This is a genomic window from Pseudomonas sp. AK106 (assembly GCF_053903055.1).
The window spans coordinates 3,984,391-4,042,061 of sequence record NZ_CP096426.1 but is presented as its reverse complement, the minus strand read 5'-3'; the positions used below and the strand labels follow the sequence as shown (position 1 = coordinate 4,042,061).

The 57,671-nt window shown below is 60.8% G+C and carries 43 protein-coding genes, 3 tRNA genes and 1 pseudogene (1 of these 47 running past the window's edge); 31 read left to right on the top strand and 16 right to left on the bottom strand.

Annotated features, from left to right (window positions below):
• Nucleotides 1-158 precede the first annotated feature (158 nt).
• Nucleotides 159-2,012, bottom strand: coding sequence for a sigma-54-dependent Fis family transcriptional regulator (locus M1E04_RS17800; protein WP_456291804.1), 1,854 nt, complete (start codon nt 2,010-2,012; stop codon nt 159-161).
• A 355-nt stretch (nt 2,013-2,367) separates the two neighbouring features.
• On the opposite strand from M1E04_RS17800, the gene M1E04_RS17795 reads away from it, so the two are divergent.
• From M1E04_RS17795 to M1E04_RS17770, 6 genes are all read left to right on the top strand, one after another.
• Complete coding sequence (locus M1E04_RS17795; RefSeq protein ID WP_065986430.1) at nt 2,368-3,462, top strand: ABC transporter ATP-binding protein; 1,095 nt, start codon at nt 2,368-2,370, stop codon at nt 3,460-3,462.
• Nucleotides 3,462-4,592: an ABC transporter ATP-binding protein gene (locus M1E04_RS17790; RefSeq protein ID WP_065986432.1), complete on the top strand. Its 1,131-nt coding sequence runs from the start codon at nt 3,462-3,464 to the stop codon at nt 4,590-4,592. The genes M1E04_RS17795 and M1E04_RS17790 overlap by 1 nt, the downstream gene beginning before the upstream one ends.
• The gene (locus M1E04_RS17785; protein WP_192134653.1) at nt 4,585-5,451 is read left to right on the top strand and encodes a carbohydrate ABC transporter permease; all 867 of its coding nucleotides are present in this window, start codon (nt 4,585-4,587) and stop codon (nt 5,449-5,451) included. Before M1E04_RS17790 ends, M1E04_RS17785 begins: the two co-directional genes overlap by 8 nt.
• Nucleotides 5,452-5,478: 27 nt before the next feature.
• Nucleotides 5,479-6,279, top strand: a complete 801-nt coding sequence (locus tag M1E04_RS17780) for a carbohydrate ABC transporter permease (RefSeq protein ID WP_074892149.1) — start codon at nt 5,479-5,481, stop codon at nt 6,277-6,279.
• An 11-nt stretch (nt 6,280-6,290) separates the two neighbouring features.
• Nucleotides 6,291-6,563 carry a DUF2160 domain-containing protein gene (locus tag M1E04_RS17775; RefSeq protein WP_065986436.1) on the top strand — a complete coding sequence of 91 codons (273 nt, stop codon included), beginning with the start codon at nt 6,291-6,293 and terminating at the stop codon, nt 6,561-6,563.
• Nucleotides 6,564-6,660: 97 nt separating this feature from the next.
• Complete coding sequence (locus M1E04_RS17770; RefSeq protein ID WP_065986437.1) at nt 6,661-8,466, top strand: ABC transporter substrate-binding protein; 1,806 nt, start codon at nt 6,661-6,663, stop codon at nt 8,464-8,466.
• 89 nt (nt 8,467-8,555) lie between these two features.
• Here the strand turns inward: M1E04_RS17770 and folD are convergent, their stop codons facing one another.
• Complete coding sequence (gene folD, locus M1E04_RS17765; RefSeq protein ID WP_192134655.1) at nt 8,556-9,410, bottom strand: bifunctional methylenetetrahydrofolate dehydrogenase/methenyltetrahydrofolate cyclohydrolase FolD; 855 nt, start codon at nt 9,408-9,410, stop codon at nt 8,556-8,558.
• A 310-nt stretch (nt 9,411-9,720) separates the two neighbouring features.
• Here folD and M1E04_RS17760 point away from each other — a divergent pair.
• From M1E04_RS17760 to M1E04_RS17720, 9 genes are all read left to right on the top strand, one after another.
• Nucleotides 9,721-9,797, top strand: a tRNA-Arg gene (locus M1E04_RS17760).
• Between the two features lie 59 nt (nt 9,798-9,856).
• Nucleotides 9,857-9,932, top strand: a tRNA-His gene (locus M1E04_RS17755).
• A 57-nt stretch (nt 9,933-9,989) separates the two neighbouring features.
• A tRNA-Leu gene (locus M1E04_RS17750) sits at nt 9,990-10,074 on the top strand.
• A 374-nt stretch (nt 10,075-10,448) separates the two neighbouring features.
• Nucleotides 10,449-11,759 (top strand): trigger factor, encoded by a 1,311-nt coding sequence (gene tig, locus M1E04_RS17745; protein ID WP_065986439.1) that lies wholly within the window; start codon nt 10,449-10,451, stop codon nt 11,757-11,759.
• 91 nt (nt 11,760-11,850) lie between these two features.
• The gene (clpP, locus tag M1E04_RS17740; protein ID WP_065986441.1) at nt 11,851-12,492 is read left to right on the top strand and encodes an ATP-dependent Clp endopeptidase proteolytic subunit ClpP; all 642 of its coding nucleotides are present in this window, start codon (nt 11,851-11,853) and stop codon (nt 12,490-12,492) included.
• A 115-nt stretch (nt 12,493-12,607) separates the two neighbouring features.
• Nucleotides 12,608-13,891 (top strand): ATP-dependent Clp protease ATP-binding subunit ClpX, encoded by a 1,284-nt coding sequence (gene clpX, locus M1E04_RS17735; protein WP_037013640.1) that lies wholly within the window; start codon nt 12,608-12,610, stop codon nt 13,889-13,891.
• A gap of 201 nt (nt 13,892-14,092) precedes the next feature.
• Nucleotides 14,093-16,489, top strand: coding sequence for an endopeptidase La (gene lon / locus M1E04_RS17730; RefSeq protein ID WP_065986444.1), 2,397 nt, complete (start codon nt 14,093-14,095; stop codon nt 16,487-16,489).
• Nucleotides 16,490-16,625: 136 nt separating this feature from the next.
• On the top strand, nt 16,626-16,898 hold the full coding sequence (locus M1E04_RS17725) for an HU family DNA-binding protein (protein WP_065986445.1): 273 nt from the start codon (nt 16,626-16,628) through the stop codon (nt 16,896-16,898).
• A gap of 239 nt (nt 16,899-17,137) precedes the next feature.
• A complete protein-coding gene (locus M1E04_RS17720) occupies nt 17,138-19,012 on the top strand; it encodes a SurA N-terminal domain-containing protein (protein ID WP_192134661.1) in 1,875 nt (624 codons plus the stop codon).
• A 1,101-nt stretch (nt 19,013-20,113) separates the two neighbouring features.
• Here the strand turns inward: M1E04_RS17720 and fabI are convergent.
• From fabI to gloB, 9 genes and pseudogenes are all read right to left on the bottom strand, one after another.
• On the bottom strand, nt 20,114-20,908 hold the full coding sequence (fabI, locus tag M1E04_RS17715; protein WP_065986448.1) for an enoyl-ACP reductase FabI: 795 nt from the start codon (nt 20,906-20,908) through the stop codon (nt 20,114-20,116).
• Nucleotides 20,909-20,927: 19 nt separating this feature from the next.
• Nucleotides 20,928-22,538: an ABC transporter ATP-binding protein gene (locus M1E04_RS17710; RefSeq protein WP_456291803.1), complete on the bottom strand. Its 1,611-nt coding sequence runs from the start codon at nt 22,536-22,538 to the stop codon at nt 20,928-20,930.
• Nucleotide 22,539: 1 nt separating this feature from the next.
• Nucleotides 22,540-23,559: an ABC transporter permease gene (locus tag M1E04_RS17705; protein WP_192134665.1), complete on the bottom strand. Its 1,020-nt coding sequence runs from the start codon at nt 23,557-23,559 to the stop codon at nt 22,540-22,542.
• A gap of 1 nt (nt 23,560) precedes the next feature.
• Nucleotides 23,561-24,634 carry a microcin C ABC transporter permease YejB gene (locus M1E04_RS17700; RefSeq protein ID WP_122624745.1) on the bottom strand — a complete coding sequence of 358 codons (1,074 nt, stop codon included), beginning with the start codon at nt 24,632-24,634 and terminating at the stop codon, nt 23,561-23,563.
• Between the two features lies 1 nt (nt 24,635).
• Nucleotides 24,636-26,531, bottom strand: coding sequence for an extracellular solute-binding protein (locus M1E04_RS17695; RefSeq protein ID WP_192134667.1), 1,896 nt, complete (start codon nt 26,529-26,531; stop codon nt 24,636-24,638).
• A complete protein-coding gene (locus M1E04_RS17690) occupies nt 26,528-28,357 on the bottom strand; it encodes an extracellular solute-binding protein (protein WP_456291802.1) in 1,830 nt (609 codons plus the stop codon). Before M1E04_RS17690 ends, M1E04_RS17695 begins: the two co-directional genes overlap by 4 nt.
• A 146-nt stretch (nt 28,358-28,503) precedes the next feature.
• Complete coding sequence (locus tag M1E04_RS17685) at nt 28,504-29,940, bottom strand: LysM peptidoglycan-binding domain-containing protein (protein ID WP_456293213.1); 1,437 nt, start codon at nt 29,938-29,940, stop codon at nt 28,504-28,506.
• A gap of 68 nt (nt 29,941-30,008) precedes the next feature.
• A pseudogene (locus M1E04_RS17680) lies at nt 30,009-30,117 on the bottom strand (lytic transglycosylase domain-containing protein); the annotation flags it as partial.
• A 99-nt stretch (nt 30,118-30,216) separates the two neighbouring features.
• Nucleotides 30,217-30,996 (bottom strand): hydroxyacylglutathione hydrolase, encoded by a 780-nt coding sequence (gloB, locus tag M1E04_RS17675; protein ID WP_192134673.1) that lies wholly within the window; start codon nt 30,994-30,996, stop codon nt 30,217-30,219.
• A 99-nt stretch (nt 30,997-31,095) separates the two neighbouring features.
• On the opposite strand from gloB, the gene M1E04_RS17670 reads away from it, so the two are divergent.
• From M1E04_RS17670 to M1E04_RS17655, 4 genes are all read left to right on the top strand, one after another.
• Complete coding sequence (locus tag M1E04_RS17670) at nt 31,096-31,854, top strand: class I SAM-dependent methyltransferase (protein ID WP_065986459.1); 759 nt, start codon at nt 31,096-31,098, stop codon at nt 31,852-31,854.
• A 45-nt stretch (nt 31,855-31,899) separates the two neighbouring features.
• The gene (gene rnhA, locus M1E04_RS17665) at nt 31,900-32,352 is read left to right on the top strand and encodes a ribonuclease HI (RefSeq protein ID WP_192134675.1); all 453 of its coding nucleotides are present in this window, start codon (nt 31,900-31,902) and stop codon (nt 32,350-32,352) included.
• Nucleotides 32,353-32,559: 207 nt separating this feature from the next.
• Complete coding sequence (dnaQ, locus tag M1E04_RS17660; protein ID WP_456293212.1) at nt 32,560-33,312, top strand: DNA polymerase III subunit epsilon; 753 nt, start codon at nt 32,560-32,562, stop codon at nt 33,310-33,312.
• A 58-nt stretch (nt 33,313-33,370) separates the two neighbouring features.
• Nucleotides 33,371-33,940 carry a GNAT family N-acetyltransferase gene (locus M1E04_RS17655; RefSeq protein ID WP_065986465.1) on the top strand — a complete coding sequence of 190 codons (570 nt, stop codon included), beginning with the start codon at nt 33,371-33,373 and terminating at the stop codon, nt 33,938-33,940.
• Between the two features lie 81 nt (nt 33,941-34,021).
• On the opposite strand, the gene M1E04_RS17650 is transcribed toward M1E04_RS17655, so the two are convergent.
• Nucleotides 34,022-34,234 carry a hypothetical protein gene (locus M1E04_RS17650; protein WP_083232993.1) on the bottom strand — a complete coding sequence of 71 codons (213 nt, stop codon included), beginning with the start codon at nt 34,232-34,234 and terminating at the stop codon, nt 34,022-34,024.
• A 329-nt stretch (nt 34,235-34,563) separates the two neighbouring features.
• Between M1E04_RS17650 and M1E04_RS17645 the strand changes: the two genes are divergently transcribed.
• Nucleotides 34,564-35,127 (top strand): NADPH-dependent FMN reductase, encoded by a 564-nt coding sequence (locus M1E04_RS17645; RefSeq protein WP_456291801.1) that lies wholly within the window; start codon nt 34,564-34,566, stop codon nt 35,125-35,127.
• Between the two features lie 227 nt (nt 35,128-35,354).
• The gene (locus M1E04_RS17640) at nt 35,355-40,646 is read left to right on the top strand and encodes a dermonecrotic toxin domain-containing protein (RefSeq protein WP_456291800.1); all 5,292 of its coding nucleotides are present in this window, start codon (nt 35,355-35,357) and stop codon (nt 40,644-40,646) included.
• 78 nt (nt 40,647-40,724) lie between these two features.
• Here the strand turns inward: M1E04_RS17640 and M1E04_RS17635 are convergent, their stop codons facing one another.
• From M1E04_RS17635 to egtB, 3 genes are all read right to left on the bottom strand, one after another.
• Nucleotides 40,725-41,876, bottom strand: a complete 1,152-nt coding sequence (locus M1E04_RS17635) for an acyl-CoA dehydrogenase family protein (protein WP_065986472.1) — start codon at nt 41,874-41,876, stop codon at nt 40,725-40,727.
• A gap of 3 nt (nt 41,877-41,879) precedes the next feature.
• Entirely contained in the window at nt 41,880-42,977 is a 1,098-nt protein-coding gene (locus tag M1E04_RS17630; RefSeq protein WP_369318765.1) for an enoyl-CoA hydratase/isomerase family protein, read from the bottom strand.
• A 138-nt stretch (nt 42,978-43,115) separates the two neighbouring features.
• Entirely contained in the window at nt 43,116-45,263 is a 2,148-nt protein-coding gene (gene egtB, locus M1E04_RS17625; protein WP_456291799.1) for an ergothioneine biosynthesis protein EgtB, read from the bottom strand.
• A 458-nt stretch (nt 45,264-45,721) separates the two neighbouring features.
• Between egtB and M1E04_RS17620 the strand changes: the two genes are divergently transcribed.
• The 3 genes from M1E04_RS17620 to M1E04_RS17610 all read left to right on the top strand — a co-directional run bounded on the left by M1E04_RS17620 (nt 45,722) and on the right by M1E04_RS17610 (nt 49,863).
• Nucleotides 45,722-46,894, top strand: a complete 1,173-nt coding sequence (locus M1E04_RS17620; RefSeq protein ID WP_296307261.1) for an XdhC family protein — start codon at nt 45,722-45,724, stop codon at nt 46,892-46,894.
• A 78-nt stretch (nt 46,895-46,972) separates the two neighbouring features.
• Complete coding sequence (locus M1E04_RS17615; protein WP_065986478.1) at nt 46,973-48,652, top strand: MFS transporter; 1,680 nt, start codon at nt 46,973-46,975, stop codon at nt 48,650-48,652.
• 95 nt (nt 48,653-48,747) lie between these two features.
• A complete protein-coding gene (locus tag M1E04_RS17610; protein ID WP_456293211.1) occupies nt 48,748-49,863 on the top strand; it encodes an HlyD family secretion protein in 1,116 nt (371 codons plus the stop codon).
• 47 nt (nt 49,864-49,910) lie between these two features.
• On the opposite strand, the gene M1E04_RS17605 is transcribed toward M1E04_RS17610, so the two are convergent.
• A complete protein-coding gene (locus M1E04_RS17605) occupies nt 49,911-50,393 on the bottom strand; it encodes a cytochrome b (protein WP_065986553.1) in 483 nt (160 codons plus the stop codon).
• 735 nt (nt 50,394-51,128) lie between these two features.
• Between M1E04_RS17605 and M1E04_RS17600 the strand changes: the two genes are divergently transcribed.
• From M1E04_RS17600 to M1E04_RS17570, 7 genes are all read left to right on the top strand, one after another.
• Nucleotides 51,129-52,232, top strand: coding sequence for a transaldolase family protein (locus M1E04_RS17600; RefSeq protein WP_456291798.1), 1,104 nt, complete (start codon nt 51,129-51,131; stop codon nt 52,230-52,232).
• Nucleotides 52,229-52,966: a sulfotransferase-like domain-containing protein gene (locus tag M1E04_RS17595; RefSeq protein ID WP_296307947.1), complete on the top strand. Its 738-nt coding sequence runs from the start codon at nt 52,229-52,231 to the stop codon at nt 52,964-52,966. The genes M1E04_RS17600 and M1E04_RS17595 overlap by 4 nt, the downstream gene beginning before the upstream one ends.
• On the top strand, nt 52,963-53,694 hold the full coding sequence (locus M1E04_RS17590) for an SDR family NAD(P)-dependent oxidoreductase (RefSeq protein ID WP_296307948.1): 732 nt from the start codon (nt 52,963-52,965) through the stop codon (nt 53,692-53,694). Before M1E04_RS17595 ends, M1E04_RS17590 begins: the two co-directional genes overlap by 4 nt.
• 45 nt (nt 53,695-53,739) lie before the next feature.
• Nucleotides 53,740-54,942: a hypothetical protein gene (locus M1E04_RS17585; RefSeq protein ID WP_456291797.1), complete on the top strand. Its 1,203-nt coding sequence runs from the start codon at nt 53,740-53,742 to the stop codon at nt 54,940-54,942.
• A complete protein-coding gene (locus M1E04_RS17580) occupies nt 54,911-55,693 on the top strand; it encodes a class I SAM-dependent methyltransferase (protein ID WP_456291796.1) in 783 nt (260 codons plus the stop codon). Before M1E04_RS17585 ends, M1E04_RS17580 begins: the two co-directional genes overlap by 32 nt.
• A 25-nt stretch (nt 55,694-55,718) precedes the next feature.
• Nucleotides 55,719-56,324: an adenylyl-sulfate kinase gene (cysC, locus tag M1E04_RS17575; RefSeq protein WP_456291795.1), complete on the top strand. Its 606-nt coding sequence runs from the start codon at nt 55,719-55,721 to the stop codon at nt 56,322-56,324.
• Between the two features lie 120 nt (nt 56,325-56,444).
• Nucleotides 56,445-57,671, top strand: the 5' portion of a protein-coding gene (locus M1E04_RS17570) for a sensor domain-containing diguanylate cyclase (protein ID WP_456291794.1). The gene runs 351 nt beyond the window's last position; 1,227 of the gene's 1,578 nt are visible here — the first part of the coding sequence; the start codon lies at nt 56,445-56,447; its stop codon lies beyond the right edge, outside the window.

Here is a 57,671-nt window from a genome sequence, read left to right as displayed (position 1 = left end):
CCATATAATTCTTCTTGCCCAAGCCACCGTTACAATTCTGTGCTGATTGCGGTGACCCCCCCCCCGCGTGGGAATACCTCGTCTGACGCTCCGCGTCTAATTTGGCGCGGAGCGTCATCGGCGGGTTGCCACGCGGAGCGTGGGAACCATCTAAGCCTTCAAAACCCCTGTTCCCTCAGCCGCTTGTACAGCGTGTTCCGGCTCACCCCCAGGCGTTTCGCCAACTGCGAGATATTCCCGCCGGCCGCCTGCAGCAACTCACTCAGCTCTTCCGGCGTGTCCAGCGCTGCCTTGCGGTTGAACACTGTCTCGGGTTCGACGCGCTCGCAGCCCATCGCCAGGTCGGCAAAAAAGTCTTCCGGCAGATGCTCCGTGGAAATGGGTTGATCATCTGCCAGCGCCAACGCCACCTGAATCACGTTGCTCAACTGCCGCAGGTTGCCCGGCCACGGGTGCCGTTCGAACAACTCCATCACCTGTGGCTCAAAGCCTGCTGTCTGCTGCGGTTCGCGGTGCTGTTCCCAGATGACACGGACCAGCGCGGGCTTGTCGCTGCGATCGCGCAACGGCGGCAACTCCAGGTTCAGGCCGCTGATGCGGTAGTACAAATCCTGACGAAACCGTCCGTTCTGCACATGTTCGCGCAATGAGCAGTGAGTGGCGGAAATCACCCGAATATCCACCGGGTACAACTCGCTGCTGCCAACCGGCTGCACACACCGTTCCTGCAACACCCGCAACAGACGCGCTTGAACCGGCAGCGGCATGTCGCCGATCTCGTCGAGAAACAGCGTGCCTTTGTCCGCCTTGCGGATCAGCCCGATGCTGCCTTTATGGTGAGCGCCGGTGAACGCGCCTTTTTCATAGCCAAACAATTCAGCCTCGACCAGCTCCGACGGGATGGCCGCGCAGTTCACGGCAATCATGGGCTGATCGGCGCGGGAGCTGGCGCGGTGCAGGGCCTTGACGAACACTTCCTTGCCCACACCCGTCTCGCCAAGAATCAACAGCGGGACGTTCTTCTCCAGCAATCGCTGACCCTGGCGCGCGGCTTTCTCGACCCGCTCGTCACCCATGCCGGGCTCAATGACACCGACCGCGAGTGGGCGGGACAGCATCGGCACCTGCACCGGCACCGTTCTGAGCTTGAGCACCGGTGCTTTCGGCCGCTTCAGCACGCAATGGAAACGGTTGTGGCCCGACGCCTGGAGCGGGAAGGGCTGGCCTTCCATTTGGTCAAGCAGATCGGCAACCGGCGCTTTGAACAGGTTCTCGATGTTGGCGTTGAGCAGGCTGACGCCCAGCAGGGTGTCGGCGCGGCGGTTGGCGCAGAGCACACGGCCGCTTTCATCGAACACCAGCAGGCCGGCCCACTGGCTGTCGAGGTTGTTCAGGCCGGTGTTGAACACCAGTTGAAAATGGCTGTGCTGGAACTGGTCGAGGATCAGCCGGTTTTCGATGGTCTGGCTCATCATCTTGACCATCCCAAGGGTGTGGGAAGGCGGCAGGAAGCTGTCGCTGGACACATCGAGCACCGCGATCATCCGCCGCGACGCATCGAAAATCGGCGCCGCCGACCCGGTCATGAAACGGTTGGCCTTGAGAAAGTGTTCATCGTGTTCAATGTGAACAGCCTGTTCACAGGCCAGCGCAGTGCCGATGGCATTGGTGCCGGCGCTTTGCTCCAGCCAGCTGGCGCCGGCGACGAAACCCGGCTGTTGATCCGGCTCGACGAAGCGCTTGTTGCCCCAGGAATTGAGGACCTGGCCCTGCTGATCGGCGAGCAGGATCAGGCAATTGGTATTGCTCAGGATGTTCTCGTAGAAGGGCAGCACCTGCTGATGGGTAGTCTGCACCAGGGAATGATGGCGCTCGAGCAGCTGCGAAACCTGCTGATCGGGCAGGCGACCGAAGGACGGGCGTGACTGGTGGTCGAGGCCGAACTCGCGGCAACGGGCCCACGAGTCCTGAATGATGGTGTCGTGGCTGGGGGATGCGCCTGCTGTGGCCATGAAATGGCTCCGTCCGAGTACTTTTATTTATTGTTGTCGAGATGCCGTTAGGCAGAGCATCCCTGCTCGAAAACGTCCACCCATTGTTGTTCAGGATTGTTCAAAGTCAATGTTCATTTTGTTCAGGTGTTCAGCATTTCCTGTTCATTTACGTTCATCAACGAATGCCGGTCTGTGCGGCAAATTGTCGCAACCGCTCTAGTCCGCGTATCCCAGCCAGAAAGCGCCTGAGCGGGCCGGTTGGCACGATTGTCGCTATCCAACAATCGGTCAGCACAATCGGTCAACGGATGTCACGACCTGCCATACGGCATACACGCAACACCCCGAACAAAACAAATAAAAAGGGCACGCCATGTCTCTCACGCTTGAGCACGTCAGCCGCGCCGTCGACGGTCAGATCTGGATCGACGATGCTTCGCTGAGCTTTGAACCCGGCTCATTCAACGTATTGCTGGGGCGCACCTTATCAGGCAAAACCAGCCTGATGCGCTTGATGGCCGGTCTGGACAAGCCAGACAGCGGCCGGATACTGATGAATGGCAAAGATGTCACCCAGGTCGCGGTGCGTCATCGCAATGTCTCGATGGTTTATCAGCAGTTCATCAACTATCCGAGCATGACCGTCTACGACAACATCGCCTCGCCGCTGCGCCAGGCCAAGATGTCGAAAGACGAAATCGACCGACGCGTCCGCGAAACCGCGAAGATGCTGCGCATCGAGAAATTCCTCAGCCGTCACCCCCTCGAATTGTCCGGCGGTCAGCAGCAGCGCACGGCCATGGCGCGGGCGCTGGTCAAAGACGCCGAGCTGATTCTGTTCGATGAGCCGCTGGTCAACCTCGACTACAAGCTGCGCGAAGAGCTGCGTCAGGAAATGCGCCAGCTGTTCGAAACGCGCAACACCATCGCCATTTACGCCACCACCGAGCCGAACGAAGCGCTGGCGCTGGGCGGGACCACCACGATTCTGCACGAAGGCCGCGTGATCCAGAGCGGCCGCACGCCCGAGGTGTATCACCAGCCGAAAACCGTGCTGGCCGCCGAGCTGTTCTCCGAGCCGCCGATCAACCTGATGCCCGGCCGTATCGAAGGCAACGAAGTCAGCTTCGCCAATTTCGTGCACTTCCCGCTGAACGTTGACCTGCGCAGCATCGGTGACGGCGAGTACCGCTTCGGCGTGCGGCCGAGCCACCTGAGCCTGGTGCCGTCCAACGACGACGATCTTGAGCTGGCGGTCACCGTCGAACTCGCCGAGATCAGCGGTTCGGAAACCTTCCTGCACGTGCGCAACGAGCATTTCTCGCTGGTGCTGCATCTGCCGGGCGTCCACGAGTACGACGTGGACACGCCGATTCGCGTTTACATCCCGACTCACAAACTGTTCGTATTCGATCAGCAGGGCGGCCTGATTCAGGCGCCGGGCCTGCGCATGGCGAGGGTTGCCTGATGGCCGAGATCCGCTTGCAAAAACTCGCGCACAGCTACAGCGCCAATCCGACCGGCCCTGAAGACTATGCCATCCGGGAAATGACCCACATCTGGGAGCAGGGCGGCGCGTATGCCTTGCTCGGCCCGTCCGGCTGCGGCAAATCGACCCTGCTCAATATCATCTCCGGCCTGCTCAGCCCGTCTGAAGGCAAGGTCATGTTCGACACCACGGTGGTCAACGACATGTCGCCGGAGGAGCGCAACATCGCTCAGGTTTTCCAGTTTCCGGTGGTCTACGACACCATGACGGTGTACGACAACCTCGCGTTTCCGCTGCGCAATCAGGGCATGCCGGAAGCGAAAGTGAAGATCAAGGTGCAGGAAATCGCCGACGTGCTGGATCTGCAGCCGTTGTTGAGCAAGAAAGCCAAAGGCCTCACCGCTGACGAAAAACAGAAAGTCTCCATGGGCCGCGGACTGGTCCGCGATGACGTGTCGGCGATTCTGTTCGACGAACCGCTGACCGTGATCGACCCGCACCTGAAGTGGAAACTGCGCCGCAAGCTTAAGCAGATTCACGAGCAGTTCAACATCACCATGGTTTACGTCACCCACGATCAGTTGGAGGCCTCCACCTTCGCCGACAAGATCGCGGTGATGTACGGCGGCCAGATCGTCCAGTTCGGCACCCCGCGTGAACTGTTCGAAAAGCCGCACCACACCTTCGTCGGCTACTTCATCGGCAGCCCCGGCATGAACCTCATCGAGGTCAAGCCTGAAGCCGGCGGCGTGGGCTTTGGCGGCATTCACCTGCCATTGCCCGATGCCCTGCAGCAGCGCCTTGCATCGACTCAGTGGAGCACGCTGAAAGTCGGGATTCGCCCCGAGTTCGTACACGTCTGGGACAGCCCCAACGACGACGCCATGCAGGCCGAGGTGACCTATGTCGAGGACCTGGGGACCTACAAGATCATCACCGTCAACCTGGCCGGCCAGTCGCTGAAAGTGCGCCTGCAGGAAGACAAGCCGGTGCCCCAGGGCCAGGCCTGGATCAGTTTCCCGGCGCAATGGCTGATGCTCTACGCCGATGAATTTCTGCTGGAGGCCGCCACGAACACACTGCCGGCCAGCGAGGTGTCCCATGACTAAAGTGCAAAACAACAAGGCCTGGTGGCTGGTGCTGCCGGTGTTCCTGCTGGTGGCGTTCAGCGCCATCATTCCGATGATGACCGTGGTCAACTATTCGGTGCAGGACATCTTCGACCAGTCCAGCCGCTACTTCGTCGGCGCCGACTGGTTCCGCCAGGTGCTGCAGGACCCGCGCCTGCATGACTCGCTGCTGCGCCAGTTCATCTACTCCGGCTGCGTATTGCTGATCGAAATCCCGCTGGGCATCGGCATCGCCCTGACCATGCCGACCAAGGGTCGCTGGTCGTCGCTGTGCCTGATCGTGATGACCATCCCGCTGCTGATTCCCTTCAACGTGGTCGGCACCATCTGGCAGATCTTCGGCCGTGGCGACATCGGCTTGCTGGGCTGGGTCCTCAACGACGTGCTGGGCATCAGCTACAACTACGCGGCCAATGCGTCGGATGCCTGGGTGACCGTGCTGGTCATCGACGTCTGGCACTGGACCTCACTGGTGGCGTTGCTGTGCTATTCGGGGCTGCGCGCCATTCCGGACGTGTACTACCAGGCGGCACGAATCGATCGGGCGTCCAACTGGGCCGTGTTCCGACACATCCAGCTGCCGAAGATGAAAAGCGTGCTGCTCATCGCCGTGATGCTGCGCTTCATGGACAGCTTCATGATCTACACCGAGCCGTTCGTGCTTACCGGTGGCGGTCCGGGCAACTCCACGACCTTCCTCAGCCAGACCCTGACGACCATGGCCCTCGGCCAGTTCGACCTGGGCCCTGCGGCGGCGTTCTCGCTGGTGTATTTCCTGATCATTCTGTTGGTGTCGTGGGTGTTCTACACCGCCATGACCCACAGCGAAAAGAACTGAGGAGCGCCCATGAACAAGCGCGAGAAAGTGTCGTTCAAAAAGCTCATACCGCTGTGGATCTATCTGCTGTTTCTGCTGGTGCCGATCTACTGGCTGGTCAACATGTCGTTCAAGACCAACACCGAAATCCTCGGCGGCCTGACCCTGTTCCCACAGGACTTCACGCTGGCGAACTACAAGGTGATCTTCACCGACGAAAGCTGGTACAGCGGCTACATCAACTCGCTGTACTACGTCTGCCTGAATATGGTGATATCGCTGAGCGTCGCGTTGCCTGCGGCCTACGCGTTTTCACGCTATCGTTTCCTCGGCGACAAACACCTGTTCTTCTGGCTCCTGACCAACCGGATGGCACCACCGGCGGTTTTCCTGCTGCCGTTCTTCCAGCTTTATTCGTCCATCGGCCTGTTCGACACGCACATTGCGGTAGCGTTGGCGCATTGTTTGTTCAACGTGCCGCTGGCTGTGTGGATTCTGGAAGGGTTCATGTCCGGGGTTCCCAAGGAGATTGACGAAACGGCTTACATCGACGGCTATAGCTTTCCCAAGTTCTTCGGCAAGATTTTCATCCCGCTGATTGGCTCGGGTATCGGTGTCACGGCGTTCTTCTGCTTCATGTTCTCCTGGGTCGAATTGTTGCTGGCGCGCACGCTCACCTCGGTCAATGCCAAGCCGATCGCGGCGGTCATGACCCGTACCGTTTCGGCGTCGGGGATCGATTGGGGGGTCCTGGCAGCGGCGGGGGTGTTGACCATTCTGCCGGGCATGCTGGTGATCTGGTTCGTTCGTAATCACGTGGTCAAGGGCTTTGCTCTTGGTCGTGTCTGAGGAGTCGAAAAATGGAGTGGATGTCCTGGACCCTGCCAACTGCTATTTTCTTTGCGTCCATCGCCGCGATTCTGGTGGCAATGACGGCCTGGGAACTGCGTTCGGCGAGTATTGAGCGTCGCGGTTTTCTGCCGATTGCCACCACGCGCGGCGATCGTCTGTTCATCGGCCTGCTCGGAAGCGCTTACCTGCATCTGCTGGTCATCGGCGCGACGAGCTGGGATATCTGGGTGGCCTCCGGGTTGTCCCTGGTCTGGCTGTTGGTGGTGATGCGTTGGGGTTGAAAGGTTTTGACGGTGCAAGCGCAGACGCGCTTGTGCCGCGAACGAATGACGAAGGTTGAAACGCGGGATCACATAAGAATCAACACAAGAGGTGTCTATGTTCAATAAGAAAAACAAGCTGCGACATAGTGTGACGGTAGCGACGATGGTAATGCTCAGTGGCTTGAGCGTGTCGGCTTGGGCCGATCAGTACGAGGATGCGGCGAAGAAATGGGCCGACAGCGAGTTCAAGCCGAGCACGCTCTCCGATGCCGAGAAGCTCAAGGAACTGGAGTGGTTCATCAAGGCCGCCGAGCCGTTCCGCGGCATGGACATCAAGGTGGTGTCCGAAACCTTGACCACCCATGAATATGAATCCAAAACCCTGGCCAAGGCGTTCACCGAAATCACCGGCATCAAGGTCACCCACGACCTGCTGCAGGAAGGCGACGTGATCGAGAAACTGCAGACCGCCATGCAGTCCAACCAGAGTATCTATGACGGCTGGGTGAACGACTCCGACCTGATCGGTACGCACTTCCGCTACGGCAAGGCGATGTCTCTGACAGACCTGATGGCCAGCCCGGAAGGGGCGAAAGTCACTTCTCCGACCCTCGACCTCAAGGACTTCATCGGCACCTCGTTCACCACGTCGCCAGAAGTCAAAGACGCGTCCGGCAAAGTCGTTACGCCGGCCAAGCTCTATCAGCTGCCTGACCAGCAGTTTGCCAACCTTTACTGGTTCCGCGCCGACTGGTTCGAGCGTCCTGACCTGAAAGAGAAATTCAAGGCCAAATACGGCTACGAGCTGGGCGTTCCGGTGAACTGGTCGGCCTATGAAGACATTGCCAAGTTCTTCAGCGAAGACGTCAAGGAACTCGACGGCAAGAAAGTCTACGGTCACATGGACTACGGCAAGAAAGACCCGTCCCTGGGCTGGCGCTTCACCGATGCCTGGTTCTCCATGGCCGGCAGCGGCGACAAAGGCTTGCCGAACGGTCTTCCGGTCGACGAGTGGGGTATCCGCGTAGAGGACTGCCACCCGGTCGGTTCGAGCATTACCCGCGGCGGCGACACCAACGGCCCGGCCGCTGTGTACGCCACTCAGAAGTACATCGACTGGCTCAAGGCCTACGCGCCGCCTGAAGCGGCAGGCATGACGTTCTCCGAGTCCGGCCCGGTGCCGTCCCAGGGTAACGTTGCTCAGCAGATCTTCTGGTACACCGCTTTCACCGCCGACATGACCAAGCCGGGTCTGCCGGTCATGAATGCCGACGGCACGCCGAAATGGCGCATGGCTCCATCGCCAAAAGGCCCTTACTGGAAAGAGGGCATGAAGCTGGGTTACCAAGACGTGGGCTCCTGGACCTTCCTCAAGTCCACCGAGGAGAAGAAACGCCTGGCCGCCTGGCTTTACGCGCAGTTCGTGACGTCGAAATCCGTCTCGCTGAAGAAAACCATCGTGGGCCTGACGCCGATTCGTGAATCGGACATCAACTCCAAAGAGATGACCGCCCTGGCGCCGAAACTCGGTGGTCTGGTCGAGTTCTATCGCAGCCCGGCCCGCGTGCAATGGTCGCCAACCGGCACCAACGTTCCGGACTATCCGAAGCTGGCACAGCTGTGGTGGAGTCATGTGGCTGAAGCCGTTACCGGCGAGAAAACCGCGCAGGCGGCTCTCGACGGTCTGGCCAAGGACCAGGATGCAATCATGACCCGGATCGAGCGCTCCAAGGTTCAGGAACCAAGCGGTTGCGCGCCGAAGATGAACCCGGAAACCTCGGCGGAAGAGTGGTACACCAAAGCCGAGAAGAGCAACGGTGCCTTCCTCGCACCGCAGCGCAAACTGGCCAACGAGAAGCCGAAGGGCGAAACCATCGCTTACTCCGACCTCTTGAAGAGCTGGGAAGCGGCCAAGAAGTAAGCTGCACGCTTCCACGTTCAGCCCATAAAAAAACGGCACCCTCGGGTGCCGTTTTTCATGTGCGCGTCTTGATGCGTCGGCTTGAATGATCAGCCGTGCAGCGTTTCTGCCGCGTACAGTGTGTTTTCCAGCAGGCAGGCGCGGGTCATAGGGCCAACGCCGCCTGGCACTGGCGTGATCCAGCCGGCACGGGGCAGGGCGGTGTCGTACACCACATCACCCACCAGCTTGCCGTCATCCTGACGGTTGATGCCGACGTCGATAACGATCGCGCCTTCCTTGATCCACTCGCCCTTGACCAGGCCCGGCTTGCCCGCCGCCACAACCACCAGATCGGCACGGCCCACGTGTCCGGCCAGGTCCTGAGTGAAGCGATGGGTTACGGTCACGGTGCAGCCCGCCAGCAGCAGCTCCATCGCCATCGGACGACCGACGATGTTGGAAGCGCCCACCACGACCGCGTCCTTGCCGTACAGGTCGACACCGGTGCTTTCCAGCAGGGTCATGATGCCCTTGGGGGTGCAGGGCCGCAGCAGTGGAATGCGCTGGGCCAGTCGCCCTACGTTGTAGGGGTGGAAGCCATCGACGTCTTTATCCGGGCGGATGCGCTCCAGGAGGCTGGAAGATTCCAGATGCTCGGGCAGCGGCAGTTGCAGCAGGATGCCGTCGATGGCCGGGTCGTCGTTGAGACGATCGATCAGATCGGTCAGTTCGGTCTGGGTGGTTTCACTGGGCAGGTCATAGGCCTGGGAGATGAAGCCGACCTCTTCGCAGTCTTTGCGTTTGTGCGAGACGTAAACCTGAGAGGCGGGGTCGCTGCCGACCAGAATCACCGCGAGGCCCGGCGTGCGCAGGCCTTGCTGGCGACGCTGGGCGACTCGTTGGGCGATCTGCTGGCGCAGGTTGGCTGCGATCGCTTTGCCGTCTATTAGTTTTGCAGTCATTACGCGTGATTAACCATCGGAAGGGGAGGGAAAAAGAGCGCGCATTCTCGCATGACCTGACCCAAGGGCAAAGACGGTTGGTCCGCTTAATAAGCTAACCCCTTTAATTAACTGAATTTTTTTGAAAAAAGTGTTGACGACCTTTTGGGCCGTCTATAAGATTCGTCGCACTTGTCGGGCACAACCCCACACAGGATTAGCCGGAAGCGGCAAATCAGGTCGAAAGGTTGAATAAGTCAGGTAGAGTTAAGATCTGCTCAGCGTGATTGAAAGCTCTTAATTTGCAGTCTTACGAAGGCAAATGAAATAAGTGCCCGTAGCTCAGCTGGATAGAGCATCCGCCTTCTAAGCGGATGGTCGCAGGTTCGAGTCCTGCCGGGTGCGCCATTAGGCAGCTTTGGCACAAGTAGCATTCAAGTTGAATGCGTCGGTTACAACGCAATATGGTGGGCGTAGCTCAGTTGGTAGAGCACGGGATTGTGACTCCCGTTGTCGAGGGTTCGATCCCCTTCGTCCACCCCATATTCGAAAAGGCGCCAGATTCATAATCTGGCGCCTTTGCTTTAAGCGCTTTAAAACGCGGATGTGGTGGAATTGGTAGACACACTGGATTTAGGTTCCAGCGCCGCAAGGTGTGAGAGTTCGAGTCTCTCCGTCCGCACCAGTTACAGGTCTCGCAACACCTCGGGTGTTGAGGGATGAAAGAAGGCCGCCTTGTGCGGCTTTTTTTGTTTCAGCGTACTGCTTTTTGACGCGGTGCGAGCTTGATGGGTCCAGGAACGCGGGGCTCGTCCGGTGTGCTTCCAGGGACTGGATCATGTTTCGGTCGTCCTTTTGCTTCCTTTATATAGGGGCGTATCAGGTGCGTTCCAGACACCTCGCGCAGGCTGAAACATTCGTCTGCGATACCCGGGCTGCATGCCACTTTATTTACCCTTGTTCAGTAGGGTGACTTCTTGAGTTTGACCCACTAGAATGCTTGCCCTTGATTCTGGGGTCGGAAACGGCCGGCTAACGTCTGTGCAACGAGGAATATCCATGCAAGTTTCTGTTGAAAACACTTCCGCTCTCGAGCGCCGCATGACCATTGGCGTGCCCGCTGAGCGCATCGAGACTGAAGTCAACAAGCGTCTGCAGCAGACCGCACGTAAAGCCAAGATCCCGGGCTTCCGCCCAGGCAAAGTGCCTATGAGCGTGATCCGCCAGCGTTACGAAGACGGTGCTCGTCAAGACGCACTGGGCGACCTGATCCAGGCGACCTTCTACGAAGCCGTCGTCGAGCAAAAGCTGAACCCGGCTGGCGCACCTTCCGTCGAGCCGAAAACCTTCGAAAAGGGCAAGGACCTCGAGTACATCGCTACTTTCGAAGTGTTCCCTGAATTTACCGTTGCCGGTTTCGACTCCATTTCCGTCGAGCGTCTGTCGGCTGACGTCGCTGATTCCGATCTGGACAACATGCTGGAAATCCTGCGCAAGCAGAATGTCAGCTTCGAAGTAGCCGACCGCGCTGCGCAAAACGAAGACCAGCTGAACATCGACTTCGTTGGCAAGATCGACGGTGAAGCATTCGCTGGCGGTTCGGCCACCGGTACTCAGCTGGTGCTGGGTTCGGGTCGCATGATCCCGGGTTTCGAAGACGGTCTGGTTGGCGCCAAAGCCGGCGAAGAGCGCGTTCTGAACCTGACCTTCCCAGAGGATTATCAGAATCTGGAGCTGGCTGGCAAAACCGCCGAGTTCACCGTCACTGTCAATACTGTGTCGGCACCGACCCTGCCTGAGCTGAACGAAACGTTCTTCAAGCAGTTCGGCATCAAGGAAACCAACATCGAAGGCTTCCGCACCGAAGTTCGCAAGAACATGGAGCGCGAGCTGCGTCAGGCCATCAAGTCCAAGGTCAAGAATCAGGTAATGGACGGTCTGCTGGCCGCCAACCCGATCGAAGTGCCTAAAGCGCTGCTGGAAAACGAAGTGAACCGTCTGCGCGTCCAGGCTGTTCAGCAGTTCGGCGGCAACATCAAGCCTGACCAGCTGCCGGCAGAGCTGTTCGAAGAGCAGGCCAAGCGCCGCGTTGAACTGGGTCTGATCGTGGCTGAAGTCGTCAAGCAGTTCGACCTCAAGCCTGACGACACCCGCGTTCGCGAGCTGATTCAGGAAATGGCTTCCGCTTACCAGGAGCCAGAGCAGGTTGTGGCCTGGTACTACAAGAACGAACAGCAAATGAACGAAGTTCGTTCGGTTGTGCTGGAAGAACAAGTTGTGGATACTGTTTTGCAGAAAGCGAGCGTGACCGATAAAGCGGTCTCGTACGAAGAGGCAGTCAAGCCGGTTGAAGCTCCACAAGCCGACTGATTTCCTTCTCTCGTTCGAAAACACCATAAGCCAGCCTTCGCGCTGGCTTATGCGTATTCAAGACATGACTATTTGGGAGTGAATGCGAGACATGTCCCGCAATTCTTATATTCAGCAGAACTCTGACATCCAGGCCGCTGGCGGCCTGGTCCCGATGGTTATCGAGCAGTCCGCCCGTGGCGAGCGCGCCTATGACATCTACTCCCGCCTGCTCAAGGAGCGCGTCATCTTCCTGGTCGGTCCGGTTGAAGACTACATGGCCAACCTCATCTCGGCGCAGCTGCTGTTCCTTGAAGCGGAAAACCCGGACAAGGACATCCATCTTTACATCAACTCCCCAGGCGGTTCGGTGACTGCGGGCATGGCGATCTACGACACCATGCAGTTCATCAAGCCTGACGTTTCCACAACCGTCATGGGCCAGGCCTGCAGCATGGGCGCTTTCCTGTTGGCCGGTGGCGCTAAGGGCAAGCGTTTCGCACTGCCGAACTCCCGGGTCATGATTCACCAGCCGTTGGGCGGTTTTCAGGGCCAGGCGTCGGACATCGACATCCACGCACGGGAAATCCTGTTCATCCGTCAACGTCTGAACGAACTGCTGGCGCATCACACCGGCCAGTCGCTCGAAACGATCGAACGCGACACCAACCGCGACAATTTCATGAGCGCAGAACGCGCTGCCGAATACGGTCTGGTGGACTCGGTCATCGATCGGCGTCAAATGACCAAATGACTGCGTGAAGGGCAATGATCCCGGGCGGTCGGTACTTCCGTGCCGCCTGCGGACTTGAAAAATCGAGCAATTGCCTTCATCTTGTGTTGCAAGCCTACCGGATTGGATCGATCGAATGACTGACACCCGCAACGGCGAGGACAACGGCAAACTGCTTTATTGCTCCTTCTGCGGCAAAAGCCAGCATGAAGTGCGCAAGTTGATTGCCGGCCCCTCGGTATTTGTTTGTGACGAGTGCGTCGACCTGTGCAACGACATCATCCGCGAGGAGGTGCAGGAAGCACAGGCCGAAAGCAGCGCGCATAAATTGCCATCGCCTAAAGAAATCAGCGGCATCCTTGACCAGTACGTCATTGGTCAGGAGCGTGCCAAAAAGGTTCTCGCAGTAGCGGTGTACAACCACTACAAGCGACTGAACCAGCGCGACAAGAAAAACGACGACGTTGAATTGGGCAAGAGCAACATCCTGCTGATCGGCCCGACGGGCTCCGGCAAGACCCTGCTGGCGGAAACGTTGGCTCGTTTGCTCAACGTTCCTTTCACCATCGCCGACGCCACCACCCTGACCGAAGCTGGTTATGTGGGTGAGGACGTCGAGAACATCATTCAGAAGCTGTTGCAGAAGTGCGATTACGATGTCGAGAAGGCCCAGATGGGTATCGTCTACATCGACGAGATCGACAAGATTTCGCGCAAGTCCGACAACCCTTCCATCACCCGTGATGTGTCGGGCGAGGGCGTGCAGCAGGCCTTGCTGAAGCTGATTGAAGGCACCGTGGCTTCCGTTCCGCCTCAAGGTGGTCGCAAGCACCCACAGCAGGAATTCCTGCAGGTGGACACGCGCAACATCCTCTTCATCTGCGGCGGTGCGTTCTCTGGCCTGGAAAAGGTCATCCAGAATCGCTCCACCAAAGGCGGCATTGGCTTCAACGCCGAAGTGCGCAGCAAGGAAGAGGGCAAGAAGGTCGGCGAATCCCTGCGTGAAGTCGAGCCTGACGATCTGGTCAAGTTCGGTCTGATCCCGGAATTCGTGGGTCGTCTGCCTGTACTGGCGACGCTGGACGAGCTGGACGAAGCTGCGCTGATGCAGATTCTGACCGAACCGAAGAACGCGCTGACCAAGCAATACGGCAAATTGTTCGAAATGGAGGGCGTGGACCTCGAGTTCCGCCCGGATGCGTTGAAATCGGTTGCCCGTCGTGCGCTTGAGCGCAAGACCGGTGCTCGCGGTCTGCGCTCCATCCTCGAGGGCGTTCTGCTCGACACCATGTACGAGATCCCGTCGCAATCCGACGTGAGCAAGGTGGTGATCGATGAGAGCGTGATCGAGGGCACCTCCAAGCCGCTGTTGATTTATGAAAACAGCGAGCCACCTGCCAAGGCGGCACCGGACGCGTAGCCTGCTGGCAACGCACCGGGCGACTGGAAACGAAAAGGGCCCTCGGGCCCTTTTCGCGTTTCCCTCAAGTCCGGCCCGCGTTTCAGGGTCCTTTCGCTTTAACTCAAAGCGGCGCTTGTTTTTTTAAGGTTCAACCCCCATCTTGATTTTCAGCTTATTTATATCTGTCCATGGCCTGAAGGCCGCCGTAGAGGCGAAATCATGAAGACGACCATTGAACTGCCTCTCTTGCCACTGCGCGATGTTGTGGTTTACCCGCATATGGTTATTCCGCTGTTCGTGGGGCGCGAGAAGTCGATCGAGGCCCTTGAAGCGGCGATGACCGGCGACAAGCAAATCCTGCTGCTGGCGCAACGGAACCCGGCCGACGACGATCCCGGTGAAGACGCGCTGTACAACGTTGGCACCGTCGCCACCGTGCTGCAGCTGCTGAAGCTGCCGGATGGCACTGTGAAGGTTTTGGTTGAAGGCGAGCAGCGTGGCTCGGTCGAGCGCTTCATCGAGGTCGACGGCCATTGCCGCGCCGAAGTCGCGCTGATCGATGAAGTGGACGCGCCGGATCGTGAATCCGAGGTCTTCGTCCGCAGCCTGCTGGCTCAGTTCGAACAATACGTCCAACTGGGCAAAAAAGTCCCGGCGGAAGTGCTTTCCTCCCTCAACAGCATCGATGAGCCGGGTCGTCTGGTCGACACCATGGCTGCCCACATGGCGCTGAAGATCGAACAGAAGCAGGAAATTCTCGAGATCATTGACCTGTCGGCCCGTGTCGAACACGTGCTGGCGTTGCTGGATGCCGAAATTGACTTGCTGCAGGTCGAGAAGCGCATCCGCGGTCGCGTGAAAAAACAGATGGAGCGCAGTCAGCGCGAGTACTACCTGAATGAGCAGATGAAGGCTATTCAGAAGGAGCTCGGCGACAGCGAAGAGGGCCACAACGAAATCGAAGAGCTGAAAAAGCGCATCGATGCCGCCGGTCTGCCTAAAGACGCGATGACCAAAGCGACCGCTGAGCTCAACAAGCTCAAGCAGATGTCGCCGATGTCCGCCGAGGCCACCGTCGTTCGTTCCTACATCGACTGGCTGGTTCAGGTGCCGTGGAAGGCTCAGAGCAAGGTCCGTTTGGACCTCGCCCGCGCCGAGGACATCCTCGACGCCGACCACTACGGTCTGGATGAAGTCAAAGAGCGCATCCTCGAATACCTCGCCGTGCAAAAGCGCGTGAAGAAGATTCGCGGCCCGGTGTTGTGCCTGGTCGGTCCTCCTGGTGTGGGTAAAACCTCGCTGGCGGAGTCGATCGCCCACGCCACCAACCGCAAGTTCGTCCGTATGGCGCTGGGCGGCGTGCGCGATGAAGCTGAAATTCGTGGCCACCGTCGCACCTACATCGGTTCCATGCCTGGTCGTCTGATCCAGAAAATGACCAAGGTTGGTGTGCGCAACCCGTTGTTCCTGCTCGATGAAATCGACAAGATGGGCAGTGACATGCGCGGTGACCCGGCGTCGGCATTGCTGGAAGTGCTCGACCCCGAGCAGAACCACAACTTCAACGACCATTACCTGGAAGTCGACTACGACCTGTCCGACGTAATGTTCCTGTGCACCGCCAACTCGATGAACATTCCACCGGCGCTTCTTGACCGTATGGAAGTGATTCGTCTGCCCGGTTACACCGAAGACGAGAAGATCAACATCGCCACCAAGTACCTCTCGCCCAAGCAGATCGCTGCCAACGGCTTGAAGAAAGGCGAGGTCGAGTTCGAGGTCGAGGCGATTCGCGACATCATCCGTTACTACACCCGTGAAGCGGGCGTACGTAGCCTCGAGCGTCAGATCGCCAAGGTGTGCCGTAAAGCGGTCAAGGAACACGCCCACGAGAAGCGTTTCTCCGTGACCGTGACCGCGGACATGCTCGAGAACTTCCTGGGTGTGCGCAAATTCCGTTATGGCCTCGCCGAGCAGCAGGATCAGGTCGGTCAGGTGACCGGTCTGGCGTGGACGCAGGTGGGTGGCGAGCTGCTGACCATCGAAGCGGCGGTCGTTCCGGGCAAGGGTCAACTGATCAAGACCGGTTCGCTGGGCGATGTGATGGTCGAGTCGATCACTGCCGCGCTGACCGTTGTGCGCAGCCGTGCGAAGAGCCTGGGCATCCCTCTGGACTTCCACGAGAAGCGCGACACGCACATCCATATGCCGGAAGGTGCAACGCCAAAAGACGGCCCGAGCGCAGGCGTAGGCATGTGCACGGCGCTGGTGTCCGCCCTGACCGGGATTCCGGTTCGTGCCGACGTGGCCATGACGGGTGAAATCACCCTCCGTGGACAGGTGCTGGCAATCGGCGGTCTCAAGGAGAAATTGCTGGCTGCTCACCGTGGTGGCATCAAGACAGTGATCATCCCCGAGGAGAACGTTCGCGATCTGAAGGAGATCCCTGACAACATCAAGGCCGACCTGCAGATCAAACCGGTTAAATGGATTGACGAGGTCTTGCAAATTGCGCTGCAATACGCGCCAGAGCCCTTGCCGGACGTGGCTCCCGAGATGGTTGCCAAGGATGAAAAGCGCGAGTCTGACGCCAAGGAGAGGATCAGCACGCATTAGTCTGGGAGGCCTTCCTTGACAGGTTTTTGGAGCCCTTGCTATAAAGCGGCTCTTCAAGCCTGTTCAGGCCGCTCAGTGTTCGTTTGGTTACACCAAAAAAAACTTAGAAATACTCAAATACATAAGGGGACTTAGAGTGAACAAGTCGGAACTGATTGATGCCATCGCCGCATCCGCTGACATCCCGAAAGCTGCTGCCGGCCGTGCGCTGGACGCTGTAATCGAATCCGTCACTGGCGCTCTCAAGGGTGGCGACTCTGTTGTACTGGTAGGCTTCGGCACGTTCTCTGTCACTGATCGTCCTGCCCGTACCGGCCGTAACCCTCAGACCGGTAAAACCCTGGAAATTCCAGCGGCCAAGAAACCAGGTTTCAAAGCCGGTAAAGCTCTGAAAGAAGCCGTCAACTAAGTTTCTTTTTACTTTGCCCGCCCAGGACAGCGTTATCTCTGTTCAGGGCGTGAAGCGGCAAGTGCGGTTGGTCAAGCGCTGGACTGTCACTCGGGGAACGCACATCGAACCCCGTCCGCTTTGCAAGTTACGAGAAGGCGCATCCTCCGATGCGCCTTTCTTCTATCCGGATTCAACCCACGCTCCGCGTTACCGTGTGCAGCAGCCTGGTGAGTCGAGTACAACCCTCTGGGGGATACATGCTGCAGAATATCAGGGACAATTCACAGGGCTGGATTGCCAAAACCATCATCGGGGTCATCATCGCTCTGATGGCCCTGACCGGGTTCGATGCCATCTTCCGCGCAACCAGCCACTCGCAGGATGCTGCGAAGGTGAATGGCGAAGAAGTCACCCAGGCTGAACTGGGTCAAGCGGTTGAAATGCAACGCCGTCAGCTGATGCAACAGCTGGGCAAGGATTTCGATCCTGCAATGCTCAACGAAAAGATGCTGCGTGACTCGGCCCTCAAGGGCTTGATCGACCGCAAGCTGCTGTTGCAGGGCGCCGCCGATTCCAAGTTCGGTTTCTCCGAAGCTGCGCTGGACCAGCAGATGCTGCTGACCCCTGAATTTCAGGTCGACGGTAAATTCAGTGCTGATCGCTTCGATCAGGTCATTCGCCAGCTCGGCTATTCCCGTCTGCAGTTCCGCCAGATCCTGGGCCAGGAAATGCTGATCGGCCAGATTCGTGCCGGTATTGGCGGCAGTGCATTCGTCACTGACGCCCAAGTCGACGCATTCGCCCGTCTGGAAAAACAGACCCGGGATTTCGCGACGCTGACCCTGCCGGCCGATCCGTCGAGCGTGAAAGTCACCGACGACGAGATCAAGGCGCACTACGATCAGCACGCCAAAGAGTTTCTGAGTCCTGAGCAAGTGGTCCTCGACTACATCGAACTGAAGAAGTCCTCCTTCTTCGACAAAGTGTCGGTGAAGGACGAAGACCTGCAGGCGGCGTATCAGAAAGAGATCGCCAACTTGGCCGAGCAGCGCCGTGCGGCCCACATCCTGATCGAAGTCAACGACAAGACCACGGACGCTCAGGCGAAAGCCAAGATTGAAGAAATCCAGCAGCGTGTGGCCAAAGGCGAAGATTTCGCTGCGCTGGCCAAGGAGTTCTCCCAGGATCCGGGCTCGTCGACCAAGGGCGGTGACTTGGGCTATGCCGGCAAGGGGGTCTATGACCCGGCCTTCGAGGACGCGCTGTACGCGCTGAACAAGGATCAGGTGTCCGCACCTGTTCGCAGTCAGTTCGGCTGGCACTTGATCAAGCTGCTGGGCGTTGAAGCACCGTCGGTGCCGACGTTCGCCAGTCTGAAAGACAAGCTGACCCACGACCTGAAGTCTCAGCAGGTCGAGCAGAAGTTTGTCGATGCAAGCAAGAAACTGGAAGACGCGGCGTTCGAAGCGTCGGATCTGTCGCAGCCTGCTCAGGATCTGGGACTGAAAGTGCAGACCACTGCGCCGTTCGGTCGCGAGGGTGGCGAAGGCGTTGCAGCCAACCGTGCGGTGATTCAGGCGGCTTTCAGCCCGGAAGTGATGGAAGAGGGTTCCAACAGTTCCGCGCTGGAGCTGGATCCCGAGACCGTGGTGGTGGTGCATGTCAAAGAGCACCGTCAGCCTGAGCAGTTGCCGTTGGAAGCGGTATCGGCGCCGATTCGTGCGCAACTGGCGAAGGAACATGCCAGCGATGCGGTGAAGACCAAGGGCGAGGCGCTGCTGGGAGGCCTGCGTGACGGTAAAGTGCCGTATGCGGCGACCAAGCAGGAAGGCCAGAGCTGGAAGGTCGTGGAAGCGGCCTCACGCAGCCAGGAGGGTGTCGATCCTCAGGTGCTGCAGGCTGTATTCCGTATGCCGAAGCCGGAAGGCAAGGACAAGCCGGTTTATGGCAGCCTGACGGCGGCGGATGGCAGCTTTGTGATTGTGCGTCTGAATGGCGTGAATCAGGCGGCGCCGGCGTCGGATGAGGAGAAGAGCCAGTACCGTCGTTTCCTGTCGTCCCGTGAGGGTCAGCAGGATTTCGCGGCCTACCGTAAGCAGTTGGAAGCAGCGGCGAAGATCGAGAAGTATTGATCGACGCAGGAAGCTGTTAACAGAAAGCCCCGATTCGCGAGAATCGGGGCTTTTTTGTGTCTTGCGAAAGGGCAGGATCAAGAGCGTCTGCCTCACGGCAGACATTTCGCCTTCGGCGAGTTACTTTTAAAAAGCACTAAAAGTAACCAAAAGTGCCTGCTCCTGGTTGGGCCCTTCCTTCGTCAGGGTTCCTTCACTCCGGTCTCGCTCCGTGGGCCCGCTGCCATCCGCCATCCATGGCGGGGGGCAGCTCTCGCCGCATCCATGCGGCTCGGCCCACTGCGCGAGACCTGCGTTCAGCCTGCACCCAAGTCGCGATTGGTGTCGTCTGGACGTTATGTGTATGAAGATCAAGATCAAGATCAAGATCAAGTGGAGATCAAAGGCTTCCCGGCTGAAGCCGGTCCCACTAGGTGCCCGCGGTGATTTCCTTGGGACCGGCTTTGATCGTTCCCACGCTCCACGTGGTAACGCCGCCGCCGACGCTCCGCATCCCTCGGACAACGCATATTCAGGCCGGGGAGGTGACGCGGAGCGTCACGGCATGCATTCCCACGCGGAGCGAGGGAACGATCCACGATCACCTAAACAACGCGCACCCCGTAGGACCGGCTTTAGCCGGGAAGCTGTTGCTGTTGATCTTCTACGCGGTAGCCCGCACACCGCAGAACGCGACTTGGTTGCAGGCCGAACGCAGACGACGCGCAGTGGGCCGAGCGGCATGGATGCCGCGAGAGCGCCGCTAGGACATGGATGTCCGTTAGGCGCGGGCCCACGGAGCGGCGTCGGAGTGAGGGAATTCCGACGTAGGAGGAACCTAGCCAGGAGCAAGCACCCTTGGTTACTTGGGGTGCTTTTCCAAGTAACTCGCCGAAGGCGAAACAGTTCTGCCTCTGGCAGAACCCTGTCAGCGCCACCCGCGGCCTGGAATTATCACGCTACTCCAGGGCCGATCTCACCAAAGAAACCCAAGGCGAAAAAAAACGGCAGATCATCCAGCCACAGGGCCGTCTGATCCACCGCTTTCGCCAGCTAGCCGGCGCTTACAGGTCGTGCGCCAGGCTTCAGAGCGTCATCACTCTGAAAAGGGGCAAGCAACCCTCAACCTTCCAGATCACCCATCGCCGTGGTATTGAAACCACCGTCGACGTACATGATCTCGCCACTGACACCGGACGCCAGGTCAGAGCACAAGAAAGCGCCAGCGTTACCCACTTCTTCAATGGTCACGTTGCGACGCAATGGAGTCTGCGCCTCGTTGGCCGCCAGCATCTTGCGGAAGTTGGAGATACCCGAAGCGGCGAGGGTACGGATCGGGCCAGCCGATACCGCGTTGACACGGGTACCGTCCGGGCCGAGGCTGCGGGCCAGGTAACGGACGCCGGCTTCAAGGCTGGCCTTGGCCATGCCCATCACGTTGTAGTTCGGCATGGTGCGCTCGGCACCCAGGTACGACAGGGTCAGCAGGCTGCCGTTGCGGCCCTTCATCAGGTCGCGGCCGGCTTTGGCCAGGGCCACGAAGCTGTAGGCGCTGATGTCGTGAGCGATACGGAAACCTTCACGTGTGGTGGCTTGGGTGAAATCACCGTCCAGTTGGTCGCCCGGCGCGAAGCCAACGGAGTGCACGATGCAGTCCAGGCCGTCCCACTTTTTGCTCAGTTCTTCGAAGACCTTGGCGATTTCTTCGTCGCTGGCGACGTCGCAAGGGAAGCACAGGTCGGCGTTCGAACCCCAACCCTCGGCGAATTCCTCGACGCGCTTCTTGAGTTTTTCGTTCTGATAGGTGAAAGCAAGCTCAGCGCCTTCACGGTGCATGGCGGCAGCGATACCGGATGCGATGGACAATTTGCTGGCGACACCGACGATCAGGACGCGCTTACCGGCGAGAAAACCCATTGTTTTGTTCCTCTTCAGGTTAATCGACAGCTGCCGGCGCCAAGAAGGCGGCCTCCAGCAGCTGCTGTGTATAAGGATGTTGCGGTGCGGCGAAGATGTCTTCTGCCACACCCTGTTCGACCACTTGGCCTTGCTTGACCACCATCAGTTGGTGGCTTAACGCCTTGACCACCGCCAAGTCATGGCTGATGAACAAATACGTCAGGTTGTACTTGGTTTGCAGGGAGCGTAACAGCTCCACCACTTGACGCTGAACGGTGCGGTCGAGGGCCGATGTCGGCTCGTCCAGCAAAATCAGCGCCGGTTTTAACACTAATGCCCGGGCAATGGCGATCCTTTGCCGCTGTCCCCCTGAAAACTCGTGGGGGTAGCGGTGCCGGGTGGCCGGATCCAGGCCCACTTCCTTGAGCGCTTCAACCACGGCGGCTTCCTGTTCCACCGGGGTTCCCATCTTATGAATCCGCAGGCCTTCGCCGACGATGTCACACACCGACATGCGCGGGCTGAGGCTGCCGAACGGGTCCTGAAACACCACCTGCATCTGCCGCCGCAGCGGTCTGACCTGATGCTGATTCATCCCGCTAAGCGATTGCCCGTGAAAGCGTATCTCGCCTTCGCTGCGAATCAACCGAAGGATCGCCAGGCCCAGCGTCGATTTGCCCGAGCCGCTCTCGCCGACAATCCCCAGCGTCTGGCCCTTGGGCAGACTGAAATGGATGCCGTCGACCGCCTTGACGTGATCCACCGTGCGCTTGAACACGCCTTTCTTGATCGGAAACCAGACCCTCAGGTCTTCAACTTCCAGCATCGGCGCGCCCGGCGGGTTGTTCGCCGGCCCGCCTTTGGGCTCGGCGCTGAGCAGTTCACGGGTGTACGGATGCTGCGGCGCGCGAAACAGCTCTTCGCACGATGCCTGTTCGACGATGCAACCGCGCTGCATGACACATACTCGGTTGGCAATTTGCCTGACGACGTTCAAATCATGGCTGATCAGCAGCAAGGCCATGCCCAGCCGGGCCTGCAATTCCTTGAGCAGCTCGAGGATTTTCAGCTGCACCGTGACGTCCAGCGCAGTGGTCGGCTCATCGGCGATCAACAATTCGGGCTCGTTGGCCAGGGCCATCGCAATCATCACCCGCTGGCGCTGGCCGCCGGACAGTTCATGGGGCAGGGCTTTCAAGCGCTTGGCCGGTTCCGGAATGCCCACCAGATCGAGCAGCTCCAGCGTCCGTCGCGTCGCGGCTTTGCCGGTCAGGCCCTTGTGCAGGCCGAGCACTTCGTTGATCTGCTTTTCGATGGACTGCAGCGGGTTCAGTGAGGTCATCGGCTCCTGGAAAATCATCGCGATGCGATTGCCGCGAATGCCGCGCAGGCGCTTCTCACTGACTGTCAGCAGGTCATCACCGGCGTAGCGAATCGTCCCGGTCGGATGACGCGCGAGCGGGTAGGGCAGCAGCCGCAGGATCGAGTGGGCGGTGACTGACTTGCCCGATCCGCTTTCGCCGACCAGCGCCAGGGTTTCGCCCTTGCGGATGTCGAAGCTGATGCCCTCGACCACACGCTGGCCGTTGGTGCCGTTCACGAATTCGACGGAGAGGTCGCGAATCTCGATCAGATTGTCCTGATTCATCTCATTTCCTCGGGTCGAATGCGTCGCGGGCGGATTCGCCGATGAACACCAGCAGGCTCAACATGATCGCCAGCACAGCGAAGGCGCTGATACCCAGCCACGGCGCCTGCAGGTTGGATTTGCCTTGCGCCACCAGTTCGCCCAGCGAAGGCGAACCGGCGGGCAGGCCGAAGCCGAGGAAATCCAGCGCGGTCAGCGTGCCGATCGCGCCGGTGAGGATGAACGGCATGAAGGTCATGGTTGAGACCATCGCGTTGGGCAGGATGTGGCGGAACATGATCGCGCCGTTTTCCATGCCCAGCGCCCGGGCTGCGCGCACGTATTCCAGGTTGCGGCCACGCAGAAACTCGGCGCGCACCACGTCCACCAGGCTCATCCACGAGAACAGCAGCATGATGCCCAGCAGCCACCAGAAGTTGGGCTGCACGAAGCTGGCGAGGATGATCAACAGGTACAGCACCGGCAGCCCGGACCAGATTTCCAGAAAGCGCTGGCCGATCAGATCGACCCAGCCGCCGTAGAAACCCTGCAGCGCCCCGGCGATCACGCCGATGATGGAGCTCAGGATCGTCAGCGTCAGGGCGAACAGCACCGACACGCGGAAGCCGTAGATCACCCGCGCCAGCACGTCGCGGCCCTGATCGTCGGTGCCCAGCAGGTTCTCTCGCGACGGTGGTGCAGGGGCCGGGACTTTCAGGTCGTAGTTGATGCTCTGGTAGCTGTACGGAATCGGCGCCCACAGCGTCCATCCGTCTTTGGCCGCCAGCAGCTCTTTGATATACGGGCTCTTGTAGTTGGCTTCCAGCGGGAATTCACCGCCGAAGGTGGTTTCCGGGTAGCGCTTGAACACCGGGAAGTACCACTCGCCGTCGTAGCGCACGGCCAGGGGTTTGTCGTTGGCGATGAGCTCGGCGCCCAGGCTGGCGCCGAACAGGATCAGAAACAGCCACAACGACCACCAGCCACGCTTGTTGGCCTTGAAGCGTTCGAAACGGCGTCGATTGAGGGGGGACAACGTCATATCAATGATCCCTGCGGTCGAAGTCGATGCGTGGGTCGACCAGCGTGTAGGTCAGGTCGCCAATCAGTTTCACCACCAGCCCCAGCAGGGTGAAGATGAACAGCGTGCCGAACACCACCGGGTAATCACGGTTGATCGCGGCTTCGAAGCTCATCAGGCCAAGGCCGTCGAGGGAGAAGATCACTTCCACCAGCAGGGAGCCGGTGAAGAAGATGCCAATGAACGCCGACGGGAAACCGGCGATCACCAGCAGCATGGCGTTGCGGAACACGTGGCCGTAGAGGACTCGACGCTGGGTCAGGCCCTTGGCCTTGGCCGTGATCACGTACTGCTTGCCAATCTCGTCGAGAAAGCTGTTTTTGGTCAGCAGGGTCATGGTGGCGAAGTTGCCGATGACCAGCGCGGTGATCGGCAGCACCAAGTGCCAGAAGTAATCGCCCACTTTGCCCAGCCAGCTCATCTCATCGAAGTTGCTCGACGTCAGCCCGCGCAACGGGAACCAGTCGAAGTAACTGCCGCCGGCGAACACCACGATCAGCAGGATGGCAAACAGGAACGCCGGAATGGCGTAGCCGACGATGATCGCCGAGCTGGTCCACACGTCGAAATGGCTGCCATGGCGCGTGGCTTTGGCGATCCCCAGGGGGATCGACACCAGGTACATGATCAGCGTGCTCCACAGCCCGAGGGAGATCGACACCGGCATCTTCTCGACGATCAGGTCGATGACCTTGGCGTCGCGGAAGAAACTGTCGCCGAAATCCAGATGTGCGTAGTTCTTGACCATGATCCACAAGCGTTCCGGCGCCGATTTGTCGAAGCCGTACATGTGCTCGATTTCTTTGATCAGGCTCGGGTCCAGGCCCTGTGCGCCGCGATAGGTCGAGCCGGCCACCGAGACTTCAGCGCCGCCACCGGCGATGCGGCTGGTGGCGCCTTCGAAGCCTTCGAGCTTGGCGATCATCTGCTCCACCGGGCCGCCCGGCGCGGCCTGGATGATGACGAAGTTGATCAGCAGGATGCCGAACAGGGTCGGGATGATCAGCAGCAAGCGCCGCAGAATGTAGGCCAGCATGTTATCGCTCCGTGCCTTTGGCTGACTCGGCGTCGGCCGGCATCTGATCTGGCGCGGCCTGCACGGGAATGGCCGGCGTCGCGTCGGGCTTGACCCACCAGGTCACGGTGCCGATGTCGTAGAGCGGGGTTTTGCCCGGGTGGCCCAGGTGATCCCAGTACGCCACGCGCCAGGTCTTGATGTGCCAGTTCGGGATCACGTAGTAGCCCCACAGCAGCGCGCGGTCGAGGGCGCGGGTGTGGTCGATCAGGCTCTGGCGCGAGTCGGCGTTGATCAAGCCGCTCACCAGCGTGTCGATCGCCGGGTCTTTTAGGCCGATCACGTTGTAGCTACCCGGCTTGTCGGCGGCGGAGGAATCCCAGTATTCACGCTGTTCGTTACCCGGGGAGCTCGATTGCGGGAAACTGCCGACGATCATGTCGTAGTCCCGTGAGCGGCGGCGGGTGATGTACTGGGAGACATCGACCCGGCGGATTTCCAGATCAATGCCGATGTCGGCCAGGTTGCGTTTGTACGGCAGCAGCACGCGCTCGAATTCGGTCTGGGCCAGCAGAAACTCGATGGTGACCGGCTTGCCGTCGGTGTCGACCATCTTGTCGCCGACGATCTTCCAGCCGGCGTCCTTGAGCAGCTGGAACGCCTTGCGCTGTTGCTCGCGGATGATGCCGCTGCCATCGGTGACCGGCAGCTTGAATGCCTCAGTGAACACCGATTCGGGCAGCTTGCCGCGCAGGGGTTCCAGAATCTTCAGTTCGGCAGGCGTCGGCAGGCCTTTTGCGCCCATGTCGGAATTGTCGAAATAGCTTTTGGTGCGGGTGTAGCTGCCGAAGAACAGCTGCTTGTTGGTCCACTCGAAGTCGAGCAACAGGCTGAGGGCCTGACGCACGCGCACGTCCTGGAACATCGGCTTGCGCAGGTTGAAGATAAAGCCCTGCATGCCCTGAGGATTGCCGTTGGGGATTTCTTCCTTGATCAGACGGCCCTCTCTGACCGCCGGAACGTCATAGGCCGTCGCCCAGTTCTTCGCCGCCATCTCCTGCCAGAAGTCGAAAGCACCGGCTTTTAAAGCTTCGAGGGCCACCGTGTTGTCGCGGTAGTAGTCGGTGGACAGCCGATCAAAGTTGTAGAAGCCCTTGTTGATTGGCAGGTCCTTGCCCCAGTAGTCCTTGACCCGCTCGTAGCGAACCGAGCGTCCGGCTTTGACTTCGACCACCTTGTACGGGCCGCTGCCCAGCGGAATTTCCAGGTTACCCTTGCTGAAGTCGCGGGTTGCCCACCAATGTTTTGGCAATACCGGCAACTGGCCGAGGATCAGCGGCAGTTCGCGGTTGTCGTTGTGCTTGAACTTGAACAGCACCGTGGTCGGGTTTTCGGCGACGGCCTGATCAACGTCCGCGTAGTAACTGCGGTACAGCGGCGAGCCGTCCTTGATCAGGGTCTCGAAGCTGAACACCACGTCTTCGGCGCGGACCGGGTGGCCGTCATTGAATTTCGCTTCGGGCCGCAGGTAGAAACGCACCCAGCTGTTGTCCGGGGCTTTTTCGATCTTGCCGGCGATCAGGCCATATTCGGTGAAAGGCTCGTCCAGGCCCTGGCGGGCAAGGGTGTCGTAGATCAGGCCGATGTCGTCGGCAGGCACGCCCTTGCTGATGAACGGGTTGAGGCTGTCGAAGCCGCCAAACCCGGCGCTGCGCAGAATCCCGCCTTTGGGCGCGTCCGGGTTCACGTAATCGAAATGCTTGAAGTCCGCGGGGTATTTCGGCGCTTCGTTGTACAGGGTGATGGCGTGTTGCGGAGCCGCCTGGGTTGCACAGGTTACGCCCAGCAGCAGCGGGGCCAGCACGAACGGGCTCAGAAACAGGCCGCCGGCGCGGGTCAGGGAGCGCAGGGCAGTCATTGGGTTTTCTCCGAAGGCTTGAGCCACCACGCACGCAGGCCCAGGGTATAGGGCGGGGTGGTGACCATGGCGAACCGGTTGCGGTACGCCAGACGGTGATTATTGAGGTACCAGTTGGGGATCATGTAGTGCTGCCACAGCAACACGCGATCCAGTGCACGGGTCGCGGCCACCTGATCATCCCGGGTCTTCGCGGCCAACAGCTGGTTGAGCAGGTTGTCGACCACCGGGTTGGCGACGCCGGCGTAGTTTTTGCTGCCTTTGATGGTGGCCTGGCTGGAATGGAAATACTGCCATTGCTCCAGCCCCGGGCTGAGGGTCTGGTTCAGGGTCATCAGAATCATGTCGAAATCGAACTGGTCCAGCCGCTGTTTGTACTGAGCGCGGTCAACGGTGCGCAGGTGCGCGTCGACGCCGATCCGCGTGAGGTCTTCGATGTAGGGCTGCAGGATTCGCTCCAGGTTGGGATTGACCAGAAGTATTTCGAGACGCAACGGCTGCCCTGCGCTGTTGGTCAAACCGCGCTCGGTGAATGTCCAGCCCGCGTCGGCCAGCAGCCCCAGCGCCTTGCGAATGGAATCCCGGGGCACGCCGCCGCCGTCGGTTTTCGACACCGCGAAGGGCTGGGTGAACAGCCTGGCCGGCAACTGCTCGCGGTAGGGGGCGAGCATCAGGAACTCACGACCGGCGGGCAGTCCGCTGGAGGTGAATTCGCTGTTGGGGTAGTAGCTGGTCGAGCGCATATAGGCGTCATTGAACAGCGTGCGGTTGGTCCACTCGAAGTTGAACATCAGCCCCAGGGCTTCGCGCACACGGATGTCGGCGAACGCGCCGCGACGGGTGTTCATGAACAGCCCTTGGGTCTGCGTGGGGATCTGGTGCGGGATCTGCGCCTTGATCACCTTGCCCTCGGTCACCGCCGGGAAGTCATAACCGGTGAGCCAGTTCTTCGCCTGATGCTCGATGTAGATGTCGAACTCGCCCGCCTTGAACGCTTCGAACGCTACGTCGGCGTCGCGGTAGAACTCCACTTCGACGCGGTTGAAGTTGTACTTGCCGCGGTTGACCGGCAGGTCCTTGCCCCAATAGTCCTTCACCCGCTCGAACACCAGGCTGCGCCCCGGCCGCACCTGGGTGATGCGGTAGGGGCCGCTGCCCAACGGGGCCTCGAAGGAGGTGGCCTTGAAGTCGCGGTTCTTCCAGTAATGCTGCGGCAGAACCGGCAGTTCGCCGAGGCGCAGAATCAGTAATGGGTTGCCGGAGCGCTTGAACACGAAACGAATGCGGTGGCGGTTGAGGATGTCCACACGCTGCACTTCCTGCAACGCCGTGCGGTACTGCGGGTGACCGTCCTTCAGTAACGTTCTATAGGAAAACGCCACGTCGTAGGCGGTAATCGGCTTGCCGTCGTGAAAGCGCGCTTCGGGGCGCAGGTTGAACACCACCCAGCTGCGGTCGTCGCTGTACTCGACGGTTTTGGCGATCAGGCCGTAACTGGAGGTGGGTTCATCGCCGGAGGGGTCGTACTGTCCCGTGCCGACCATCAGTGGTTCGTTCAGCTCGCTGACGCCGTACTGGCCGAAGTTGGCCGTCGAAATCGGGCTGCTGCCCTTGAAGGTGTACGGGTTGAGGGTGTCGAACGTGCCGTTGGCCATGATTCGCAGGGTGCCAGCCTTCGGCGCCTCAGGATTGACCCAGTCGAAATGCGTGAAGCTGGCAGGGTACTTGAGGACGCCGAATTGTGCGTAACCATGGCTTTCGCTGATGGTCGCGGCGGCTGTCGTGCTCAAGACCAGGCTGAAAGTCAGCAGCAGGTGACGTATCAAGTCGGCGGTCGATCCAGGCAGCGGTCGGTCACAGTAACAGCTTGTATCGGCTGGAAAAAGGGCAGGGCGGGCGGCTGGAGGACGCTGACTCAGGCGCGAGCCTGTGGGAGCGAGGTGACTCCCACGATGGCGGGACTGGCCCTAGATCAATGGGACAAATAAACCGTCAGTGTCTGCCCTGGCTTGAGGGCCTGACCGCTGCGCGGATTCCAGCGCTTGAGGTGCTGCATTTCGACGTTGAAGCGCTTGGCGACGAGGTACATCGAATCGCCTTTCTGGATCTTGTACTGCATCGACTTCTTGCCGGCGTCTTCGCCCCTGGCGCTGCTGTCAGCCTTGGCCACGGCGCGTGAGCTGGCTTTCGCCGGTTTGCTGTTGTCCTGCATGACCAGCGTCTGGCCGACCTTGAGGTTCTGGCCCGACAGCTTGTTCCAGTGCTGTAAATCCTTGACGTCGACCTTGTTGATGCGCGCGATCTGCACCAGGTTGTCGCCCTTCTTCACCCTGTAGCTGCGGGTGCGCGCCGGCTTTTCGTCCACCTCGGCGACTTCTTCGAACACCGGCATCGCGTACTGCATGCCGGGCTGCACCGGAATCGTCAGCGCCTGGCCGCGTTTCACCTGATTGCCGGACAGCTTGTTGATGTCCTTGAGGGTGCTGGTCGACACCTTGTAGCGGCTGGCGATGCTGGCCAGGCTGTCGCCCGGACGCACGCGGTATTGCTGCCAGTCGACCAGCTCTTCAGGCTTCATGTTGGACAGGTTGGTGGTCAGCAACTGGGATTTCGACGTCGGCACCAGCAGGTGTTGGGGGCCGTCGATGGTCAGACGCTTCTTGAAGGCGGGGTTGAGCTGCACCAGCTCGTCTTCGTCGATGTTCGCCATGGCGGCGACTTTCGACAGGTCCATGCGCTGATTCAGCTCGACGACCTGGAAGTACGGCTTATTGTCGATCGGGCTGAGGTTGACGCCGTATGCATCTGGCGACATGACCACCTGGGACAGTGCCAGCAGCTTCGGCACGTAGTCGCGGGTTTCCTGGGGCAGCGGCAGGTTCCAGTAGTCGGTGGGCAGGTTGAGCTTGTCGTTGCGTTCGATGGCGCGGCTGACCGTGCCTTCGCCAGCGTTGTAAGCCGCCAGTGCCAGCAGCCAGTCGCCGTTGAACATGTCGTGCAGCTTGGTCAGGTAGTCCAGCGCTGCCGTGGTGGACGCAGTGATGTCGCGGCGGCCGTCGTAGAAATTGGTCTGACGCAGGTTGAAGTAGCGACCGGTGGACGGAATGAACTGCCAGATCCCCGCCGCATCGCTGCGCGACAAGGCCATCGGGTTGTACGCGCTCTCGATCACCGGCAGCAACGCCAGCTCAAGGGGCATGTTGCGTTCTTCCAGACGCTCGACGATGTAGTGCATGTAAAGACTGCCGCGGTTACCGGCGGTTTCGAGAAACGAAGGGTTGTTCGCGTACCAGAGACGCTGCTGATCGATCCGCGGATTCTGGTCGTTGCCGTCTTGCAACTGGAAACCTTGACGCATGCGCTCCCACACATCATGGGGCGGTGCGAGGGGGACAGGTTTGCGCGCGATATAAACAGGTTTTGGCTTAGTGCTGGCGACGGGATGGGCGGCACTGGAACCGTTCCCGGATTCGAGGCCGCCGGTGCTCTGGCAGCCTGCCAGTGTCGCGCTCGCGACCACTGCGATTGCCTGGGCCAACCGAGTCAATGTGTCGGAATTGAAGGTTTTGCGTATAGATGACGACATTGGCTGGGGGATAGTTCCAGGCGAAAATGTCGGGCGATTCTAGAAAGTGACTGGTGAACGGTCAACCTTTCAGAATTTCCGTGCTGATTCGCAGCCTGTTTAGAACTTATCTTTCCATGCCCGCAGCACGGCAAAGACCTCTGTGGCCGTCGCGTTATGGGTTCCGCTCCGTTCGTCTGCTTTTTGTTTCACGGAGATGACGGCGGCTCGCAGAAACGGATTGGTCTTGCGCTCCAGTGCCAGCGTCGACGGCACACTGATACGATTTTGCGCACGCCATCGCGTCACTTCTTCAAAACGCTTCAGCACGTCGGCGTTGTCCGGTTCAACCGCCACGGCGAAGCGCAAATTGCTCAAGGTGTACTCGTGGGCGCAGTACACGAGGGTGCTGTCGGGCAGCTCGGCGAGTCGGCTCAGGGAATGATGCATCTGCTGCGGGGTGCCTTCGAACAAGCGGCCGCAACCGGCGGCGAACAGTGTGTCGCCGCAGAACAGCAGCGGCTGTTGTGCGTCGGCATGGTAAAAGGCGATGTGGCCCAGGGTGTGGCCGGGGACCGCATGGACGCTGAATGTCAGGCCGAGTACGGTGAGCTGATCGTTGTCGGACAGGGCCACGTCCCGCGCCGGAATCTTCTCATTGGCCGGGCCGTAGACCTTGGCGTCGGTGAGTGTTTTCAGTTGCGCGACGCCGCCGGTGTGGTCGGCGTGGTGATGGGTAATGAGAATGTCGGTCAGGCGCCAGTCCGGATTGCGCTCAAGCCAGGCGATGACGGGGGCGGCATCACCCGGGTCAACCACGGCGCAGCGTTTGACGGCATTGTCTTGTAACAACCAGATGTAGTTATCGCTGAAAGCGGGCAGGGCATCGACCTGTATCATGGCGCGGTTCGCTTGGCTGGAAACATAGAGAAGCATCTTAGGGTCTGAACAGACTCGAGGCGAGTCTCTATCGCAATGACCCTCTCATGGAGACCGGAAATGACCGATGAAGCGTTCGCCCAGGCCGATCCCGAGTGGCTTGAGCTGATCAGCGCCGCCCGCGACTGGCTGTCCGGGCCCCTGGGGCAGTTGTTGCTGGAAGAAGAAAGCCGTGTGCTGGAGCAAGAGCTTGAGCGTTTTTTTGGCGGTTATCTGGTGCATTACGGCCCGTCGGCGCAAACGCCGCCGGCGGCGAAGCAAGTGCAGCGCAACGTGCGACTGGGCGCGCCGTTGCCGGGCGTCGAGATTGTCTGCGAAGAGCAGGCCTGGCCTTTGAGCGAGCACGCCGCGGATGTGGTGGTCATGCAGCACGGTCTGGATTTCTGTCTGTCGCCCCACGGCCTGTTGCGCGAAGCCGCCAGCAGCGTGCGTCCCGGCGGGCATCTGGTGATCGTCGGGATCAACCCCTGGAGCACCTGGGGCATCCGCCATTTCTTCGCCAATGATGCCTTGCGCAGGGCGCGCTGCATCTCGCCATCGCGGGTCGGCGACTGGCTTAACCTGCTGGGCTTCGCGCTGGAGAAACGCCGCTTCGGGTGCTATCGTCCGCCGCTCGCTTCGCCCAAGTGGCAGGCTCGTCTGGCCGGACTCGAACGTCTCGGCGATGGCTGGCAAAGTCCCGGCGGCGGCTTCTATCTATTGATCGCGCGCAAGATGAGTGTAGGGCTGCGGCCCGTGCGCATGCCGCGCCGCGAGCCCATGGGCAAACTGCTGCCTCTGCCTATGGCCAAGGTCAATCGGCGCACGCCCGAGCCTTGATTCACCGGCTGACGCCACGCTTTCTCAATTTCTGGAAACATCGTAATGAGCGATACCGTAGAACTCTTCACCGATGGCGCCTGCAAGGGCAACCCGGGCCCCGGCGGCTGGGGCGCGTTGCTGGTGTGCAAAGGCGTCGAAAAAGAACTCTGGGGCGGTGAAGCCAACACCACCAACAACCGCATGGAGCTGCTGGGCGCCATTCGCGGTCTCGAAGAACTGAAGCGGCCGTGCGAAGTGATCCTGGTGACCGACTCGCAGTACGTGATGAAAGGCATCACCGAGTGGATGGTCAACTGGAAGAAGCGCGGCTGGAAGACAGCGGCGAAGGAACCGGTTAAAAACGCCGATCTGTGGAAGCAGCTGGACGAGCAGGTCGGCCGGCACAATGTGAGCTGGAAGTGGGTGCGCGGCCACATTGGCCATCCGGGTAACGAGCGCGCTGACCAGTTGGCGAACCGCGGCGTGGATGAAGTGCGCGGTATCAAGCACGCTTGATCAAGACACAGTCTTGGTGACGCTGATGATGACGAGTGTAGGAGCCGGCTTGCTGGCGAATCCATGCGTTCGCCAGCAAGCCGGCTCCTACAGAAACAGCGTGCGCCCGTCGCCAGAAGGCGATAGCTGCGCGCGCACATCCCAAAACCGCCATGCTAATATCCGCGCCTGAAGCTGAGGCGGTAGGCAATGACTGTACAAAACATCATCACTGAACGAAGGGTTGTCCTCGATACCGAGACCACCGGTATGCCCGTCACCGACGGCCACCGGGTCATCGAAATCGGCTGCGTCGAGCTGATTGGCCGGCGTCTGACCGGGCGGCATTTCCACGTTTACCTGCAACCGGACCGGGAGAGTGACGAGGGCGCCATTGGCGTTCACGGCATCACCGACCAGTTCCTGATCGGTAAACCGCGTTTCGCTGAAGTCGCCGACGAGTTCTTCGAGTTCGTCAAAGGCGCGCAGCTGATCATCCACAACGCGGCGTTCGACGTCGGCTTTCTCAACAACGAATTCGCCCTGATCGGCCAGCACGATCGCGCCAATCTCAGCAGTTACTGCACGATCCTCGACACCCTGGCCATGGCCCGCGAGCGTCATCCGGGCCAGCGCAACAGCCTTGATGCGCTGTGCAAACGCTACGACGTCGACAACTCCGGCCGTGAGCTTCACGGCGCATTGCTCGACTCCGAGATTCTCGCGGAAGTCTATCTGGCGATGACCGGTGGCCAGACGACCCTGTCGCTGGCCGGCAACAACGACGGAGAGGGCGGTGCCGATCGCCCATCGGAGATCCGCCGCATCGCCAACCGCACGCCGGGACGCATCATCGTCGCCAGCGAGGCCGAACTGGCGGAGCACGAAGCGCGGCTGGCCGTGATTGCCAAATCCGCCGGTGCCCCGGCCCTGTGGACCCAGTTGCTCGAAGCGCAGGTTCAGGCCCGGGCGGAAGCCTGAAGGCGGCAGCGGCCTTCATAGAAGGTGATGTCGATCCCGGTAATCGTGCAGGAGGCACATGGTGAACACGTCCAGCCCGACTTTCAGCATTCGTGTCGCTGACGAATGCTTCGAGGATTACATCCTCAACAGCGAGTTCACCTTCACCGTCACCGGCTATGCCCGGGTGCAGATCGGCGAGCCCGTGGCGCAGTGGCACGTCGATGCCGTCGAGCCTTACCTGAAAAACTACGGCATCGATTCCGAAGAGTTCTGCAATTATCGGGACGCCGCCGACGGCACGGTGCTGGTGGCCTGGCTCGATGAGCAGCCGGTCGGGCATGTGGTGGTCAGCGAGCACTGGAACGGTTTCGCTCACATCGACGAACTGGCGGTCGATACCGGGGCGCGACGCAATGGCGTGGCACAAAAGCTGCTGGACGTGGCGCAGTTCTGGAGCCGCAAGCGCGGGCTGCCGGGCATCACCCTGGAAACCCAGAACAACAATCTGGAGGCGTGCCGGTTATATGAGCGCTACGGGTTTGTGGTCGGCGGGGTCGATCATCTGCGCTATCGGGCGATAGAACCGTTGACGCAGGAGGCGGCGATTTTCTGGTATCTGTTGTTCGACGCGCCGGGCGTCGATTGAAGCGGCAAGCCCCTCTGACCTGGCTCGTGGCCGCAGGATGTGAGCGGCCTGAGTGGAAAGAGGCGGGCTTGCAGCGGTGTTTCAATGCTCTCGTATGAGCTTGACCTTGCCCTGGATCAACTCGAATTCCTCTCCGCCCAGGTGTTTGACGCGGTCGCCAATGGCCAGGCGATAAGTGGAAACGGGCTCCTTTCCATCAGCCTCGTCAGGCTGTGATTCACGGAATTCATGCACCGAGTAAACGCGTCCCTCCGCATCCCTCGCATGAAATTGCCCAACTAGAACTGAAGCCATTTGCTTTGTAACCTCTGGAAATAACTGCTCGTTTTCGCTCGCATCCTAACACCGCGAGTGAATAAACCGTGTCCGCTTGTAAGGTAATTCCCAAATTTCTCCGGGGACCTTATTCGCCTAAGGCAGTCAGACCGCCGTTTCCGGGGGGAGTTTTCGGCGATCGGAAAAATAGTCGCGACCGACGGTAGCACGGCCCGCCCAAAGCAGGGGCCGATAACCCACGGGCCAGCATCGAACGCTTCGATGATTAGCAACGGAAAAACAACACAGAATTGCACTCATGTTTCATCTATAACTGTTGTCTCCTCCCACAGCAGAAGGTCCGTTTCATGAGCCAGGTTCATTCGATTGCAGTCATCGTCGGCAGCTTGAGGAAAGACTCCATCAACCGCAAAGTGGCCCACGCACTGGCTGAGCTGGCGCCGTCCAGCCTGAAGCTGAGTATCGTCGAAATCGGCGACCTGCCGTTGTACAACGAAGACATCGACGCGGATTCGCCGCCTGCCGCTTACACCGCCTTCCGTCAGGCCCTGCAGGGCGCATACGGGTTTCTGTTCGTCACCCCCGAATACAACCGTTCAGTGCCGGGCGCGCTGAAAAACGCCATCGACGTTGGCTCGCGGCCCTACGGCAAAAGCGCATGGGGCAGCGCCAAACCGGCGGCCGTGGTCAGTGCGTCGCCCGGGGCGATCGGTGGTTTTGGCGCCAACCAGCATTTGCGCCAGTGCTTCGTGTTCCTCGACGTGCTGTGCATGCAGCAACCGGAAGCCTACCTGGGCAACGCCGGGACCTTCTTTGACGAACACGGCAAGCTGAGCGAGAAAACCCGCCCGTTCCTGCAGAACATCATCGATGCATTCGCCGGCCACGTTGCGCGCACCTTGAAAGCCTGATCATCTGTACCGTCTTTCGGTGAAAGGGCCTGCGCGCGACGCCGCGTGCCGGCCCCTCGCACCCACCGCGCAAGGTCGTCGCGCCTTCGTCAGTCAATCCTGAATTTCCTTGCCCGTGTACAGCGTTATGTACCGCAATCGCGGTGGATTTCTTCCCTACGCTCCCAGCCTTTCCTGCCCATGCCCGGCCAATGCCGGCCGTGGGCGCTTGTGCTCAAGGAGCTGTCATGTCCACCGTTACCACCACGTACTTCAACAGCGCGTCATTGCGACGGCGCTTCCTCGAAGAACTCGATCGCGCCGTCACTGCCGATCTTCTCGTGTCATCCGAACAGACTTGGCTGAAACGCGCAGCAGGCGCGCCGGCAACCGATGATGCCGATCCGGTCCGAGTGGATCGGCTGCTGCTCAATGACGGCCTGCCCAACTCGCTGGAGCTCAGCGCGGCGTTGATGTTCAGCCATGGCCAGACCGCCGATCCGCGTGTGTTTCTGTTTACCCTGGCGTCCGGTGTTGAAGCGTTCGAGGATCGCGCACAGCTTTTGGCAACGCTGCTCAGGCGATTTGCCAACGATGATCCATTGGCCTCGTTCGAATACGAAAAAATCGACGGCGATGCTTTCCAGGCGCAAATGGAGGCCATCGTTGAGTACCAGGCCCATTCAGTCAGGCAGTTCACCGACCAGTTGAAGCTGATCCCGGACGTGATCGGCGCGGTCAATTCGTCCCTGGCCCTGCAGCTGCGCCGGCTGTTGCCGGATCAGCGGATGGATCCGGCGACGCACCTCATGCGCCTGGTGCAGCCAGCTTCCAGTGCCGAAGAAGAACTCGTGTTCAGGACCCAGACGCTGGTTCAAACGGCGTATGAAGCCATGTGCCGTGCCGAGCTGGACCCCGGCGTGACGATGCAGTACCTGGATGCGCAGGGGCGAGTGGCGAGCGACAGCGATGCGGTGTTATTCGCTCAGGCGATACGCGAGACGATTCCTGCGGTGCCTGCTCGATTCGCCCAGTTGCTGAGCGATTATTGGGGGCAGCGACACGCAGCGGGTTCGTGCCGTGACATGGCCATGCAAATCTACGCCACGAGCTTGTGCCATGAGCTCTACCGTTATGGCCACGAGGCGAATCTCACTCGGCGGGAGCAAGCGTTGTTGCGGCCGTTGCTCGTGGCCGGGCCGCGCTTTACCGCATCAGACGCCGAGTTCCACTGCAGTCGTCTCGCGCTGCATGTGCCGGGCGCCCCTGCAAAGCCGCTGGCCGGCACCCTGGTCTTCGATGTCAGCCCGGCAGCGTTGCCGTTGCTGTGGTTTACGCCGGAGCACGGCCTGCGCCGATTTGCCAATCTGACGGCGCTGAGTGCCTTTTGCTCAACCCCGGAAGGACGCGAGATGCTCCGCCCGACACTGGCGCTGGCCGATCAGGCCCTTTTGCTGCGCGAAGACGCCTTGTCCCTTTCGATGCAACGCATCAGCGGGCCCCTGCTCGGCGAACGGATTGATTCCATCCTTGCGCTGCAGGCGCGCAATCTGCAGTTCGTCACGGGGTTGTCGACCGAGTCGGAAAGGGTCTCGGCGATGTACGACGACGCGCTGGACGTGCGCCAACTGATCGACCCTCGTCAACTGCACTTCAGCGCCGGACGCTGGCGCCGCGAGCAGCCGATGGACTTCGCCGCCGTCTGGTGTAGCAGCGCCAACGATGACTTGGTGGTGGCCGTCACGGAGCCAGACAGCATTGGCAGTCAACTGTCAGCGTCCGACCCTTCCCAGCCGATCGAGCTGCAGCCGACGCCGCCTTCCTGGCTGGAGCGAACCCAAGTGTTCGATGCCAATGCGGCGCATCTTCGTGAGCTGGACAACGTCCTTGCCGGCTACGCCGAGCAGGCGCTGCAACGTTATCTGTGCGTGGCGTCGGCCCGGGGATTGCGCGCGAGCGAGGTGCGGGTGCGCTGGCTGGAGTCGCTGCCGCTGGGCTCCTCCGATGTCGAACCAGACTCCGTCGCCATCAGTGAGACCTTGAGTGCCACGTCGATGGATCTGGTGGCGCTGTTGCTGGAACGCGTCAGCGGACACCGTTGCGATCCGCTCGAATCGTCGGCGCAGGTGCTGCTCACCGCCCAGGCCGCGGGGGCACACCTGGATATCGAGCTCATCCGCTTCATGCTCAAGCGCGTGGCGGCGGATTTCATCGAACGTTATCTCGACCACTTCAGGCGCTTGCGCACGGGCCTTGCGCGTCTGGGCGACAGGCAGCTGCAACCGGTTGCCATGGCGCTGGTCCTTAGGGAAGACACGTTGCGGCTCGATCTGGCACTGCGCCAGCGAATGGAGCAGGTGACGAGCGCGTCGGCGAGCATGGTCATGCAAGTGCTGAACGCGCCGGTCCGCGCGCAGAGGACCGAGCCGGGGGCGCCGACCACTGAAGTGTTTGCGGTGTCGCTGGTCTACGGCCCACAGCCGGGGGCCACCCTCAGCGACTCAATGGCCCTCTGGCAACCCCTGGCCCTCGATGCGGGCGTGATGTTCTGGAGCAGCCAGCTGGGCTGGGAGTATTTCGTCTCCAAGCAGGCATTGAGCGACAAAATAGGCAGTCGCTTGCGTGGCGCTCATAGCGAGCGTTGGCTGGCGCTTTTGGGCGAACGCGACCGTGTGCTGCTGCGCAACCACCTGCAAGCGCACCCTGCGGGTCCGATTCGCATTCATTTCAGTCATCGCGCCGGCCACGCGATCGAGGCGTTGCAGCAAAGCGTGTTTGACCGACAGTCACAGAACCTCCAGCAGATGTGCGCCCGCGCCCGGCGTTGTCGCTTTGAAGCCGGGCTGTTCACGCGCCTTGCCCGGGCCACCGAGCTGGACACGCAATTGATCGAGATGCTCGATGCGCTGTCGGTGCGGATCGACAACACGCTGTTTCAAGAGCTGCTGCCGGACTGGCTGAAGGCGGCATCGCCCAACGACCTTCGAGCGTATAACGCGATATGGCGTCGTTTCTTTCTGGCCAGCGACGGCGAGGAGGACTTTCTCTTCGACATCCCGACGCTCTCGGATTACGCACGCGACCGGCTGCTCGAACAGATGCGCAAGGATTTTCCCGAGCATGTCCTGCACCCCGACGAGATCACCGTCACCCAGCGCCGCTACGTTGCGGCGCCCACCGGCGTTGGCCAGATCCCGTCAGGGATTCCGGCCGCCACCCTCGTGCACAGTGAGACGCTGACCGATTACGCGATCAATCGCTTTTCCGACGTCCCGGACGGTGTATTGAGCATCAATGACGCCGGCGACCCAGAGGCAGCCCGCCTGATCACGCCCGATTACCTGCGCAGCACGGTGCGAAAGCTGGACGTCGGCACAGGATTCAGGACGCTGCTGCGTCAGACGTTGAACCCCGCGGATGCCAAATGGGTGAGGCGCAACAAGCTGTTTATCGACCAGCTGCCACCGATGATGCAGGCGGTGGCGATGCAGCAGAAGCTTGAAGGACAGCTGAGCGCCGAAGCCTACGCGTTCATCTCGCGTGTGGTTGAGATGCCTGACGGGATCGCCCGTGAACCGGTCAACGGGGTGCGCGTCATTATCAGTGCGTTGCGGCTGGTCGCCGACGCAGGCATGACGCCCGACATCCTCAAGGGCATTTATCTGATCTGCGCCGAGGCGGGCGCCAGCGGTCCGGTTATCCTGCACGCCGTGTTCCACCGCGATTTTGTCTTCCGCGAGTACGCCAGCCTGTCGGCGCTGGAGGCCGATATCCGCAGTGATGCGAGCCTGCAAGCGTTGTTGCTGCAGCGAGTGGACCCGGAAGTTCGCAAGCGGTATGAACACGGCGGCTTCATTGAGCCTCACCTGCCGTTCTTTGCGCAGGGGTTCGGGGATGTGCCGACACATACACCGGGTCCGGTCACGGTGTCACTGGCTGAGGAAAACGGCAACTCGCTGCAGTTCATGTTCACCGACACCATGAGCCTGCTGGTGGACATCGGTGAGTCCGACACGGTCACGAATCAGGAGGCCGATCACGCGTCACGCCAGTTTCTGGCGTCCCTTGGCCTTGAGCAGGTACTGAGTGTGATGCCCGGCAAGCTTGGCACGATGATCGCGCTGTGGCAGAGCCATACATTGTTTCGTGCGTCAGCCGCGTCGGCCTCCGGGCGTCACTGGGGGGAAGCCCTCTCTGAATTTTCTGCCGCCCTGGGCGTCATGATGACGGCCCGGGACCAGGCTGAAAAAGACGAGTTGATCAGCGCCGATCTGGTGGAGGGCGAGGAGGTGCCTGCGCCGGTGTTCTTCTGGGGAGGCGCCACGCTCACAGGCGAGCAGCTGACCCGTCTGCATGCGCTGGAGGCCCGGAACGTCTCGCTCAAGGACTTGCGCCGGGACGACCTGCTGAGTCTGTTCATGAACACGGAAAACGGCAGGGCGTATGCGGCTGTTTCCGGGCGGGTCTATGAAGTGCGCCGTCAGGCCGAGAGTGGCCGCTGGATGATTATCGGCCCCGACCGATCGCCCGGCCCGAGCCTGAAGCTGGACGACAGGCAGCGCTGGCAGCTGGATATCGAGTCCGGTCTGAAGGGCGGCGGCGGGGCCATGACCAAACTGCGGAGCCACGCTGCCGATGTCAGTGCTGACGACGTGCTGCTTATCGAGGCCAGCGGCATGGCCGACATACGCACCTTCTATCGGGAGCGCGCCCAGCGTATCGGTGAAGCCCATCTGCAGGCCAAAAGGTACCTCGAAAATGCGCTGGACAACCTCAACGTGCATGCCCCCGGCACGCCGCTGGACCCGAGGGTTACGCAGATCATTGGCGACTTTTTCGGGGTCAGTGAGTCCGGTCAAGAGCTGCTGGTCGACACCGAACGCGCGGTCAAGGCGCTGTTTGATGAAGTGATGGATGCGTCGCTGTCACCCTATTCTTCGCCACGCTTTGTGGTGGGCACTAACCGCCCGGGGCGGGAGGGCACCATGGGCTTCGTCATCAAGCGAGACCCGAAAAAGCGCGTGTTTCTGACCGACCGGTATTTTGATGCGCCGCCGTTTCCACTGAAGCCTGAGGCGGCGAACGAAGGGTTCGATTGCCCGGCCCATTACCGGGCGGCCACCTTGATCCATGAACTTTCGCATCTGGTGCTCGATACCCACGACATCGCCTACCTGGAAAGCACGGCGCCGTATCCTGACCTGCTGCTGGAAAACAATGCCAACAACATCAAGCTGAGGGGAGACATTGAACGCATGCAATCGTCTGGGTTGTCGCATTTGAGCGTGAAGAAGGACCTGTTTCTGCAATTGACGGACGGGGAGTGGCGCGATTTCGATGAGGAGGAGAGTTTCGAACACGACGCGATCCTGAAGCTCACCAAGTGCAAGACCCTGGACGATGCCCGTGATGCGTTTATGAGCGATGCCCAGAAACGCAGCCGGGTTATTCTGGCCAACGCCGATTCGGTGACCCTGCTGGTGCTGCGGCTGGGGCGCCGAAGCTTTGTCGTGCCGAGCCCTTCGCCGGGCGGCCGCTGAGTGACAGGCGCCGAGCGTTCAGGCTCGGCGTCTGCTCCTTGATGGGCAGGCGCCGGTATTGGCGAGCCGGCACGTCCCTTACAGCGAGTAGTGGCGCAGCTCGCGGGCGATCAAAAGGCGCTGGATTTCGCTGGAGCCTTCGTAGATCTGGGTGATCCGCGCGTCTCGGTAGTATCGTTCCACCGGGTAATCTTCCAGATAGCCGTAGCCGCCGTGAATCTGCACCGCCTTGGAACAGACCCATTCGGCCATTTCCGAGGCGAACAGCTTGGCCTGGGACGCTTCCGACAGACAGGGTTTGCCCGCCGTTCTCAAGCGCGCGGCGTGCAGGACCAGCAGCCGTGAGGCGTTGATGCGGGTGTGCATGTCGGCCAGCAGATTGGCGACGCTCTGGTGCTCGATGATCGGCTTGTCGAACTGCACCCGCTCACGGGCGTAGCCCAGTGCCGCCTCGAATGCCGCACGGGCGATGCCCAGGGCCTGGGCGGCAATGCCGATGCGTCCGCCTTCCAGGTTTGAAAGGGCAATGGACAGTCCCTTGCCGCGTTCACCCAAGAGGTTTTCCGCCGGAATCCGGCAATCGCTCAGGGTCACGGCGCAGGTGTCGGATGCACGGATACCCATCTTGTGTTCCATGCGGTCGACGCGGTAGCCGGGGTTGTCGGTGGGCACCAGAAACGCTGACAGGCCGCGCTTGCCCAGCTCCGGGTCGGTCACCGCGAAGACGATCGCCAGCTGTGCGCGCTTGCCGTTGCTGACGAACTGCTTGGCGCCGTTGAGCACCCACTCGCCGTCTTTCAATTCGGCACGGGTGCGCAGGTTGTGGGCTTCGGAGCCGGCCTGGGGTTCGGTCAGGCAGAAGCAGCCGATGGCCTGGCCGCTGGCGAGTTTTTCCAGCCATTGTTGTTTCTGGGCGCCGCTGCCGTAATTGAGCACCGGCCCGCAGCCCACCGAGCTGTGCACGCTCATGAGCGTACCGGTGGCGCCGTCGGCGGCAGAGATTTCTTCGACGGCCAGCGCATAGGCGACGTAGTCGATATAGCTGCCGCCCCATTCCTCGGGGACGATCATGCCGAGCAGGCCCAATTCGCCCATCTTTGCCACGAGCGCGTCGTCGATCCAGCCGGCCTTTTCCCAGGCCTGGGCATGGGGCGCGATTTCATTGCGCGCGAAGTCCCGCGCCATGTCGCGGATCATCACTTGTTCTTCGGTCAATTCAAGATCTTGCATAGGTCACGCCTCATGACCGCTGAAGAAGCTTGCCACGTGCTCGGCATTCAAGGCCTGCACGCTGGAGGGGCTCCATTGCGGTTTCTTGTCTTTGTCGACGATCAAGGCGCGCACGCCTTCGATCAGGTCACCGCGTTCAAACCACTGGCGGTCCAGATGCAGCTCCAGGGCGAAGCAACGCTCAAGCGGCATATGCCGGCCGCGGCGCAGCAGCTCCAGAGTGACCGCCATCGCCAGGGGTGAACGGGTCTGCATCAGGTTGGCAGTGTCGACGGCCCAGGCATGGGTGTCGTGGACGGTCACCTCCAGCAGTTGTTCGATGATGCTCGGGATGTCCGGCAGCGCGAAGAAATGATCAATGGCCGGCCGCAGCTTTGCCAGCGGCGGCGCAGGCAAGTGCTGCACGCCGAGTTTCGCCAGCGCGCCCTGTACATCCTTGAGCGGGGTCAGGCTCCACTTCAGGTTATCCAACTGCAGATCGAGGTCTTCAAGGCGCTGGCTGTTGAGGTACCAGTTCGCCAGCCCGCAATACAGCGCATCGGCGGCCTGGATCTGCACGCCGGTGACGCCGAGGTAAATCCCCAGCTCGCCCGGTATCCGGGGCAGAAAGTAGCTGCCGCCTACGTCAGGGAAATAACCGATCGCCACTTCCGGCATTGCCAGACGGCTGCGTTCGGTGACCACGCGCAGGTCCGCCCCCTGGGCCAGGCCCATGCCACCGCCCAGCACGAAGCCGTCCATCAGGGCAATCACGGGTTTGCGGTAATGATGAAGGGTGAGGTCCAGCGCGTATTCTTCGACGAAGAAGTCCAGGTGCTCGTTTCGACCGGTTTTGAAGCTGTCGTACAGCGAGCGGATGTCGCCGCCGGCGCAGAACGCCTTTTCGCCTGATCCGCGCAGGACCACGGCGTAAACGTTGTCATCCTTCGCCCAGGCGTCCAGCTGAAACTGCAGCTGCCGCACCATGTGCAGGTCGATGGCGTTCAAGCCCTGGGGGCGGTTGAGGGTGATGTGACCGATATGATTGCGTACGTCGGACAGAACGCTCTCGCAGGCTGATTGCTCGCCCGCGTATTCGGCAGGTAGTACCTGAGCCGTCATCGCTGAATCCCTGTTGATTTTTGTTGTACTCAATTCCCGGCTGAACAGCCGGGATCCGTGAGGGTGCTGATGGATGCTACCAGCGCCATTTTGCAAATGAAAATGAAGATTCCTGCGGGGCCGGGCGCATGACCCCAGTCACGCCTGCAGGCTGAACAGCGCCATTTCCGGCGCCTCGCTGATCCAGCATTCGCTGACGGTCCACCCTGCACGGGCGGCCAATTCGGTGAACGATTCAACGGTAAACTTGTGGGAGTTCTCAGTGTGCAGTCGTTCCCCGGCGGCGAAGCGGAAGGTGTGCCCGGCGACGGTGACGCTCTGCTGCTTGCGGCTGACCAGGTGCATTTCCATGCAGGCCTGGTCGGCGTTCCACACCGCCAGATGATCGAAGGCGGACATATCGAAGTCGGCGTTCAGCTCGCGATTGATGCGGGTCAGCAGGTTCTTGTTGAACTGCGCGGTCACGCCCTCGGCGTCATCGTAAGCCGCTACCAGTGTCTGCTCATCCTTGACCATATCGACACCGACGATGAAATGCGCGTTTTCCCCCAGGACCTCATGGGCGCTGTGGAGGAAATCCACGGCCTGCTCGTGGCTGAAGTTGCCGATGGTGGAACCCGGGAAGAAGCCCACGCGGGTGTGGCCGTCGGCTTCTTCAGGCAGGGTGAGCACCCGGGTAAAGTCATCGACTTGCGGGGCAACGATCAGCGCAGGGTAGCGCTGGCGCAATGACCGCGCGGCCTTGTTGAGCGCCGTTGCGCTGATGTCGATCGGCACGTAAACGGCGATGTGCGGCGCGGCATCGAGCACCAGGCGCGTCTTCTCGCTGGCGCCGCTGCCGAACTCCACCAGCGCTGCGCCGGAGGGAATGGTCGCGGCAATCTGCGCGGCGATGCCTTTCAGCAGCCCGGTTTCGGCGCGGGTCGGGTAGTACTCGGGGGTTTCGCAGATGGCTTCGAACAGATCTGAACCCGCTGCGTCGTAGAAATACTTGGGCGACAGGGTTTTCACCGCGGCGCCAAGACCGGCCACCACGTCCCGGGCGAATTCGCTGTTGTTCGGGTCCACGACGCCGGGCTGACGGCTGTCACGGGCCAGACGCAGGCCGGAGACCATCCAGCGCTTGTCGGCGTGGAAGAAGTTGCGGTAGGTCAGGCGGCAATGATCGGGCGACGTGACGCTGGCGCCGCCGCGCAGGACCATCTGATTGACCATGAATTTCCCGTTGTACTCACCGACCGCGCCCACTGAGGGCTTGAAGCCTGGGTAGGCGCTGTAGGCGCTTTGCGTCCACTGCCAGGCGACGTCGTCCACCTGCTCGAGCAAGCCGGCGCGGGCGGCGGCTTCCCATTCCGCTTCGGTGGGCAGGCGCGCGTCGGCCCAGAGGGCGAATGCGGCGGCTTCGTAATAACTGATGTGGGTCACCGGCGCAGACGGGTCGATCGACTCAAGGCCGCGCAGGCTCATGCGCTTCCAGCCGTTCTCGTCGTGCTGCCAGTACATGGGCGAGTTCCAGCCGTTTTCCTGCACCAGGCTCCAGCCCTCGGACAGCCACAGGGCGGCAGTGTGGTAGCCGCCGTCGGCAATAAAACTCAGCCACTCGCCGTTGGTCACCAGCCGGTCGCTGATCTCAAAGGACTGCAAATACGTGGTGTGGCGCGGGCCTTCGTTGTCGAAAGAAAAACCGTCGCCGTCGTGGCCGATCTCGGTCAGGCCGGCGCTCAGCGGCTTGAAGTGACCGCGACGCCCCGATGGGTCTTTCGGCCAGCGCGGGCTGTAGGCGGGTTTCAGGGACGACAGGCTGAACAGATGAAGAATGTCCATCAGCAGCAGTTCCTGATGCTGCTCCTCGTGGGCAAGACCCAGCTCAATCAGGCTGGTCATCTCGTCGCTGAGCGGCGTCATCAACAGCGTCGTCATGTTTTCGTCGACGTGCCTGCGGTAGGCCAGCACCTGATCGACGCTTGGCCGGGTCATCAACCCGCGTTGGGGGCGGGGATGACGCGGGCCGACCGCTTCGTAATAGGAATTGAACAGGTAACCGAATGTCGGATCGAAGGCTTCGTAACCCGGCAGGTTCGGCGCCAGCAGAAAGGTTTCGAAGAACCACGTGGTGTGCGCCATGTGCCACTTGGCCGGGCTGGCGTCGGGCATCGACTGCACCACCATGTCCTCGGCGCTCAGTGGCTCGACCAGAAATTCGGTACGTTCCCGCACACTTTGAAAGCGCTGGCACAGGGTGTGGGTAGCGGATGTTTCACGAAGCTGGCGTAGTTGGCGCGTCATCAGGTGCTCTCCGGCGTTGCCGATGCCCGGTGGACCCGGTGGAGTGATTCCACGCAGCCAGGCGGTACGGCGATTCAGGGTTTGAGGCTCGTGTGGCCCGGAATGTTCAACCGAAATATCCAAACGAAGGATGGCCACTGCCCACGCGTACGTCGATGCCTTGAGTCATCAGCGTTTGCATGGATTTAACGGCACGCACCGAGTGTAGTCACAGCGTGGGTTGATTCGCGCAGTCGGTGACCGATGGCCAATGAGCGGCCAGTCTGCGTTACCCTGCCGGCCATTCAGCGCAGTTGCGCTGCCCAGGACGTAGGTCTTGTGGGCAAAACCTGAACCTGCGCGGCAACTGGCAGTCAGCACAACAGCACGTTTGTCCGAGAGGGCAGGGGCGTTGCAGGGCATTAGTCAGGTTAAAAGTGAATCACGTCAGATGAATGAACCGGTTTTTGGGGACGCGCATGAATGATCTATCCAGTCTGCTGGTGGCGCTTGATGAAGCGCAGGCCGGGCAGCAGGAAGTGGTGATCGCCACGGTGGTCAAGGTCGAAGGCTCGGCTTACCGGCGCCCCGGCGCGCGGATGATTATTGCGCCGATGGGCGAAGCCACCGGCACTGTCAGCGGCGGATGCCTGGAAAGCGACGTCAGCAAGAAGGCCTGGTGGCTGACCGCCAACGGCAAGCCGTCCATGCGCACGTACAGCACCGGCGAGGACGACGACGAGCTCGAAGATGCCGAACTCAGCTTCGGCCTGGGCTGCAACGGCACGGTGCACATCCTCTTCGAACGGATAGATCCGCAGGCGGCGAGCCTGGTGGTCGACGTGCTGCGTGAGGTCAAGGCCAGCGGCACTGGCGCCGCGCTGGCGACGGTGATCGGTACGCAAAGCGAACGCCACACGGCACTGGGCGAGCGGGTGGCCATCCGTGCATCCGGGCAGGTCCAGAGTGAAATGCGCGAACGCTGGCTGGCGACGGCCGTGGCCGAGGACCTGAAAACGGTGCTCGACGCCCGCCGTTCAGCCACACGTACTTACGACAGCGCCGACGGCGCCGTCGAAGTGCTCCTCGAATACATCGCTGCGCCCCGCCGGCTGGTGGTCTTCGGTGCCGGGCACGACGCGATGCCGCTGGTCAGCATGGCGCGGCTGCAGGGCTGGCACATCACGGTGATCGATGCGCGCTCGCACTTCGCCCGGCCCCAGCGTTTCCCGGACGCCGACCAGGTGCTGTCCGCGCCGCTGCAGCCGATGCCTGAATTGCACGCAATGGTCGCCGATGCCGCCGTGGTGGTGATGACCCACAGCCTGACCCAGGACCGTCACTGGCTGGGGCAGGTCCTTGAATCGACGCCGCGCTATATCGGCCAGCTCGGGCCGCGCAGCCGCACCGAGCGTTTGCTCGACGAACTGCCGGATCAGCTCCGCGACGCCGCGGCTAAAGCCAGCCTCCATTACCCGGTTGGCCTTGATCTGGGCGGCGACGCGCCGCACAGCGTGGCGTTGTCGATTCTTTCGGAGATCAATGCGGTGTTCAACGGCCGCAGCGGCGGGATGCTCAAACACAGGCAAGCGAGCATTCACGCAGTGGATGTCACACTGGAGCAGGCGCGCGAACTGAGAATGATCAGCTAGCTTTGACGGGGGCAGCGCTGATAGAGCCCGCCCCATCGCGCTTCAGTGGTATTGCATGGCATTCATCAGGTTCGCTCAATGAACGACAAGTACAGACCCCACGACTGGGCCCCCCACGAGCGACCGACGTTGCCGGGGTCGCCGTCGACGCCCTTGCACGCGACGCCGAAACGCTGGGCCTATGCCATCGTTGGCGTCATCGTGGCGCTGACCGGCGGGCTCGGCAATGCGCTGGTGGTCGCCAACCTCCAGTACCTGCAGGGCTCGCTCGGCGCTACCCAGGCCGAAATCGCCTGGCTGCCCGCCGCGTATGTCATGACCAACGTGTCGATGAACCTGCTGCTGGTGAAGTTTCGCCAGCAGTTTGGTTTGCGGGCGTTCACTGAAGTGTTCCTGGTGCTGTACGCCCTGGTCACCTTTGCTCACCTGTTCGTCAACGACATCGAATCGGCGGTTGCCGTTCGAGCGGCCCATGGCATGGTCGGCGCGGCGCTGAGTTCGCTGGGCCTGTATTACATGATCCAGGCCTTCCCGCAGAAGTGGCGGATGAAAGCGCTGGTGCTGGGCCTCGGCACGGCGCAGCTGGCAACGCCGCTGGCGCGACTGGTCTCCGAAGACCTGCTGCAGATTGCCGAGTGGCGCGGGCTTTACCTGTTCGAACTGGGCATGTGCCTGCTGTCCCTGGGCTGCGTGCTGATTCTCAAACTGCCACCCGGTGATCGCTTCAAAGCCTTCGAAAAACTCGACTTCCTGACCTTCGCCTTGCTGGCATCAGGCTTTGCGGCATTGTGCGCGGCGTTGTCCCTGGGGCGGATCGAATGGTGGCTTGAAGAGCCGTGGATCGGCATCGCCCTGGCGTCGTCCATCGTGCTGATCCTCGCCGGACTGTGCATCGAGCACAACCGCACCCGCCCGCTGTTGATTACCCGCTGGCTGGGCAGTGGCCGGATGATCCGCTTCGCCTTCGGCGTGCTGCTGACGCGCATCGTGCTGTCGGAGCAATCCACCGGCGCGGTCGGTTTTCTTCAGGGCCTGAATCAGGGCACCGAGCAGTTGCACACGCTGTACCTGTTCATGCTGCTGGGCAGCGTTGCGGGCCTTGCGGTCAGCGCGCTGACGATCAATCCCCAGCACCTGTTCAAGCCGCTGATTATTTCCCTGGCGTTGATGGCGATCGGCTCGAGCATGGACAGCTTCTCGACCAGCCTCACCCGCGAGCCGCAGATGTATTTCAGCCAGTTTTTGCTGGCGTTCGGCGGCACCTTCTTTCTGGGGCCGACCCTGGTGATGGGCATCAGCGGGGTGATCAGCAACCCGCGCAACATGGTCAGTTTTTCGGTGATGTTCGGGATTACCCAGAACGTCGGCAGCTTGATCGGCTCGGCGTTGCTGGGCACCTTTCAGGTGTGGCGCGAGAAATTTCACTCGGCGCATATCGTCGAGCACGTCACGCTGATCGATGCCCAGGTGCAGTCGCGCCTGCAAAGCGCGAGCGGCGCGTATATTTCCGCCATCGCCGACCCGGCCGCGCGCACCAGCCTGGGCATTCGCTCGCTGGCGACCGCCGCCACCCGCGAAGCCAATACCCTGGCGTACAACGATGTGTTCATGCTGATCGCTGTCATCGCGGTGCTGACCATGATCTGGATCACCAGCCGCGCCACCTGGCTGTGGATCACCACCGAGCCGGTCGCTCCCTTTACTCCGGCGACCCCTGCGGCATCTCCTCTCACACCTTCTGGCGCTCAACCTTCATGACAGAACCCGGTAAACCTTCTGGCAACGCTTCCAACAGTTCTACGGGCGGCTCGGCTCCGTCTCAGGCAACCTCCGCAGCACCTGCACCGGCGGTCATGCCGGCCACCACGCAACCGCGTTCGGCGCGCATACGCCTGGTGTCGTCGATTCTGTTCGGCGGCATTGCCCTGGCGGGTGTGCTGGTGGTGCTCTACGCCTGGCAGTTGCCGCCGTTCAGCAGCCCGATTGAAAGCACCGAGAACGCGCTGATTCGCGGGCAGACCACGCTTATCGGCCCGCAGCTGAGTGGCTACGTCTACGAAGTGCCGGTGCAGGATTTCCAGTGGGTGAAGAAGGGCGACCTGCTGGTGCGCATCGACGACCGGATTTACCAGCAGCATCTCGATCAGGGCATTGCGCAGTTGGGCGTCCAGAAGGCCGCACTGGCCAATAATCTGCAGCAACGGCGCAGCGCCGAGGCCACCATCGCCCAGCGTCAGGCGGCCGTTGCGAATGCCCAGGCGCAGAGTGAAAAAGCCGCTGCCGACCTTCGCCGCGGTCAGGCACTGGTGACCGATGGTTCGGTGTCCAAGAGCGAATTCGACGTGACCCGCGCCGCGGATGCGCAGGCGAAAGCGGCACTGGCCGAAGCCAAGGCAGCGCTGGAGATTTCCCGTCAGGACCTGCAGACGGTGATCGTCAATCGCGGCTCGCTGGAGGCCTCGGTGAAGAACGCCGAGGCCGCCATCGAGCTGGCGCGGATTGATCTGACCAACACGCGCATTACCGCGCCTCGGGACGGTCAGCTGGGGCAAGTCGGGGTGCGCCTCGGTGCGTACGTCAATTCCGGCGCGCAGTTGATGGCGCTGGTGCCGCGCCCGCGCTGGATCATCGCCAACATGAAAGAGACCCAGATGGCCAACGTGCGCCTGGGCCAGCCGGTGAGCTTCACCGTCGATGCTCTGGAAAACCTGAAGATGCGCGGTCGGGTGCAGCGCATCTCGCCGGCGGCGGGTTCCGAGTTCAGCCTGCTGCCGGCGGACAACGCCACCGGCAACTTCGTCAAAATCGCCCAGCGCATCCCGGTGCGCATCACCATCGACGACGACCAGCACGACGTGGACCGGCTGCGCCCGGGGATGTCGGTGGTGGTCAGCATCGACACCAGCCAGGACGGCGCCGTACCGCCGGACCCGGTGGATGGGCGGGTGGACTCAGTCGATCCTCGCTGATCCGCAGCAGGTTGACGCAAGCGGCGCCGTCGAATGAACGGTCCGGCCTACACCATGCGCTTGACGGTGTTGTCCTTGCGCACGAAGTGGTGCCAGATCGCCGCAATCACGTGCAGGCCGATGACGTAGTAGAAAATCGTGCCCAGCAAGACGTGGTAATGCTCCAGCGTTTCGGCGGTGTCCTTGGACAGGTCGAACGGCGCGGGAATGCTCAGGGATGTCAAGGGGATTGGCAGTGCGCCGCGCTCCAGCAGCACCGTGAACAGACCCAGCAGTGGTTGCGCGAACAGGAACGCATACAGCGCGTAATGGGACAGCGTGGCGGCCAGACGCAATACGCCTTCCAGGGGCGGAGTAATCCCCGGCGGCGTGTGGCGGTGACGCTCGGCGATGCGGAAAAACGCCATGACCAGCACCACGATGCCGACCCAGAAATGCGTTTGCACAACGAAAGTCCGCGCGTCACTGCCACGGGCCAGCTGGGTGCGGCTCAGGATCAGCGCATACGCCAGCACAATCAGGATCGCCATCACCCAGTGAAACCAGCGGGCTTTGTAGCTGTAGCGTTCGGTAGCGGAAGGTTTGCTCACGGTCAGGTCTCTTGGTCTGTTTTTTTGAGTGGCGCAGTGCGGTGACCGCCCCTGCGCTTTCTTAACCCAATGGCTGACGGTCGTCGAGGAGAACGTGCAAGGCGCACTGCAATAAAGCCGTCGCTTGTTCCTCGGAGAAACGTGTTGACGACACATACGCTTACATCTTGGCCACTCATTAATATAAGTAGTATGACTAATTAATTCAGTGATCCCTGGGTGTAACTTTCATTGTGAATCATGACGCATCAATACAATTTTGCACTGGATCTTATATTGAACATTAATTTTCATTCGTTTGAGTTACTTCGAAAAAGGGAAGAAATTCTGATAGAGATTCATCTTCATATCAGCGATAACAAAGCGTGTTTCTTATTCTAATTTGGCATTAGAATCCCGGCGAATTACATTTGACAGGTTATGGGAATGGATCCATCGTAATGCGTCGAAGGCTCAGATCATTGACTATCAGCTTGAATAAGCTGGCATTTTGCCCGTATGCAGCCGGGGCCTTGATCTTCGTGACTTAATCGAAAAGGGAAGGACACCCTCATGGATGTTTCGGGCTTCGTTCAGCTTTTAAAAACATATAATTCCGATTCGGAAGTATGGTTCGATTCTTCACCCCTTATATATAAGCAGTGCCAAAGGCGGTTATTACAGACCTACCCGGATATGCAGTCGTCGGTTATCGCGCTGTTGCCTGAAGCACTGGGTTCATCGGCCGCGGGTGTCAGCGGAGCCACTACAAATCCTGCGTTGATGGGGCAGGCGTTGGTGACCCATTCAGCCCACTACCGATCATTCCTCCACACCTTGCCGGCGTCCATGCCTGCGGACATTCGCCTGCGATCGCTTTATGACCAACTGATCATCGACAGCGCGCAGCTGTTACTACCGCTGTTCCTGCAATCCTGGCATCGAACGGGCTGGCTGTCCGCGCAGATCGAGGGCGGGCACTGGATGAATCAGGACGCGCTGGTGGCCCGCGGGCTCGAACTGGCGGCGCTGGCGCCGAACATCATGATCAAGATCCCGGGCAGCGCTCAGGGCTATCGCGCCATCGAGCAACTGGTCGCCCGGGGCTGCTCGATCAATAACACCTTCTGTTTTAGCGTCTCTCAGCTGGATGCCTGCCTCAAGGCCATTCACGCCGGGCGCCAGCGGGCGCTTGCCAACGGTGTGAACACGGAGCGGGCGCGTTACGTGGTGAGCTTCATGATCGGCCGGCTGGGTGCGGAACCGGAATTTGAGCGGCAGGCGCGGGGCCGTCGCCTCCACCTTGGCCAGACGGATAAGCGCTGGGCCGAACTTGCGGTGTACCAGGCGATGCAGGCGCTGATGCGACGGTGCGAGACACCGGCGCAACTGTTGCTGTGCAGTATCAAGGTCGACACCGATGCGCGTGGGCGTGAACATTGCTGGCACCTGCAGCGCACCGGCGCCGACACCACGCTGTACACGTTGACGCCTGAACTCATCGAATTCCTCATACGCCGTCAGCAGGCCGGGCGCAGCATCGCACCGGCGACGGAATGGGTGCAGATTCCCGGCAAAGTGCTGGACCGCCTTCTGGCCATTCCGTATTTCAACCAGGCGTACTTTGAGGGCGGCCTGACCTCGGACGAATACGCCCGTTATCCGGCGTTCCTGACTGCGGGCAATGACGCACGCCTGGGCGTGCAGCGTCTGCAGGGCTTCATCGCCGACACGCTTGATCCGCCCGTTTCCACGCCGCCCGTCGCGCGTCACAAAACGACCATGGAGGGCCGCGCATGAACCGCATGATCGGCCTCTGGGCCCATCCCCGCTCGCGGTCGACGATCCTCGAAAGGGTGTTCATCGAGCGCGGTGACTTCGAGGTTTTTCACGAGCCGTTTTCGCACATGGCCTTCGACGAACAGTCCGCCATTCCCCATGGGGACCTCAACTGCGGCATGCCCCGTGACTATGAAGCGATCAAAGCCCTGTTGCGCGACGCCCGCCAGCGCGCTCACGTGTTCCATAAGGATATGGCCTACCACTGCCTCACGCCGCTGAAGGCCGACGCCGAGTTTCTCGCAGAGCAACAGAACGTCTTCATCGTTCGCGACCCGGCCCGGGCGATTGTTTCCCACCACGCCATCTTCCCGCAGATGCCCGCGCACGCCATCGGCCATCAAGCGCTGTACGAAATCTTCTGCGAGGTCAGGCGGCTGACCGGCAAAACCCCTTGTGTGATCAACGCCGAGGACCTGGCCAGCCATCCGGAAACCACCCTGCGCAGGCTTTGTGACCACCTGCAGCTGGATTTCCTGCCCGAAGCATTGAGCTGGAATGCGAGGTGCCCCGAGCAATGGAAAGCCTGGCGCAGCTGGCACAAGGACGCCGAGAACAGCACCACGATCATGCCGGGCAGCGCCGATTTCGACCCACGACCGCTGCACGATAATCCCCATCTGATGGCGTATGACCAGCTGCATCGACCTTTCTACGAGCGCATGAATCAGTTCACCGAGCAGGGACAGCCATGAAAAAGATCGTGATCACCGGCGCCGCCAACGGCATTGGCAAGGCCACCACCCTGGCCTGCGTCAAGGCGGGCTACTACGTCATCGCAGCGGACAGCGACAGGCTGGGCCTGCAGTCGCTTCAGGCAAGCCTGCCCCTGCACCGACTGGAAACCCACCTGGCTGACTTCTCCCAGGCGCACGTCTATCAGTCGTTTATCGGCAACCTGTACGACCTTCACAAACACCGGGCGCTGTATGCCCTGGTCAACAACGCGGGGATCTATCACGGCAAAGGTGTGTACGACTACACCGACGCGGAAGTGGATGAGATCTGGGCCGTCAATCTCAAATCCCTGGGGTATCTGTCCAAGGACTTCGCACGGCGGGAGTCGGCGGCCGACTACTCGCGCAGCATCGTCAACATCACGTCGGTGGCAGGGGAGGTCGGCAGCATGGATGCGTGGTACGGCGTGACCAAGGCTGGCGTGATCGGCCTTACCAAGGCGAACGCCTGGAATTTCGGCCCCCGGATCAGGGTAAACGCCGTGTCCCCGGGGCTGATTCGCGACACCTCGATCCATGACCGTATTCCCGAGCACCGAGGCCGTGAGTACGAGCGACAGGAAATCCTCAAGGAGCCTATTCAGCCGGACGGCGTGGCCGACGTCATTCTGTTTCTGCTGTCGGAACAGAGCCGTCACCTGACCGGAAAAGTCATCGCAGTGGATAACGGCGCCTACCCGCGCTAGCGATCGGAAACACCGTCGTCCCTCACGTATTTCAGGGAGAACACCATGCACCGCAAAAAACTGCTCATCGTTGGCGGCGGCAACCTGTGCCTGCAAGTCCTGCAGATCCTGGGCCCGCGTAACCCGTTCGAATTCCACGTCGCCAGTCGAGACCTCGGAAAGGCCACGCGGATGTGCAACCTGATCCGACTGGCCGCGCTTCAACAGAACGTCAACATTCAGATTGAAAGCCATCAGATGGACCTGCGCGAAGCCTGCATCAGCCGCAACGCCGAAACGCTGCTCAAGATTCGCCCGGACATCATCCTCAACTGTGCCTCGCTGCAATCCTGGCGGGTGATCACGCAGTTGCCGGCCGAGCGTTTTGCTGCCCTTGATCAGGCGCAGCTCGGGCCCTGGCTGCCGATGCACCTGGCGCCGGCCTACGCACTGATGCGAGCCGTCAAACAGTCCTGCCCGAAAAGTCTGGTGGTCAACGCGGCGTTCCCGGATGCGGTCAACCCGATCCTCTACAAGGTCGGCATGGCGCCCGACGTCGGCATCGGCAACATCGCCAACCTGATCCCGGCCACCCGCAGCGCCATTGCGCATTTGTCCGGCTGCCTGCCAACTCAGGTCTGCGCCAAGCTGGTCGGGCATCACTATTTCAGCCATTGCGTGCCTCGCCATGGCCTGCCGCCGCAACGCATGGAGCCTATCTTCAACCTGACGTACTGGATCGACGGTGAAGAGCGCACCGGTGAGCACGCGCCGGAGGCTATTTTCGATTGCGTCGCCCGTCAATTCAGCCGGCTGGGCGGCGTCGACGGCCAGTACCTCACCGCCATGTCGGCGGTGACGGTGCTGGAAAACCTGTACGCCGAGCATGAGGTGCGGGTGCATGGGCCCGGGCCTCAGGGGTTGCCCGGCGGTTATCCGGTCAAGGTCGGCATGGGCAAAGTCCTGCTCGACCTGCCATACGGCGTGACCCGGGAAGAGGCGATCAGGGTGAATGAGGCGGGGCAGCGGCTCGACGGCATCACGCTGATTCGTGCCGACGGCTCGGCGGTGTTTGGCGAGGTGCAGAGGCAGATCATGCAGCGCGAGCTCAACTTCGCCATGGCCGAGATGCGCGTGTGTGACGCTGCGGCGTGGGCGGAAGAGCTGGGCAGCAAATACCTGGCGTACGCAGTAGGCATTCCCCACACCAACAGCCACCACACAGGAGTCGCCGCCCATGGCGCCGGTCATCGCGCTTCTGCCTGCTGACCGATCGGCAATGGCCGATCACGACTACACCCGCCAGTACGTGGCGGACTTCGTCGAGCGCTGGGACGAACTCATCGACTGGGAAAAGCGCGCAGCCGGCGAGGGGTCTTTTTTCTTCGACCTGTTGCGCCAGGCCGGCGCCTGGCGTGTGCTGGATGCCGCCACCGGCAGCGGCTTTCATGGGGCGCAGTTGCACAAGGCCGGCTTTGACGTCACCGCGTGTGACGGCAGCGCGACCATGGTGGATCGCGCCCGGCGCAACTTCGATCGGCTGGGCGTCGATGTGCCGGTCCACCGTTGCGAGTGGCAAGCGCTGGACGCTCGCGTACTGGGCAGGTTCGACGCGGTGCTGTGCCTCGGCAGTTCGCTTTGCCATCTGTTCGACCGCGACGCGCGTATCGCGGTGTTGAAGCGGTTTCGGCAGATGCTCAAACCCGGCGGAATGCTGCTGATCGATCAGCGCAATTTCGAAGCGATTCTCGCCGGTCGCTTCACGTCTTCAGGGCGCTATTACTACTGCGGCAACTCCGCCAGCATCACCCTCGGCGAACTCGACGAGGCGGTGTGCGAGTTCGTGTATCGCTTTGCCGACGGTGCACAGTATCGGCTGCGGGTGTGCCCGATACGCCCGCGACACCTGCAGGAAGAGTTGCGAGAGGCCGGGTTCCGTACCGTGTCTGCCTACGGCGATTTCAAGCCGATCTACGACGTCATGGACGTGGATTTCGTCATTCACAAAGCCCACATCTGATGCTGATCCACGCAGGAGTTTGGTCATGAGCACGCGCCATCCTGGGCTGACGCAGCACCACAACCTGGTGCCGTACCCGTTCAGCGAGATCACTCCGGCCCCGTCCGCCGTCCGACCGAGGGTCATCTGGTTGACCGGGCTCTCGGCGGCGGGGAAGTCCACCATCGTCGACAGCCTGAACCCGGTGCTGCAGGCGCGCGGGTTAACCACCTGCATTCTGGACGGGGATTCGGTGCGCACCGGCCTGTGCCGCGATCTGAGTTTTTCTGCCGAGGACCGAGAGGAAAATGTGCGGCGGGTGGCGGAAGTGGCCGCGTTGATGGTTGATGCGGGGCTGACGGTGATGGTCGCGTTGATCTCGCCCAGCCGCGCGGCCAGGAAGCTGGCCCGCTCGATCATTGGCAGTGCGCGGTTTGTGGAAGTGTTTGTCGACGTGCCTCTTGCGGTGGCTGAAGCCCGGGACCCGAAGGGGTTGTACCGGCGCGCGCGGGCAGGGGGCATTCCGGGGTTTACCGGGGTGGATTCAGCGTATGAACCGCCGGTGTTTCCGGAGCTGCATATTCGCAGTGATGAAGTGGATGTGGGGCGGGCGGTGAAGATGATTGATGACTGGTTGTTGGCGCGGGGGTAGGGCGCTGTGTATCGGCTGTGCACGCTTTCACCGTGCGTGATAGGCCGCAAAATGGCTCATCGCAGCCCCACGGTACGGAAACTGCATAGCGCCCCCTACCGCCAATCCGATGACAGCCCAATGAAGCATTTCTCCTTTATGTCGACCAGGTTAACCGCCTCGGCGCTCAGCAAAGCGCTGATCAGCTTCATTGCCCTGGTTTGTCTATCGTTGATTCTGGCGACAGCCTGGCAGATGAACCAGTCCAAGCGTGAGCGCATCGCCACCGCGCAAATTGCGGTCTTCAACATCGTCCTTGCCGCTGAGCAGCAAGCCCAGGACACCCTGAGACAGGCTGACAACACGCTGCGCGATCTCGTTGAGCGTGTTGAACATGACGGCATCGCAGGTGAGCAGCAAACACGATTAACCAAGCTGATGGCTCAAGCCGTGGTGAACGTGGAAGGGATTCAAGGGCTCTTCATCTACGATGCCCAGGGCAATTGGGTCGCCAACTCCTTCTCCAAAGGCGTCAAGGCTAAAACCAACGACGACCGCGCCTACTTCGTCTATCACCGTGATAACGCTGATGAATCCATCCACATCGGCTCCATTGTGGAGAGCCGGAATACGGGGGACATGGTCATCCCGATCAGTCGGCGTATCACTGCGGCTGACGGCAGTTTTGCAGGTGTTGCCCTGGCAACGGTTCCCGTGGCTTATTTTCAGAAGTTTTTTGAGCGCATGGACGTCGACGACAAGGGCGTCATCTTCCTGGCCCTGAACAATGGCGACTTGCTGGCCCGGCGGCCTACATTAACCGCATTGATGACCACCAACGTGGCCAAGGGCGATATCTTCACGCGCTATCTACCCTATAGCGATAGCGGCACCGCCGTTATCACCTCTGTGGTGGATGGCATCGAGAGGATCTACGCCTATCGGCGCGTGTCCGGATTACCCATCGTCGCCGCGGCTGGCGTCTCTTGCGAATACGTCCTCGCGCCCTGGTGGGCCTATGCGCAACGATCCATCATCCTGACCGGCATGATTATCCTGGCCCTGGTTCTGCTCGGCATCTTGTTGTACCGACAAATCAAGCAGGTGATGACTGCTGAAGGTGAACTGAACATTGCCCGCAACGAGCTGGAGATCATCGCTCAGACCGACAGCTTGACGCACCTGCCCAATCGACGTTGCTTCGACGCTGCCCTGCACCGGGAGTGGGGACGGGCAAGCCGTAATCACTCAACGATCGCCATTATCCTGTTGGATATTGACTGGTTCAAACAATACAACGACAACTACGGCCATCTCCGGGGTGACGACTGCCTGAAGCAGGTCGCGGGGCTGATCGCCAACAGTGTC

Excerpts from the sequence above, each read along its gene's own strand:
- tig (WP_065986439.1), top strand. The coding sequence starts at position 10,449 with ATGCAAGTTTCTGTTGAAAACACTTCCGCTCTCGAGCGCCGCATGACC.
- cysC (WP_456291795.1), top strand. The coding sequence starts at position 55,719 with ATGAGCACGCGCCATCCTGGGCTGACGCAGCACCACAACCTGGTGCCG.
- clpX (WP_037013640.1), top strand. The coding sequence starts at position 12,608 with ATGACTGACACCCGCAACGGCGAGGACAACGGCAAACTGCTTTATTGC.
- M1E04_RS17720 (WP_192134661.1), top strand. The coding sequence starts at position 17,138 with ATGCTGCAGAATATCAGGGACAATTCACAGGGCTGGATTGCCAAAACC.
- M1E04_RS17620 (WP_296307261.1), top strand. The coding sequence starts at position 45,722 with ATGAATGATCTATCCAGTCTGCTGGTGGCGCTTGATGAAGCGCAGGCC.
- M1E04_RS17790 (WP_065986432.1), top strand. The coding sequence starts at position 3,462 with ATGGCCGAGATCCGCTTGCAAAAACTCGCGCACAGCTACAGCGCCAAT.
- M1E04_RS17695 (WP_192134667.1), bottom strand. The coding sequence starts at position 26,531 with ATGACTGCCCTGCGCTCCCTGACCCGCGCCGGCGGCCTGTTTCTGAGC.
- clpP (WP_065986441.1), top strand. The coding sequence starts at position 11,851 with ATGTCCCGCAATTCTTATATTCAGCAGAACTCTGACATCCAGGCCGCT.
- gloB (WP_192134673.1), bottom strand. The coding sequence starts at position 30,996 with ATGATACAGGTCGATGCCCTGCCCGCTTTCAGCGATAACTACATCTGG.
- M1E04_RS17615 (WP_065986478.1), top strand. The coding sequence starts at position 46,973 with ATGAACGACAAGTACAGACCCCACGACTGGGCCCCCCACGAGCGACCG.
- M1E04_RS17640 (WP_456291800.1), top strand. The coding sequence starts at position 35,355 with ATGTCCACCGTTACCACCACGTACTTCAACAGCGCGTCATTGCGACGG.
- M1E04_RS17655 (WP_065986465.1), top strand. The coding sequence starts at position 33,371 with ATGGTGAACACGTCCAGCCCGACTTTCAGCATTCGTGTCGCTGACGAA.
- M1E04_RS17610 (WP_456293211.1), top strand. The coding sequence starts at position 48,748 with ATGCCGGCCACCACGCAACCGCGTTCGGCGCGCATACGCCTGGTGTCG.
- M1E04_RS17800 (WP_456291804.1), bottom strand. The coding sequence starts at position 2,012 with ATGGCCACAGCAGGCGCATCCCCCAGCCACGACACCATCATTCAGGAC.
- rnhA (WP_192134675.1), top strand. The coding sequence starts at position 31,900 with ATGAGCGATACCGTAGAACTCTTCACCGATGGCGCCTGCAAGGGCAAC.
- M1E04_RS17600 (WP_456291798.1), top strand. The coding sequence starts at position 51,129 with ATGCAGTCGTCGGTTATCGCGCTGTTGCCTGAAGCACTGGGTTCATCG.
- M1E04_RS17700 (WP_122624745.1), bottom strand. The coding sequence starts at position 24,634 with ATGCTGGCCTACATTCTGCGGCGCTTGCTGCTGATCATCCCGACCCTG.
- M1E04_RS17650 (WP_083232993.1), bottom strand. The coding sequence starts at position 34,234 with ATGGCTTCAGTTCTAGTTGGGCAATTTCATGCGAGGGATGCGGAGGGA.
- M1E04_RS17605 (WP_065986553.1), bottom strand. The coding sequence starts at position 50,393 with ATGGCGATCCTGATTGTGCTGGCGTATGCGCTGATCCTGAGCCGCACC.
- M1E04_RS17785 (WP_192134653.1), top strand. The coding sequence starts at position 4,585 with ATGACTAAAGTGCAAAACAACAAGGCCTGGTGGCTGGTGCTGCCGGTG.
- M1E04_RS17635 (WP_065986472.1), bottom strand. The coding sequence starts at position 41,876 with ATGCAAGATCTTGAATTGACCGAAGAACAAGTGATGATCCGCGACATG.
- M1E04_RS17770 (WP_065986437.1), top strand. The coding sequence starts at position 6,661 with ATGTTCAATAAGAAAAACAAGCTGCGACATAGTGTGACGGTAGCGACG.
- lon (WP_065986444.1), top strand. The coding sequence starts at position 14,093 with ATGAAGACGACCATTGAACTGCCTCTCTTGCCACTGCGCGATGTTGTG.
- M1E04_RS17590 (WP_296307948.1), top strand. The coding sequence starts at position 52,963 with ATGAAAAAGATCGTGATCACCGGCGCCGCCAACGGCATTGGCAAGGCC.
- M1E04_RS17595 (WP_296307947.1), top strand. The coding sequence starts at position 52,229 with ATGAACCGCATGATCGGCCTCTGGGCCCATCCCCGCTCGCGGTCGACG.
- M1E04_RS17710 (WP_456291803.1), bottom strand. The coding sequence starts at position 22,538 with ATGAATCAGGACAATCTGATCGAGATTCGCGACCTCTCCGTCGAATTC.
- M1E04_RS17795 (WP_065986430.1), top strand. The coding sequence starts at position 2,368 with ATGTCTCTCACGCTTGAGCACGTCAGCCGCGCCGTCGACGGTCAGATC.
- fabI (WP_065986448.1), bottom strand. The coding sequence starts at position 20,908 with ATGGGTTTTCTCGCCGGTAAGCGCGTCCTGATCGTCGGTGTCGCCAGC.
- folD (WP_192134655.1), bottom strand. The coding sequence starts at position 9,410 with ATGACTGCAAAACTAATAGACGGCAAAGCGATCGCAGCCAACCTGCGC.
- M1E04_RS17670 (WP_065986459.1), top strand. The coding sequence starts at position 31,096 with ATGACCGATGAAGCGTTCGCCCAGGCCGATCCCGAGTGGCTTGAGCTG.
- egtB (WP_456291799.1), bottom strand. The coding sequence starts at position 45,263 with ATGACGCGCCAACTACGCCAGCTTCGTGAAACATCCGCTACCCACACC.
- M1E04_RS17630 (WP_369318765.1), bottom strand. The coding sequence starts at position 42,977 with ATGACGGCTCAGGTACTACCTGCCGAATACGCGGGCGAGCAATCAGCC.
- M1E04_RS17705 (WP_192134665.1), bottom strand. The coding sequence starts at position 23,559 with ATGACGTTGTCCCCCCTCAATCGACGCCGTTTCGAACGCTTCAAGGCC.
- M1E04_RS17645 (WP_456291801.1), top strand. The coding sequence starts at position 34,564 with ATGAGCCAGGTTCATTCGATTGCAGTCATCGTCGGCAGCTTGAGGAAA.
- M1E04_RS17585 (WP_456291797.1), top strand. The coding sequence starts at position 53,740 with ATGCACCGCAAAAAACTGCTCATCGTTGGCGGCGGCAACCTGTGCCTG.
- M1E04_RS17580 (WP_456291796.1), top strand. The coding sequence starts at position 54,911 with ATGGCGCCGGTCATCGCGCTTCTGCCTGCTGACCGATCGGCAATGGCC.
- M1E04_RS17775 (WP_065986436.1), top strand. The coding sequence starts at position 6,291 with ATGGAGTGGATGTCCTGGACCCTGCCAACTGCTATTTTCTTTGCGTCC.